50 protein-coding genes (2 of these 50 cut by a window edge) are annotated in these 57,671 nt (G+C 48.2%); 22 read left to right on the top strand and 28 right to left on the bottom strand.

Going from position 1 to position 57,671, the window contains the following annotated elements:
• The 4 genes in view from C4S60_RS09305 to C4S60_RS09290 are tightly spaced (at most 4 nt apart) and all read left to right on the top strand, a layout consistent with a single transcriptional unit that may run on beyond the window.
• Nucleotides 1-1,789, top strand: partial view of a penicillin-binding protein activator gene (locus C4S60_RS09305; protein ID WP_208623258.1) — the 3' portion only. Its footprint begins 116 nt before the window's first position; only the last 1,789 of its 1,905 coding nucleotides appear in the window; the start codon falls outside the window, past its left edge; the stop codon is at nucleotides 1,787-1,789.
• Nucleotides 1,752-2,141: a YraN family protein gene (locus C4S60_RS09300; RefSeq protein ID WP_103880071.1), complete on the top strand. Its 390-nt coding sequence runs from the start codon at nucleotides 1,752-1,754 to the stop codon at nucleotides 2,139-2,141. The genes C4S60_RS09305 and C4S60_RS09300 overlap by 38 nt, the downstream gene beginning before the upstream one ends.
• A 2-nt stretch (nucleotides 2,142-2,143) precedes the next feature.
• Nucleotides 2,144-2,734 carry a phosphoheptose isomerase gene (locus C4S60_RS09295; RefSeq protein ID WP_103880070.1) on the top strand — a complete coding sequence of 197 codons (591 nt, stop codon included), beginning with the start codon at nucleotides 2,144-2,146 and terminating at the stop codon, nucleotides 2,732-2,734.
• A 4-nt stretch (nucleotides 2,735-2,738) separates the two neighbouring features.
• Entirely contained in the window at nucleotides 2,739-3,446 is a 708-nt protein-coding gene (locus C4S60_RS09290; RefSeq protein WP_103880069.1) for a BON domain-containing protein, read from the top strand.
• A 67-nt stretch (nucleotides 3,447-3,513) separates the two neighbouring features.
• Here C4S60_RS09290 and ilvN read toward each other — a convergent pair whose 3' ends face one another.
• From ilvN to erpA, 5 genes are all read right to left on the bottom strand, one after another.
• Nucleotides 3,514-4,008 carry an acetolactate synthase small subunit gene (ilvN, locus tag C4S60_RS09285; RefSeq protein WP_103880068.1) on the bottom strand — a complete coding sequence of 165 codons (495 nt, stop codon included), beginning with the start codon at nucleotides 4,006-4,008 and terminating at the stop codon, nucleotides 3,514-3,516.
• 1 nt (nucleotide 4,009) lies between these two features.
• Nucleotides 4,010-5,746, bottom strand: coding sequence for an acetolactate synthase 3 large subunit (locus C4S60_RS09280; RefSeq protein WP_103880067.1), 1,737 nt, complete (start codon nucleotides 5,744-5,746; stop codon nucleotides 4,010-4,012).
• 406 nt (nucleotides 5,747-6,152) lie between these two features.
• On the bottom strand, nucleotides 6,153-9,311 hold the full coding sequence (locus tag C4S60_RS09275) for an efflux RND transporter permease subunit (RefSeq protein WP_103880066.1): 3,159 nt from the start codon (nucleotides 9,309-9,311) through the stop codon (nucleotides 6,153-6,155).
• A gap of 9 nt (nucleotides 9,312-9,320) precedes the next feature.
• Nucleotides 9,321-10,436, bottom strand: a complete 1,116-nt coding sequence (locus C4S60_RS09270; RefSeq protein ID WP_103880065.1) for an efflux RND transporter periplasmic adaptor subunit — start codon at nucleotides 10,434-10,436, stop codon at nucleotides 9,321-9,323.
• 259 nt (nucleotides 10,437-10,695) lie between these two features.
• Entirely contained in the window at nucleotides 10,696-11,037 is a 342-nt protein-coding gene (erpA, locus tag C4S60_RS09265) for an iron-sulfur cluster insertion protein ErpA (RefSeq protein WP_103880064.1), read from the bottom strand.
• Between the two features lie 304 nt (nucleotides 11,038-11,341).
• Here erpA and hemL point away from each other — a divergent pair, with 304 nt between their 5' ends.
• A complete protein-coding gene (gene hemL / locus C4S60_RS09260) occupies nucleotides 11,342-12,634 on the top strand; it encodes a glutamate-1-semialdehyde 2,1-aminomutase (RefSeq protein WP_103880063.1) in 1,293 nt (430 codons plus the stop codon).
• A gap of 51 nt (nucleotides 12,635-12,685) precedes the next feature.
• Here the strand turns inward: hemL and C4S60_RS23880 are convergent, their stop codons facing one another.
• A complete protein-coding gene (locus C4S60_RS23880) occupies nucleotides 12,686-12,808 on the bottom strand; it encodes a hypothetical protein (protein ID WP_279626943.1) in 123 nt (40 codons plus the stop codon).
• A 163-nt stretch (nucleotides 12,809-12,971) separates the two neighbouring features.
• Here C4S60_RS23880 and C4S60_RS09255 point away from each other — a divergent pair, with 163 nt between their 5' ends.
• The 3 genes from C4S60_RS09255 (at nucleotide 12,972) to C4S60_RS09245 (ending at nucleotide 18,763) form a co-directional block, all read left to right on the top strand.
• The gene (locus C4S60_RS09255; protein ID WP_425275114.1) at nucleotides 12,972-14,045 is read left to right on the top strand and encodes an AI-2E family transporter; all 1,074 of its coding nucleotides are present in this window, start codon (nucleotides 12,972-12,974) and stop codon (nucleotides 14,043-14,045) included.
• A 69-nt stretch (nucleotides 14,046-14,114) separates the two neighbouring features.
• Complete coding sequence (gene rsmC / locus C4S60_RS09250; RefSeq protein ID WP_103880061.1) at nucleotides 14,115-15,137, top strand: 16S rRNA (guanine(1207)-N(2))-methyltransferase RsmC; 1,023 nt, start codon at nucleotides 14,115-14,117, stop codon at nucleotides 15,135-15,137.
• A gap of 239 nt (nucleotides 15,138-15,376) precedes the next feature.
• Nucleotides 15,377-18,763: a response regulator gene (locus tag C4S60_RS09245; protein ID WP_103880060.1), complete on the top strand. Its 3,387-nt coding sequence runs from the start codon at nucleotides 15,377-15,379 to the stop codon at nucleotides 18,761-18,763.
• A gap of 85 nt (nucleotides 18,764-18,848) precedes the next feature.
• Here C4S60_RS09245 and acnB read toward each other — a convergent pair whose 3' ends face one another.
• The 4 genes from acnB to hrpB form a co-directional block, all read right to left on the bottom strand.
• Complete coding sequence (acnB, locus tag C4S60_RS09240) at nucleotides 18,849-21,446, bottom strand: bifunctional aconitate hydratase 2/2-methylisocitrate dehydratase (protein WP_103880059.1); 2,598 nt, start codon at nucleotides 21,444-21,446, stop codon at nucleotides 18,849-18,851.
• Nucleotides 21,447-21,747: 301 nt separating this feature from the next.
• Nucleotides 21,748-24,069, bottom strand: a complete 2,322-nt coding sequence (locus C4S60_RS09235) for a patatin-like phospholipase family protein (protein ID WP_103880058.1) — start codon at nucleotides 24,067-24,069, stop codon at nucleotides 21,748-21,750.
• 125 nt (nucleotides 24,070-24,194) lie between these two features.
• Nucleotides 24,195-26,588 (bottom strand): penicillin-binding protein 1B, encoded by a 2,394-nt coding sequence (gene mrcB, locus C4S60_RS09230; RefSeq protein ID WP_103880057.1) that lies wholly within the window; start codon nucleotides 26,586-26,588, stop codon nucleotides 24,195-24,197.
• On the bottom strand, nucleotides 26,585-29,050 hold the full coding sequence (hrpB, locus tag C4S60_RS09225; protein WP_103880056.1) for an ATP-dependent helicase HrpB: 2,466 nt from the start codon (nucleotides 29,048-29,050) through the stop codon (nucleotides 26,585-26,587). Before hrpB ends, mrcB begins: the two co-directional genes overlap by 4 nt.
• Before the next feature lie 55 nt (nucleotides 29,051-29,105).
• Here hrpB and sfsA point away from each other — a divergent pair, with 55 nt between their 5' ends.
• From sfsA to panC, 7 genes are all read left to right on the top strand, one after another.
• Nucleotides 29,106-29,822: a DNA/RNA nuclease SfsA gene (gene sfsA / locus C4S60_RS09220; protein ID WP_103880055.1), complete on the top strand. Its 717-nt coding sequence runs from the start codon at nucleotides 29,106-29,108 to the stop codon at nucleotides 29,820-29,822.
• A gap of 126 nt (nucleotides 29,823-29,948) precedes the next feature.
• Nucleotides 29,949-30,395, top strand: coding sequence for an RNA polymerase-binding protein DksA (gene dksA / locus C4S60_RS09215; RefSeq protein ID WP_103880054.1), 447 nt, complete (start codon nucleotides 29,949-29,951; stop codon nucleotides 30,393-30,395).
• Nucleotides 30,396-30,461: 66 nt separating this feature from the next.
• A complete protein-coding gene (gene gluQRS, locus C4S60_RS09210) occupies nucleotides 30,462-31,349 on the top strand; it encodes a tRNA glutamyl-Q(34) synthetase GluQRS (RefSeq protein WP_103880053.1) in 888 nt (295 codons plus the stop codon).
• A gap of 87 nt (nucleotides 31,350-31,436) precedes the next feature.
• Entirely contained in the window at nucleotides 31,437-32,792 is a 1,356-nt protein-coding gene (gene pcnB / locus C4S60_RS09205; RefSeq protein ID WP_103880052.1) for a polynucleotide adenylyltransferase PcnB, read from the top strand.
• Complete coding sequence (gene folK / locus C4S60_RS09200) at nucleotides 32,792-33,277, top strand: 2-amino-4-hydroxy-6-hydroxymethyldihydropteridine diphosphokinase (protein WP_103880051.1); 486 nt, start codon at nucleotides 32,792-32,794, stop codon at nucleotides 33,275-33,277. The genes pcnB and folK overlap by 1 nt, the downstream gene beginning before the upstream one ends.
• A gap of 24 nt (nucleotides 33,278-33,301) precedes the next feature.
• Nucleotides 33,302-34,096: a 3-methyl-2-oxobutanoate hydroxymethyltransferase gene (gene panB, locus C4S60_RS09195; RefSeq protein ID WP_103880050.1), complete on the top strand. Its 795-nt coding sequence runs from the start codon at nucleotides 33,302-33,304 to the stop codon at nucleotides 34,094-34,096.
• Between the two features lie 8 nt (nucleotides 34,097-34,104).
• On the top strand, nucleotides 34,105-34,998 hold the full coding sequence (panC, locus tag C4S60_RS09190) for a pantoate--beta-alanine ligase (RefSeq protein WP_103880049.1): 894 nt from the start codon (nucleotides 34,105-34,107) through the stop codon (nucleotides 34,996-34,998).
• Nucleotides 34,999-35,069: 71 nt separating this feature from the next.
• Here panC and C4S60_RS09185 read toward each other — a convergent pair whose 3' ends face one another.
• A complete protein-coding gene (locus tag C4S60_RS09185; protein WP_103880048.1) occupies nucleotides 35,070-36,326 on the bottom strand; it encodes a methyl-accepting chemotaxis protein in 1,257 nt (418 codons plus the stop codon).
• A gap of 134 nt (nucleotides 36,327-36,460) precedes the next feature.
• Between C4S60_RS09185 and C4S60_RS09180 the strand changes: the two genes are divergently transcribed.
• Nucleotides 36,461-37,243 (top strand): potassium channel family protein, encoded by a 783-nt coding sequence (locus tag C4S60_RS09180; RefSeq protein WP_103880047.1) that lies wholly within the window; start codon nucleotides 36,461-36,463, stop codon nucleotides 37,241-37,243.
• A 16-nt stretch (nucleotides 37,244-37,259) separates the two neighbouring features.
• On the opposite strand, the gene C4S60_RS09175 is transcribed toward C4S60_RS09180, so the two are convergent.
• Nucleotides 37,260-38,777, bottom strand: coding sequence for a CYTH and CHAD domain-containing protein (locus tag C4S60_RS09175; protein WP_103880046.1), 1,518 nt, complete (start codon nucleotides 38,775-38,777; stop codon nucleotides 37,260-37,262).
• 206 nt (nucleotides 38,778-38,983) lie between these two features.
• Between C4S60_RS09175 and C4S60_RS09170 the strand changes: the two genes are divergently transcribed.
• From C4S60_RS09170 to C4S60_RS09160, 3 genes are all read left to right on the top strand, one after another.
• The gene (locus C4S60_RS09170) at nucleotides 38,984-39,664 is read left to right on the top strand and encodes a TIGR00153 family protein (RefSeq protein ID WP_103880045.1); all 681 of its coding nucleotides are present in this window, start codon (nucleotides 38,984-38,986) and stop codon (nucleotides 39,662-39,664) included.
• Between the two features lie 123 nt (nucleotides 39,665-39,787).
• The gene (locus C4S60_RS09165; RefSeq protein WP_103880044.1) at nucleotides 39,788-41,050 is read left to right on the top strand and encodes an inorganic phosphate transporter; all 1,263 of its coding nucleotides are present in this window, start codon (nucleotides 39,788-39,790) and stop codon (nucleotides 41,048-41,050) included.
• A 221-nt stretch (nucleotides 41,051-41,271) separates the two neighbouring features.
• A complete protein-coding gene (locus C4S60_RS09160) occupies nucleotides 41,272-41,883 on the top strand; it encodes a TIGR04211 family SH3 domain-containing protein (RefSeq protein WP_103880043.1) in 612 nt (203 codons plus the stop codon).
• A 59-nt stretch (nucleotides 41,884-41,942) separates the two neighbouring features.
• On the opposite strand, the gene rpoS is transcribed toward C4S60_RS09160, so the two are convergent.
• The 9 genes from rpoS to C4S60_RS09115 all read right to left on the bottom strand — a co-directional run bounded on the left by rpoS (nucleotide 41,943) and on the right by C4S60_RS09115 (nucleotide 48,606).
• The gene (gene rpoS, locus C4S60_RS09155) at nucleotides 41,943-42,926 is read right to left on the bottom strand and encodes an RNA polymerase sigma factor RpoS (RefSeq protein ID WP_103880042.1); all 984 of its coding nucleotides are present in this window, start codon (nucleotides 42,924-42,926) and stop codon (nucleotides 41,943-41,945) included.
• Between the two features lie 101 nt (nucleotides 42,927-43,027).
• Nucleotides 43,028-43,990: a murein hydrolase activator NlpD gene (gene nlpD / locus C4S60_RS09150; RefSeq protein WP_103880041.1), complete on the bottom strand. Its 963-nt coding sequence runs from the start codon at nucleotides 43,988-43,990 to the stop codon at nucleotides 43,028-43,030.
• Nucleotides 43,991-44,614: a protein-L-isoaspartate(D-aspartate) O-methyltransferase gene (locus C4S60_RS09145; RefSeq protein WP_103880040.1), complete on the bottom strand. Its 624-nt coding sequence runs from the start codon at nucleotides 44,612-44,614 to the stop codon at nucleotides 43,991-43,993.
• 3 nt (nucleotides 44,615-44,617) lie between these two features.
• Nucleotides 44,618-45,382 (bottom strand): 5'/3'-nucleotidase SurE, encoded by a 765-nt coding sequence (surE, locus tag C4S60_RS09140; protein ID WP_103880039.1) that lies wholly within the window; start codon nucleotides 45,380-45,382, stop codon nucleotides 44,618-44,620.
• A 5-nt stretch (nucleotides 45,383-45,387) separates the two neighbouring features.
• Nucleotides 45,388-46,365 (bottom strand): tRNA pseudouridine(13) synthase TruD, encoded by a 978-nt coding sequence (truD, locus tag C4S60_RS09135; RefSeq protein WP_103880038.1) that lies wholly within the window; start codon nucleotides 46,363-46,365, stop codon nucleotides 45,388-45,390.
• Nucleotides 46,366-46,377: 12 nt separating this feature from the next.
• Nucleotides 46,378-46,857, bottom strand: a complete 480-nt coding sequence (gene ispF, locus C4S60_RS09130; RefSeq protein WP_103880037.1) for a 2-C-methyl-D-erythritol 2,4-cyclodiphosphate synthase — start codon at nucleotides 46,855-46,857, stop codon at nucleotides 46,378-46,380.
• Nucleotides 46,854-47,561: a 2-C-methyl-D-erythritol 4-phosphate cytidylyltransferase gene (ispD, locus tag C4S60_RS09125; protein ID WP_103880036.1), complete on the bottom strand. Its 708-nt coding sequence runs from the start codon at nucleotides 47,559-47,561 to the stop codon at nucleotides 46,854-46,856. Before ispD ends, ispF begins: the two co-directional genes overlap by 4 nt.
• On the bottom strand, nucleotides 47,558-47,839 hold the full coding sequence (ftsB, locus tag C4S60_RS09120) for a cell division protein FtsB (protein WP_103880035.1): 282 nt from the start codon (nucleotides 47,837-47,839) through the stop codon (nucleotides 47,558-47,560). The genes ispD and ftsB overlap by 4 nt, the downstream gene beginning before the upstream one ends.
• Before the next feature lie 116 nt (nucleotides 47,840-47,955).
• On the bottom strand, nucleotides 47,956-48,606 hold the full coding sequence (locus C4S60_RS09115; protein WP_160111351.1) for a PilZ domain-containing protein: 651 nt from the start codon (nucleotides 48,604-48,606) through the stop codon (nucleotides 47,956-47,958).
• Between the two features lie 370 nt (nucleotides 48,607-48,976).
• On the opposite strand from C4S60_RS09115, the gene C4S60_RS09110 reads away from it, so the two are divergent.
• Nucleotides 48,977-49,828: a GGDEF domain-containing protein gene (locus C4S60_RS09110; RefSeq protein WP_103880033.1), complete on the top strand. Its 852-nt coding sequence runs from the start codon at nucleotides 48,977-48,979 to the stop codon at nucleotides 49,826-49,828.
• A 54-nt stretch (nucleotides 49,829-49,882) separates the two neighbouring features.
• Here C4S60_RS09110 and arsB read toward each other — a convergent pair whose 3' ends face one another.
• The 6 genes from arsB to C4S60_RS09080 all read right to left on the bottom strand — a co-directional run bounded on the left by arsB (nucleotide 49,883) and on the right by C4S60_RS09080 (nucleotide 54,635).
• A complete protein-coding gene (gene arsB, locus C4S60_RS09105) occupies nucleotides 49,883-50,932 on the bottom strand; it encodes an ACR3 family arsenite efflux transporter (protein ID WP_103880032.1) in 1,050 nt (349 codons plus the stop codon).
• A 98-nt stretch (nucleotides 50,933-51,030) separates the two neighbouring features.
• Complete coding sequence (locus tag C4S60_RS09100; protein WP_425275113.1) at nucleotides 51,031-51,369, bottom strand: ArsR/SmtB family transcription factor; 339 nt, start codon at nucleotides 51,367-51,369, stop codon at nucleotides 51,031-51,033.
• Between the two features lie 96 nt (nucleotides 51,370-51,465).
• Nucleotides 51,466-52,686, bottom strand: a complete 1,221-nt coding sequence (arsJ, locus tag C4S60_RS09095) for an organoarsenical effux MFS transporter ArsJ (RefSeq protein WP_103880031.1) — start codon at nucleotides 52,684-52,686, stop codon at nucleotides 51,466-51,468.
• Nucleotides 52,687-52,756: 70 nt separating this feature from the next.
• Nucleotides 52,757-53,251 (bottom strand): cyclin-dependent kinase inhibitor 3 family protein, encoded by a 495-nt coding sequence (locus C4S60_RS09090; RefSeq protein ID WP_103880030.1) that lies wholly within the window; start codon nucleotides 53,249-53,251, stop codon nucleotides 52,757-52,759.
• A 2-nt stretch (nucleotides 53,252-53,253) separates the two neighbouring features.
• Nucleotides 53,254-54,258 carry an ArsJ-associated glyceraldehyde-3-phosphate dehydrogenase gene (locus C4S60_RS09085; protein ID WP_103880029.1) on the bottom strand — a complete coding sequence of 335 codons (1,005 nt, stop codon included), beginning with the start codon at nucleotides 54,256-54,258 and terminating at the stop codon, nucleotides 53,254-53,256.
• A gap of 47 nt (nucleotides 54,259-54,305) precedes the next feature.
• Nucleotides 54,306-54,635: a metalloregulator ArsR/SmtB family transcription factor gene (locus C4S60_RS09080; RefSeq protein ID WP_103880028.1), complete on the bottom strand. Its 330-nt coding sequence runs from the start codon at nucleotides 54,633-54,635 to the stop codon at nucleotides 54,306-54,308.
• Nucleotides 54,636-54,837: 202 nt separating this feature from the next.
• Between C4S60_RS09080 and C4S60_RS09075 the strand changes: the two genes are divergently transcribed.
• Nucleotides 54,838-55,587, top strand: a complete 750-nt coding sequence (locus C4S60_RS09075) for a metalloregulator ArsR/SmtB family transcription factor (RefSeq protein WP_103880027.1) — start codon at nucleotides 54,838-54,840, stop codon at nucleotides 55,585-55,587.
• Here the strand turns inward: C4S60_RS09075 and C4S60_RS09070 are convergent.
• Complete coding sequence (locus C4S60_RS09070; protein ID WP_146060856.1) at nucleotides 55,584-55,808, bottom strand: HAD family hydrolase; 225 nt, start codon at nucleotides 55,806-55,808, stop codon at nucleotides 55,584-55,586. The genes C4S60_RS09075 and C4S60_RS09070 overlap by 4 nt on opposite strands.
• A 771-nt stretch (nucleotides 55,809-56,579) precedes the next feature.
• Here C4S60_RS09070 and pykF point away from each other — a divergent pair.
• A protein-coding gene (gene pykF / locus C4S60_RS09065; RefSeq protein WP_103880025.1) for a pyruvate kinase PykF crosses the window boundary here: on the top strand, nucleotides 56,580-57,671 show its 5' portion. 321 nt of this gene lie beyond the right edge of the window; 1,092 of the gene's 1,413 nt are visible here — the first part of the coding sequence; it begins with the start codon at nucleotides 56,580-56,582; its stop codon lies off the right edge, out of view.

The raw sequence follows: 57,671 nt of genomic DNA, 5'->3' as shown, positions 1-57,671 counted from the left end.
CACCCTTGCACCGACGGCTTCTTCTGAAACGTATTTGATGCGCGCCGACAGTGATCAAGGTGGCTTTGCCAATGAATGGCTCATCCTCGCATTGAAAGCCTCGATTCAGGAAGGCAACTACGAGCAGGCACAACGTTTGTCCAGCCGACTCGCCAAACAGAATCTGACCACGGTACAGCAAGCCGAATGGCAACTTGCTCGTGCCGAGCTCAATCTGGCGCAAGGTAAAGCGCAAGACGCCTACCTGCAATTAAATTTGCCGGCAGAGTGGCCACTGGCACAGCAACAATGGAAGCGCTACCATGAACTGCGCGCCCAGAGTCTGGCTCAATTAGGACGATATTTCGAAGCGAGCCGAGAGCTGGTCTTCATGTCCGGCTTTGCGCCAGGTGATGAGCAGGAAGCTATCAACGACAATATCTGGAACAACCTGAGTCAGTATTCCACTGACCAGCTCTCTCAGTTGGTGGCCGAACCTCAGGAAGAAGTGCTGGATGGCTGGTTACAGCTTGCGACCTATATGAAAGCATTGGGCGGCAGCCTGCCTCAGCTTCAGAATACTTTAAATAACTGGTTGGCGGAAAACCCGACTCACCCCGCGGCAGTGTATACACCGCAGGCTATCTACGACATCCTGAATCTGGAAATCACCACACCACATTCAACGGCATTACTGTTACCTTTGAGCGGTAAGTATGCCAAGCAAGCTCAACTGGTACGTGACGGCTTTATGTTGGCAATGATGGATGACTCAGATCGCGATCCTGAAGCCATCTTTACCATCATTGACACAAACGAGGCTTCCGCCGCAGACATCAAAGCGCAACTGGTCGCCAATGAAGTAGATTTCATTGTCGGACCACTCGTTAAAGAGAATGTTGAGAAGCTTCAAGAAGCACAGCGTGATTCAGAAACGCCGATTCCAGTACTCGCTCTCAACATTCCTAATGAGCTGGAACCATCACATATGATGTGTTATCTGACCTTGTCACCGGAGCAAGAAGTCGCTCAGGCGGCTTCTCATCTGGCGGAAGGTAATTTCCAGTACCCACTCGTACTGGCCCCCCGTGGCGCCCTCGGCGATCGTGTGGTAACTGCGTTTACTAAAGAGTGGGACAAAGTTAGCGAAAACAAAGTGGCTATCGCTCAGTACGCAAACCGGGCTCAGTTACAAAAAACCATCAACAACGTCTTTGGGTTGCAAGAAAGTCAGCAGCGCATCGCTCAAATGGAGGCGCTAACCGGACTTAAACTGGAGAACCAGCCACGAAGCCGTCGTGATATTGATTCGGTATACATTGTCGCAAACAGCGCAGACCTTACATTAATCAAACCCTTTATCGAAGTGGCCATTAACCCGGACGCGAAACAGCCAAAGCTGTTTGCTGACTCACACAGTCACAGTACCAAACGCCAGTATGAAGATTTGACCGGTGTCGTCTACAGTGACATTCCACTACTGATTGAGGAAGATGCCCAACTGGAAGCGCAGATGACCAAGTTCTGGCCTAAGAGTTCGAATGCAGAGAAGCGTCTGCAGGCTTTGGGCATGGATGCGTACTCACTGACTAAAGAACTGCCTCAGTTAAAAGCAGTTGAAGATTATTCTGTTGAGGGAAAAACCGGTATCCTGACCATTGATTCCGACTGTGTAGTACAACGACAAATTGCCTGGGCCGTCTACGGTCAGCAACCCGCTCAGACTTCTGAACAACCAAGCGCTGAGACGTCAATCATGGAAGAAACGACGGATGGTACAACTGCCCTGGAACAAACCGACAACCAATAAACGTCAGGTTGGTCAGGATTATGAACAATTGGCTAAGGAGTATCTGAGTCAGCATGGCTTAGTCTCCTTAACCGAGAACTTCACAGTAAAATGCGGCGAAGTGGACTTAATCATGCGAGATACTTCGTGTATCGTGTTTGTTGAAGTCCGATACCGGCAAAACCAGAATTACGGTCTGGCACAAGAGACCGTCACCCGCTCAAAAGCGACCAAGCTGCAAAAAGCGGCCACTTTGTGGCTCATCAAAAATGGCTTATCGCCTTATGAGACAGAATTTCGATTTGACGTCGTTGCGATCCACCGTCAAGGTAACGACATCAACTGGATAAAAAACGCGATCACTCAAGGATAACCATGCGCGATAGCATTAAAGAAAGTTTTACTGAAAGTATTCAGATTCAGATAGCCGCCGCAGAAGCACTGCCAGATGTCATTACCCACGCCGCTCAGGCGATGGTGGCAACCTTGCTCAACGGCAACAAAATACTCTGCTGCGGTAACGGCGGTTCCGCCTCCAATGCACAGCAATTTGTATCTTGTCTACTTAACCGCTTTGAAACCGAGCGTCCCAGTCTGCCAGCCATGACGCTGACCGCAGACAACACCACAATGACAGCGGTCGCCAACGACTATAACTTCGAAGACATATTTGCTAAGCAGGTCCGCGCTTTTGGACAGACTGGCGATATCCTGCTGGCGATATCCACCAGCGGCAACAGCAAGAATGTCATCAAGGCAATGGAAGCGGCGGTAACTCGTGATATGACCATCATTGCGTTTACCGGCAAAGATGGGGGGGAAATGGCTGGGCTTCTGGGAGAGAACGACGTTGAAATTCGGATACCATCTCACAGAACCGCAAGAATTCATGAAGTTCATATGGTGACCCTGCACTGCTTGTGCGATCTTATCGACCAAGTCCTATTCCCTTCACACGAAGAGTAATACCATGAAGAACTACAAAGTGATGGCATTGCTGCTTGCCAGTACCTTATTGTCTGGTTGCGCAGGTCTGTTTGTTGCTGGCGCAGCCACCACGGTGAATCTGGTCACCGATACTCGCACGACTAAAGAAATCTGGAATGACAATACGCTGGAATCAGAAGTCGCGGGCATGAGCAACAAAGCGCCCTATGTGGGCGAGGTTCGCGTGGTCGCCAGCTCCCAGCGCGGCACGGTTGTGCTGATGGGTCAGGCAAAAACTCAGGCACTAAGCAATCAATTAGAAGCTCAGGTAAAGGGACTGAATGGGGTGAAGCGAGTCTATAACCAGGTTCGCATCAAAAACCCGATTAGCTTTACCCAAATCAGCAATGACAGCTGGCTCACCACCAAGGTGAAATCCACGCTCCTTACCGACGAGCGACTCAATGGTGTCAAAGTAAAAGTCATCACCGAAGATAAAGAGGTCTTCTTACTTGGTTATGTTTCAAAAGAACATGCCGATATTGCTACCGACATCGCTCGTAATGTCTCTGGTGTGCAACAAGTGATTCGCGCTTTCCAGTTCAGTGAGCAACAAGACAAGCTCAATACCGAGGCTGAAACTCCACCAGCCACAACACCGGCTCCTGCACCTGCAAAAGAAATGAATCAAGAAGAGGAAATGCGACCTATCATCGAAGAGCCCGCCCCCTTCTTAGAAATCGAAGGTTAATCGCCTACGACTGCCAACAAAAAAGCGAGCTAACCAGCTCGCTTTTTTGTTGAACCTGACTGAGCGGCTACGGTTTTAGTGCTCGCTCACCGCGGGCAATGCCTACAATACCACTGCGCGCCACTTCCACCATATCTGTCACTTCGGACAATGCTGAAACAAACGCATCCAGCTTCTCGGCCGTTCCGGCCAGCTGAACCGTATACTGAGACGCCGTGACATCAACAATTTGTCCCCTGAAAATATCGGCCGTACGTTTGACTTCAGCACGGGCAAAGCCACTCGCTTTCACCTTTACCATCATCAGTTCACGTTCAATATGATCAAACTCCGTCACTTCCTGAACTTTCAGTACATCGATCAGCTTATGCAGTTGTTTTTGAATCTGCTCAAGCTCCATCTCATCTGACTCCGTCGTGATATTCAGACGAGACAGGGTCTCATCGTCTGTCGGTGATACGTTAAGTGACTCAATGTTGTAACCACGTTGAGAGAACAGACCAACCACTCGTGAAAGCGCACCTGGTTGGTTTTCCATTAGTAGCGAAATGATATGTCTCATATTATGTTCTCTCCGTCTTGCTCAGCCACATCTTGTCCATGCCTTCCCCTTTGATTTGCATTGGGTATACATGCTCTGTTTCATCCACGTTAATGTCGACAAAGACTAAACGATCTTTCATTTCCAACGCTTTTTTCAGCCCCGACTCCAACTCACTTGGGTTAGAAATACGAATGCCGACATGGCCGTACGCTTCCGCAATCGCAGCAAAATCCGGTACCGAATCCATGTAGGAATTTGAGTGACGGCCTTGATAAATAATATCTTGCCACTGTTTTACCATCCCCAAGAAACGGTTGTTGAGGTTGATGATCTTAACCGGCACATCGTATTGCATCGCCGTCGACAGCTCTTGAATGTTCATCTGAATACTGCCATCACCGGTGACACACACCACCTCTTCATCTGGGTAAGCAAATTTCACCCCAATCGCTGCTGGGAAGCCAAAGCCCATGGTGCCAAGACCACCTGAGTTGATCCAACGACGAGGCTTGTTAAACGGATAATAAAGGGCTGCGAACATCTGGTGCTGACCAACATCCGAAGCCACATATGCGTCACCGCCGGTTAGTTTGTGCAGCACTTCAATCACCTGCTGAGGTTTGATGCGCTCTTCCGAGGTTTCGTAGCTGAGACAGTTGCGGGCTTTCCAGCTGGCAATGTCATCCCACCACGTATTCAGTGCCGCTTCATCATTGGTGCCGCCCTGCTCCACCAGCAGTTTCAACATGGTTTCTAGGATCACATCCGCAGAGCCAACAATCGGCAAATCAGCACGCACGTTTTTTGAGATCGAAGAAGGATCGATATCTATATGTACTACCTTCGCGTCTGGGCAGTACTTCTCAAGGTTATTGGTAGTACGATCGTCAAAGCGAACACCAACACCAAAAATAAGGTCGGCATTATGCATCGCCAGGTTCGCTTCATAAGTACCGTGCATACCAAGCATGCCTAGTGAGTTTTTATGTGTGCCCGGGAAAGCGCCCAGCCCCATTAGCGTGCTAACAACTGGCAGATTCAGGGTTTCTGCCAGTTTAATAAGGTGCTGGTCCGCTTCAGACATGATGGCACCACCACCGACATAGAGAACCGGCTTTTTGGCTTCAAGGATCGCTTTCAGTGCTTTTTTGATTTGCCCTTTATGGCCCGATGTAGTCGGGTTATAAGAGCGCATTTTGACGGTTTCTGGATACTCGTAAGGGAACTTGATCTGCGGATTCATGACATCCTTCGGAATATCAACCACAACTGGTCCTGGTCGGCCAGTCGATGCGATATAGAAGGCTTTTTTCAGCGTCTCTGGGATGTCCTCAGCACGTTGTAATAGGAAGCTGTGCTTAACCACAGGACGGGATACACCCACCATGTCACACTCTTGGAACGCATCATTACCGATCAGATTATTCGGTACGTTACCAGAGAGCACTACCATTGGGATCGAGTCCATATACGCAGTCGCGATACCGGTAATGGTATTGGTCGCACCAGGACCCGAGCACACTAGTACCACACCGGGTTTGCCGGTTGCACGAGCGTAGCCATCGGCCATATGCGTTGCTGCCTGTTCGTGACGAACGAGAACGTGTTGAATGTTTTCGCGCTTTTCGTGCAGCGCATCGTAGATATCGAGGACGGAACCACCTGGATAACCAAAGATTTGTTGTACACCTTCGTCAATCAAAGATTGCACGATCATCTCTGCACCAGATAGCATTTCTGGGGTTGAATCTGCCATATTGTCTCCTTACCAGTTATCCCAACAAGTCGGTCGTTGTTGAGCTGGCATTACATAGTTAGGTCTTATTCGTAGCCTAAATCGAAATTACTCACTTTCGGCTATGTCACACAGCTTGTCATAACATGCTTTGTGTTTACGCAACAACTTTAACGCTTTATTAGCACAAGATCTAACCCTATCTGGATCGCAAAAAAGATAGTTCCCTTCAAACTGGCATGAAGACAACCATTTGTTACAAATTCACCGCAACAAACAAAACAACCAACGGAATTAAGCCGCAAATTTAGAATAAAATTCTTTCAGTTACGACAAAATTTGGCACAAACCCATTGGCTATTCTGATAAGCCCCTCATTAACCCGGCGTTCAAGTGATAAAAAAGCCCCAAAATGGGGCTTTCAATATTAAGCAGCCTCAACTGGCGGTTTTTTATGTCTTAACCGAAATCGTTTCAATGACCGTTTCAACAGCGAACTTTGCTCTCGTTGCTCACTTCGTCCCAGCATCAATAAGCATGGCGTCAGGACCAAAGTCAGCACGGTTGCAAAGGCCAGCCCTCCGGCGACCGCAGTGGCCAATTGAGACCACCATTGGGTGCTCGGTGCGCCAAATTCGATTTTCTGATTAATCAGATCGATATTCATCTCCAGTACCATAGGCATCAAGCCCAGAATAGTGGTGACTGTCGTCAACAATACAGGCCGCAAACGCTGCACACCGGTTCTCAAAATGGCATCACGTTTCTCAAGTCCCCGCTTGATGAGCTGATTGTAAGTATCAATCAGTACAATATTGTTGTTCACCACAATCCCAGCCAACGCTATTACCCCAATGCCTGACATGATGATGCCAAACGGTCGTTGAAAAATAAGCAGACCGGCAAATACCCCTACCGTCGAAAATATCACCGCACTAAGTATCAGAAACGCCTGATAAAAACTGTTGAACTGAGTGATTAATATCAGGGCCATTACCGCAAGAGCGACCATAAAGGCGCTTTGTAAAAATTCAGAAGAATTCTTCTGCTCTTCATTCTGGCCACGGATTCTGAACTCTATGCCGTTCGGCAGTGCTATCTCATTGAGTTGCTGCTGAAACCCCGGTAACTCAACCGCCAGATTGAAACCTTCCGCCATGTCCGCTTTCACGCTGATCACCCGGATACCATCCAGACGGTTAATGGCGTCTTGCTTCTGCTCTGGCGTGATCCGGGCGAAATTGGTGATCGGAACCAGTCCCGCCGGCGTCTTGATACGCAGTTCATCAAAGCGGCCTATATCCCTGTGTTCCGTCGGAAAGCGCACCAGAATATCGACTTCCTCTGTCGAATCATCAGGTAGGTAGTCGCCAATCTTCAGTCCGTTGGTCACAAACTGTACCGTATTACCGACCAGCGTTGCATCAGCACCAAAGCGAGCGGCATCGTCTCTGCTGATGTCAATTTGCCAGTCGATGCCCGGTTTGTTCGAGGTGTCACTGATATTGGTGAGTTTGTCGTTACCGTCGGCCCAGCGACGCACCATTTTCGCTGCTTCATCCAGACGTTCGGGGAAACGAGCCGATAACTCGATAACCAAATCATTTTCGACCGGTGGACCTGCATCTGGGAATTTGTACTCGATCTCCACACCAGCAAATTGGTCGGTGACTTGCTTGAGTTCTTCGATGATGACGTTAACCCGGCGACGATCCTGCCAGTCTACAGGGGTGACCTGAATGATCCCAATCTCGTCTTTGCCACCCGTTTTGGTATAGACGCTTTCAAATTCATCGTGGCCCAACATTACCCTTTCTACGACACGCATCACTTCGTCTTTTTCATTGATCGACAAGTCACCATGTGATCGTACTTTGACATTAAAGAACGGAGGATCCACTTCAGGGAAAAACTCGGCACCAAGTCCCGCCTTGTTGTAGGCAAAACCGACGCCAAACGCCAACAAAATAGCCAGCAGCAGTATTTTCAATGGATGGCCTAAGGCAATATCTAAGGTGTAGTAATAAAGCTTGGTAATGCCCGTCGCTTTATCAAACTCACCATTGTGTAGTGCCACCATCTTTTGCTGCTGGTTTTGCGAAAAGTACTGTGGTTTACCAATAAGCCCGCCTAGTACCGGCACAAAGAGCAGCGCCATCATCAGAGAAGCCGACAGAGTCGCGATCAAAGTCAGCGGCAAGAATTTCATAAACTCACCGGTAATATCAGGCCAGAACAACAGCGGTGCAAATGCCGCTAATGTCGTCGCCGTTGACGCGGTGATAGGCCACGCCATACGTTTAGCGGCGTCCCGATACGCTTCTTTTCTTGGCGTGCCCTCCTGCATTCTGCGATCAGCAAACTCGGTCACAACAATAGCCCCATCCACCAACATACCGACGGCCATGATGAATGAAAACAGCACCACAATATTCACTGTTAAACCAAATACCGACAGCACCAAAAGCCCGGTCAGGAAAGAGCCTGGGATGGAAATTCCCACCAACAATGCAGTACGAACACCCAGAATTGCAATGATGACAATCACCACCAGAATAATGGCCGACAAGATGTTATTCTGCAGGTCATTAAGCATCATCTTGACGTCTTTTGATTCATCCTTAGTGAACTTTATCTGCAGGTTGTTTGGCCACTCTTCACGCAACTGCGCCTGACGAATCACTTCTTTAACCAGAGCCACGGTCTCGATGATGTTTTCACCGGCCCGCTTTTTCACATCGAGTACCACAGCGGAACGTCCGTCCAGACGCGCAAAACTGTTGGGGTCCCGAAATGCCCGCCTGACTGTTGCTACATCGCCAAACGTAATCACTTGTTTACCATCCACCTTCACCGGCAGTTCCAGCACATCCTTTAAGCTGTTAAAAACTGAAGGTACTTTCACAGAGAAGCGGCCATAACCAGTATCGACAAACCCTGCGGCAACGACTCGGTTATTCAGTGCGATCAGGTTATAGATATCGCCCTGATCCAGACCGTAACTTTCCATAAGCAGGGGATCGACGACGATCTCTACAATGTCTTCTCGATCACCAGCAATATCCACTTCCAGCACCTGACGAAAACTCTCCAGTTTGTCGCGCAGCTGTCTTGCCAGTTGCACAATAGTGCGCTCTGGGACCGTACCGTAGAGTACTACTGACAATACCGGCTGTTGCGAAGCAAAGGTGACTTCATTGACTGTAGGCTCATCGCTGTCTTGGGGTAATTTAGGCTTGGCCAAGTCCACTGCGTCACGAACATCGGCCATCGCTTTAGTCAAATCTACGCCAACATTGAACTCGAGTGTCACCGAACCGTGTCCCTCTGACGCCGTTGCGGTCATTTCTTTTACACCCTCAATGGAGCGCAATTCCTTTTCTAAAGGGCGCACCAGCAAGCGTTCACTGTCACCGGGAGAAATACCCTGATGCCCTACCGAAACATAAATAATGGGAATGGTAATGTCAGGGCTCGATTCTTTCGGTATGGTGTTGTAGGTAACAACCCCAGCAAGCAGAATAAACACCAGCAAGCTCAACATGGTGCGAGCGCGAGACAGCGCGGCATCAATTAATGCAAACATGCGGCCTCCTTATTGGCTTTGTTGTTCAGCGATTTTATTCGCTTGATCAACACTGATTGCCTCAACTTGGTCACCATCGCGCACAAAACCTTGACCCAGCACGATGATATCGACTCGCTCTCCAAGGCCAGTAAGCCACACTCCGTCCTGCTCAGCTTTGACCAGTTGAATTGGAATAAAATCGACGCGATTCTCATTGAGCACTTTGACGCCCAGATTGCCACTTTCATCCAGCGCCAGCATGGCCGGAGTGATCTTGATGGCCAGTTGCTCATCCAGTGCCAACTCTACCTCGGCACTGACACCGGCGGGTATGCGCTGATTCGGGTTAGGGACTTCAATCTCGATAGGAAAGGTGTTGGTGGCGACGGAAGATACCCGGGAAATATAGCGTAAAGTGCCATCCACTGTATCGCCACTGATAAAGCGAATCCTGGATGGCTGATTCAGTTTCAGCTGCTGTATGTGGCGCTCGCTAACATCGGCTTCTATTACCAAGGTATCGAGGTCAATCAGCGTCGCTACCGGATCGCCGACCCCCACAAAGTCCCCCAATTCAATAAACAGGTGATCCACAATGCCCGCAAACGGAGCTTTGACGGTCGTATTACGCAGCGCCAGTTTCGCGGCACTCACCATTGCTTTGGCTTCGGTCAGATTTGCTGCGGCTGTGGAATAGGCCACTTCGCCCTGCAAGCCCCTGCTCTTAAGGGATTTAGAAGCATTAAACTCTTGCAAGCGCACGTTATACATGGCTTGTGCCCGCTCCAACTGGATCTGAAGATCCCCTTTATCAATCTGAGCTATCGCTTGCCCTGCCTTTACCGCATCGCCTTTGCGCACATCCAGCTGGATAATCTTACCCGCAATTTCAGCGCCAAGTTTAGCGGTTCTATCAGGTGCTGTGCGACCATAGAGATCGATTTTCTTTTCGATCTGCTCTGCATCGAACGTTTGGTACACCACTCGGGCAAGCGGCACGGTTTCAGAACTGGAGGATTGAGATGAGTCCTCTTCCGCTTTCAGTACGCCCAATCCGAGCCAAACGGAAAGTGCGACAACGCAGAAAAGCGAAATTAGCCAGGGACGTCTTGATAAAAAGCTGCCAGATGAAGTGGTTGGCATAATCATTTCCTTATAATTGTATTTTTTGCTAACCCTACTACGAAGCATACCGGTAATTGGTTCTAAAAAGTGATTAGCAATCAGACGTTAAACGACTTCCTTCTGTTTAATGTCGGTCTAAGACTACTTTACTTAGTCTGGATAAATAGACAACTAAACTTCTCTCCTAAATCATATGATTGTCGCTAATAGTGTGGCCATGCCGAACGTCGGGATCAAAAAAGGCGAACATATGGTTCGCCTTTTTAAGCATTTTGACTTAGACGCTGAATGACGCCCCACAACCGCATGTCGTTGTGGCATTTGGGTTGTCCACGAAAAAACGCGATCCTTCAAGGCCTTCAGTATAATCGACCGTGCCGCCAACCAGATATTGTAAACTCATCGGGTCAACCACCAACGTCACACCACATTTTTCAATGGTAGTGTCACCTTCGTTTACGCTTTCATCAAAAGTAAAACCGTATTGGAAGCCGCTACAACCACCACCAGTGATATACACTCGCAGTTTTAGCTCTGGATTTTCTTCCTCGGCGATCAGCATTTGTACGCGCGTTGCCGCTGCTTCGGAAAAGTTTAATGGAATAGCTACATCACTCACGGGAACCTCTCTTGCTACTCAATCGCAAATAACACCCTGCTCATTATAAAAAATGACCAGATATCCCCTGCGATGACAGACTACAGCCCGACTTTCTGTCAGACGTGACATTGTTTTCTAAAGTTATTGCGCCAGATTATCTAATACCTGAGTGCTTCGTTCAAGTATTAGACAAGAGCAAATTAATTAAGATGTACCCAAAAGTCGTATCAATATAAGAAAATGTGCTCAAAACACTTCTAGATTCTGTGCGGAGATGTACAATGCAGCACACTTGGTCCGTACAAGCAAAGAGGAACTTTCCATGACCAAATCAGCAGAGCTGTATGAAAAAGCGCAACAGACCATCCCTGGTGGTGTTAACTCTCCGGTTCGTGCCTTCAATGGCGTAGGCGGTTCACCGATTTTCGTCGAACGTGCCGATGGTCCTTTGATTTTTGATGCTGATGGTAAAGCGTACATCGACTACGTTGGGTCATGGGGGCCAATGATTCTTGGTCACAACCATGCGGTAATTCGCGATGCTGTGATTGACGCGGCACAGCGAGGCCTGAGTTTCGGTGCACCAACCGAAATGGAAATCAATATGGCGGAACTGGTTCGCAAACTGGTGCCATCAATGGAGCAGCTGCGTATGGTGAGCTCCGGCACCGAAGCGACCATGAGTGCCATTCGCCTGGCTCGTGGTTACACTGGCCGTGACAAAATCATCAAGTTCGAAGGCTGCTACCATGGCCACGCCGACAGTCTGTTAGTCAAAGCAGGTTCTGGCGCTCTGACCCTGGGTCAGCCAAGCTCTCCAGGTGTTCCTGCAGACTTTGCCAAATATACTCTTACCGCTCGATTCAACGATCTGGACTCAGTCAAAGCCTTGTTTGAAGCCAACAAAGGTGAAATCGCCTGTATCATCGTTGAGCCTGTCGCTGGCAATATGAACTGCATTCCACCGGTTGAAGGTTTCCACGAAGGTCTGCGTCAAATCTGTGACGATGAGGGAGCACTGCTCATTTTTGATGAAGTCATGACCGGTTTCCGCGTGGCGCAAGGTGGCGCACAAGCTTACTACAACATCAAACCAGACTTGACCACGCTGGGCAAAGTGATCGGTGGCGGTATGCCGGTAGGTGCTTTTGGTGGCCGCAAAGACGTCATGCAACACATCGCGCCGACAGGCCCGGTTTATCAAGCGGGTACCCTCTCTGGTAACCCTATTGCGATGGCTGCAGGTTACGCGTGTCTGACTCTGCTATCTGAAGAAGGCAACGAGAAACGACTGGCAAGCAAAACCAAACATCTGGCTGACGGCTTCAAAGAGTTGGCCGACAAGCACGGCATTCCTCTGGTCGTCAATCAGGTTGGTGGTATGTTCGGCTTCTTCTTTACCGAGCAAGAGACCATCACCTGCTACGAAGACGTGGCGAAGTGCGATATTGAACGCTTCAAACGCTTCTTCCACCTAATGCTGGATCACGGCGTGTATCTTGCCCCTTCGGCGTTTGAAGCGAGCTTTACCTCTCTGGCTCATGGCTCAAAAGAAATCGAAGCCACACTGGAAGCTGCAGACCGCTGTTTCGCTATGCTGGCTCAGGAAGCGTAATCGCGTTACCGTGACAGTTAGATATAAAGGGCTGAATTAATCAGCCCTTTTTCATGCCTGCCAGTTAATAACCACCAGCAATAACAGCACGCCGATGGTCAGCGCAAACCGTGGAACAGAACGCTTGGAGCGCGTCTCTGAATGACACGGTTTATCGTTGTTACAACAGCCCATAATCCCCTCCTTCATACGGGTCAATGAACGGTATTTTACATTGATAACTCAACATTTTGCGTCCATTATATGACCACTACTGCCTATGTCTGTAGGCATTTGTCTGATTTCTAAAATTGAACTCCTGCTATCAGGGGGATAAGGAAACGTAGTGAAAAATAAAATGAACGTTAGCGCGAGTCACTGGGTGTTAATTGCGGCTCTGCTATTCGCGGCGTTTGCCTGCTATCTCCTGGTCGAGCCGTATATTAATTCCATTGTGATGGCGTTTATTCTATCGCTATTGATGTTTCCTATTCACGACTGGATTGAACACAAGCTGCCGAAACACAAAAACATCGTTTCATTGCTCTCCTGTATCGTGTTGACGTTTATTATTGTCATGCCACTGCTGTTGGTTTTCAGCGCCATCGTTCAGCAAGGCTCTGTGTTCTCGCAGAACATGTATCAGTGGGTCACCGGGGGCGGGATTCAAGAGGTGATTGGCCACCCCTGGGTCAAAGCAGGCCTCGCTTTTATCAACGACTACTTGCCTTTTGATGCCATCGATCCACAGGACATCGCGCAAAAAGCGGCCGAGTTCGCTACTTCTCTGGGATCAAACCTGGTCGCAATGAGTGCCAAAATTCTCGGTGATGCGACCAACTTCCTGATGAACTTCTTCCTCATGCTGTTTGTCTTGTTCTTTTTACTGCGCGATCACGACAAAATCATCGCAGCAATCCGTCATATCCTGCCGTTATCACGTAGCCAGGAAGATCGCTTGCTAGGGGAAATTGAAAAAGTCTCAAAGTCTGCCGTCATGGGATCATTTCTCACCGCGATCGCACAAGGTGCTGCGGGTGGATTTGGCATGTGGTTAGCGGGTTTCCCAGGGCTATTCTGGGGCACCATGATGGGCTTTGCTTCATTTATTCCTGTGGTTGGAACCGCGTTGATCTGGATTCCGGCCACGGCCTACTTGTTAATCACTGGTCAAACGGGATGGGGACTGTTTCTGGCAATCTGGAGTATCGCCGTGGTAGGTTCCATTGACAACGTACTGCGTCCTTTGTTGATGCAGGGCAGTGCCGGTATGAATACGCTGATGATCTTCTTCTCGTTACTGGGGGGGATTCACCTGTTTGGATTAATTGGTCTGATCTACGGTCCATTGATTTTTGCCATCACTATGGTGCTGTTCAATATGTACGAGGAAGAGTTTAAGGACTTCTTAGACGGTCAGGATAATAGCTAGAGAGCTTTTTTCAGGGAGGGCTTTGTGAGAGAATCGCCTCCCTTAATTACTATCAAGAGATCACTTGTCATGGCATCTTATATCGCCCCTAGCCAAATCGCCGAAAGGCAACTGGAATATTTCGCGGAGAAGCGCGTTTTGGTGATTGGCGAGATCGAAGATCAGTTTCCGGTAGAGCTACGCAAACACTGTGACAAAGTGACGGTGTTCACCAGTAATTACATCAGCTATCGACAATTGAACCGTTCGGATAAGATCACCACGCTGTTTGGTGCAGAACTGCCTGAAACGATCGATGCCAACATGATCCTCATGTATTGGCCAAAGGCCAAAGCCGAAGCACAGATGCTATTGGAAATGGCGCTGGCCCGCCTTGGTAACGAGACTGAAATTGTCGTCGTTGGCGAAAATCGCTCTGGCGTCAAAAGTATCGAGAAGATGTTCTCTGGCTATGGCCCTATTAACAAATATGACTCTGCACGTCGCTGTTCATTTTACTGGGGCGTATGCCACAGCGCACCTGAACAATTTACACTACAAAACTGGTTTAAAACCTATGACGTCGAGCTGAACGGACTGAAACTGATCGTAAAAAGTCTGCCCGGGGTGTTCAGTCATGGTGAATTCGATGGTGGCAGTCAGTTGCTACTGAACAATCTTCCCCCTCTATCAGGTAAGGTGCTCGATTTTGGCTGTGGTGCCGGAATCATTGGTGCCTTCATGGGGCTGAACAATCAGAATCTAGAGCTCAACCTGTGCGATATTAATGCGTTTGCCATTGAATCGAGTAAGCAGACCCTGTTAGCAAACGGACTAACCGGTAACGTGTTTGCCTCCGATGTGTATTCGGACATTGATCAGAACTTTGACTTTATCATCAGTAATCCGCCTTTTCATGCCGGCCTGGATACCAGTTACTCTGCCACTGAAACCCTGTTGTCCGAAGCGCCACGTCATCTGTCTCGCGACGGTCAGCTGGTCATTGTTGCCAATAGCTTTCTGAAATACCCGCCGATCATTGAAAAGCAATTTGGCCACTGCCATACCCTTGATAAAAATCGTAAATTTGCGATTTATCACGCAACAAAATAAGTTAACTTCTGCGAAAGCGACTTGAATCGCACTCAGTTCAAGTCGCTCATAATTCGTCACTTTTTAGTCGACACCCAGTTCAATACTTCCCCACTCTTCACACTTTTGCTTCAGAATCGTTATTTTTGTGTTACTCAACACGCTTTATCGCAAACTTACTTGCCTAAGAAAAAAAAGTATTTAGATTAACAAGGTTAACAGCCCCTTTCATTCTTCATACCGAGAATTCAGCGATAACCATGTTCAAGTTGTATCGAAAACGAAAATTCAAGCGACTGCAAAATACCTTGATGATGGCTTTTTTGATGCTCAGCATTACGCCATTAACGGTAATAGCGCTTTTCTTTTTGAATGCTCATAGTCAGGATTTGCGTGATCAAAGTACCGCACACTTAGTGTCGATCCGAGACACCAAGAAGCAACAGTTGATCAACTATTTTCAGGCGCAGGAATCGGAAGTCATGGGATTTGTGCGTTCTGAACTGGCCTACGCCAGCGGTGGCCGATTCTATGGTCTGGTCAATGCCTTTCAGCGACTCGGCGATGATATAGAACAAGCGAGGCAACACGCTCAGGAGCGCTACATTCTTGGCTCTGGCAATCAGGTTAAAACCGCCATTCTTCCCGACTCAAGCAGTTACGTGGGCAGTGAACGCTACCGCCTGCTTCACAAACGTTATCACCGTGCGTTTATGGAGCACATCAAGCGTTCCGATTTTGATGACATTATCCTTGTCGATCTTGCTGGCAACGTGACCTATTCGGTATATAAACACGGTTACTACGGTACCAATCTGGAAAACGGGACGTTCTCCACCCAGATCCTGGGAGAAGCCTTTGCTCAGCTTAAGTCAGAAGTCACTCAAAAACGTGAAGAAAACGAAGAATATACCCCTGTCATTGTTTCTGATTTTGCGATTCAGGATGAGCAGCAATATGCCTGGCTTGGGGCACCCATCATCCAGCAGGGCTATTTACACAGCTACGCCATGTTCCGCCTGCCGATCAAAGGCATCACTCAGTTGATCACCGACGGCAAACCTGAAGACATAGAATTGCTGTTAGTCGGCAGTGATCACTCGCCAAAAATATTAGGTCTGACGGCGCAGAGTATCGAACAAAGTGATAAGGTCATTTCACAAGCTCTGTCCGGACTGACCCTGGTGGGAAGCTATAAAAATGCACTCGGGGAAGACTACTTTGCCGCCTTTGCACCAGTACAGCTAAGTAACACTCACTGGGCTCTGGTGGCCGAAACCCCTGAAGCGATTGCCTTTGCCAGTGTCAATCAACTGGAAACCCTGTTCGTGTTCGCCATGCTCACCGCCATAGTTCTGGTGGTGATTGCTTCACACTACCTTTCCAACTTTATTACATCGCCACTGTTGAAACTGACCTGGGCAGCTGAGAGAGCCTCGGGTGGGGATCTTGAACCTTCAATCATCAGCGCGGATCGAAAAGATGAAATTGGTCGTCTGGCGCTGAGTTTTGAGCGTATGCGACGTTCAATCAAAGAGAAAATCGAACTGATCAAAAGCCAGAATCACGAGTTGGAACAGAACCTCATTACCATCAAAAAGCAAAATGAAGAACTGCAGCTCGCCAACAAACTGAAAGACGAGTTTCTGGCAACCACATCCCATGAGTTGAGAACCCCTTTGCACGGCATGATTGGCATCGCTGAAGCCATGATTTCAGGTGCCAATGGCCCCATCGCAGCCAACCATAAGTATCAGTTGGATATTATCGTTAACAGCGGCCAACGACTGGCCAGTCTGGTCGATGACCTGCTCGATTACCATAAGATGCGCTACGGCAATCTGGATATCGAACGCTCAGCTCTGAGTCTGACCAGTTCTACCCAACTGGTACTGGAACTGTCCCATCACCTGCTTGGCGACAAAAAAATCCGTATTATTAATCAGGTACTCGAGCCTCTACCGTATGTCTCTGCCGATCCCCAACGCCTGGAGCAGGTGCTGTACAATCTGGTTGGCAATGCCATCAAGTACACCAACGAAGGTAAGATTGTTCTGTCTGCAACGGCCATGGAAGACCACATTCGGGTGCAGGTCGTTGACACAGGTCAGGGTATCCCGGCGCAACAACTTGAGCACATCTTTGAGCCTCTGGTGCAAGCGGGTCACGACTCTAGTCATTATCGTCAGGGGGCAGGCCTGGGATTGTCCATCAGCCGGCAACTGATTGAATTGATGGGCGGCTCACTGTATGTGAGTAGTCAGCCCCATGTTGGTACAACGTTCAGCTTTACCTTACCGCTGGCAACACAAGACGAGATAGAGCAGATGTCACATCTTGCTCACCGCAGCCATTACCATGTTGCTGAGCCCTCTGAACTCAATCTGGAAGAGGAAGAAGTGCTGCCAGAGAATCCCGACGGTCCGGTGCTGCTTGTGGCCGATGATGAACCGGTGAACCTGCGTATTCTCGAGAGCTTTTTACGCCTTGAAGGGTATCAGGTTGTCTTGGCGAAAGATGGCTTAGAGACCCTGACGCTGATCGAACAACAAAAGCCAGATTTATTACTACTGGACATCATGATGCCGGGAATGAGCGGCTTTGAAGTCTGCGAGACCATACGTGAACAGTACGATCATGCCCAATTGCCGATCATTATGCTCACTGCGTTAAATCAGTCAGAGGACCGGGTGCGTGGTTTTGAACTCGGTGCAAACGACTATTTGGCGAAGCCGTTCAGTAAGCCTGAACTCGCGGCGCGTATCGCTGCTCACCTGCAGGCTAGCAAAGCTGAGCAGAGGCGAGCAGAAAATCAGTCACTCAAGTATGAAATCAAGCAACGTGCCTTAGTTGAAGCCAGTTTGCTGGAAACTCAGGGACGATTGATCGAGCAACTGGATAGCGCCCCAGAGGCGATCGTCTGCATACGTGACGACCTAAAGGTGCAGTTTGCTAACCAGAGTGCGGCCCGACTGTTCCGGCGCAGTGTAGAACAACTGAAACGCTCCAATGTCGAAGAGTTGATTGGTCCCAAATTTATCCACTTATCACAAGAGCATTACTGCGGTGACATAGATGTCTTCGTCGACGATGTCCGGCAGCACATCAACGCGGATGTCCTGACTCTCCCTGAAAGCTCTGGACTCAAGAGCATTTATATTTTTGAGCAAGGCCAGTCTCTGGATGCGACGCGAGTCAAAAACCTGGAAGCGGCAATTGATGCCCTGTCAACCTATGCCATTGAAGGCGACAAAGCCAAACTTCAGGAACTTAAAGAGCTGGGCGGGGAGTTTACTCGTCTGGCTGATAAAGCGGCGGATGAGGAAAAGTCACGCCCAGAAATGATGCGCGAGTTATTGGTCGAGACCATGACCAGCTCGTTAGACTACTGGGAAAGCGTCACCGGTCAAACTAAGTTTGCTTTTGCCGAGCAAAGCGGCTTGTGGCGTGTCTATTTGGATCGAAGCACGCTACAAACTCGTACACTGGACAAATACCTACGCATTGAAACGCTGCCAAAAACCCCGAGATGGCGAACCGTTCTCAGCTCCATTGACTACATACTGGACCACTGTCAGCGCCAAGGTCCGGAACGCGACCACATTATCGCGGTACGGGATAAACTGCAGAAACTGCTGACTCAGTAAACTCGTCGCTGCTACCCGTATGACAATAATAAAAAACGGCCACTGAAGTGGCCGTTTTTTGTTCAGTACTTTCCTGAGCAAACTATTATGCTGGCTCTTGGAAAATCACCGTATCCGCTTTCTCTGTGTACTGCCCCATACGGTGGAAGTTCAGGTAGCGGTATGTATCTGCTGCCGTTGGATCAATTTGCTTCATATACTCCAGGTATTCTTCTTTGGTTGGAATCTTACCTAGGATTGCACCTACTGAAGACAATTCCGCAGACGCCAGGTACACATTAGCACCCGTACCCAGACGGTTAGGGAAGTTACGCGTTGACGTAGACATTACCGTCGCTTCGTCAGCTACACGTGCCTGGTTACCCATACACAATGAGCATCCCGGTGTTTCGATGCGAACCCCAGCGCGACCAAAGATACCGTAGTAGCCTTCTTCTGTTAGCTGGTCACGGTCCATTTTCGTTGGGGGAGCAATCCATAGACGAGTATCAAGCTGACCATTGTACTTCTCAAGCAACTTACCTGCGGCACGGAAGTGACCAATGTTAGTCATACAAGAACCAATGAATACTTCGTTGATTTCTGTCCCCTGAACGTCAGAAAGTAGACGAGCATCATCTGGGTCATTTGGTGCACAAAGGATTGGCTGTGTCACGTCAGCAAGGTCAATCTCGATAACATGTGCGTATTCTGCATCGCTATCCGCTTGCATCAGTTCTGGGTTAGCCAACCACTCTTGCATCGCAATAATACGACGCTCAATAGTACGACGGTCACCATAGCCTTCTGAAATCATCCACTTAAGCATAGTGATGTTTGAGTTCAGATACTCTTCGATAGACTCTTGAGACAGTTTAACGGTACAACCCGCAGCACTACGTTCAGCCGAAGCATCAGAAAGTTCGAATGCTTGCTCAACCGTCAGGTGCTCAACACCTTCAATCTCTAGGATACGACCAGAGAACTCGTTGATCTTACCCGCTTTCTCTACCGTCAACAGACCTTGCTGAATCGCATAGTAAGGAATCGCATGAACCAGATCACGGAGCGTGATACCCGGCTGCATTTCACCTTTAAAGCGTACAAGGATAGATTCCGGCATATCAAGAGGCATAACACCTGTTGCCGCAGCAAACGCGACAAGACCAGAACCAGCAGGGAAAGAAATACCGAGAGGGAAACGAGTATGTGAGTCACCACCGGTACCAACAGTATCAGGCAGAAGCATACGGTTTAACCAAGAGTGAATAACACCATCACCTGGGCGCAGTGAAACACCTGCACGGTTCATGATGAAATCAGGTAATGTATGGTGAGTGTTCACATCCACTGGTTTTGGATACGCGGAGGTGTGGCAGAATGACTGCATCACTAGATCGGCTGAGAAGCCCAGACATGCTAAGTCTTTTAGCTCATCACGTGTCATTGGTCCTGTGGTATCTTGCGAACCAACCGTCGTCATCTTAGGCTCACAATAAGTGCCCGGACGAACACCTTCAACACCACATGCTTTACCCACCATCTTCTGAGCCAGTGTATAGCCTGCATCTGACTCTTCAACGGCTACTGGACGGCGGAAGACTTCTGATGGTTCAAGTCCTAGAGATTGGCGAGCACGGTCTGTTAGACCACGACCAATGATAAGTGGAATACGACCACCTGCGCGAACTTCATCAATCAGTACGTCTGTTTTTAGTGCAAACTCAGCCAGAGTTTCACCAGTTTCATGGTTGCACACTTTGCCTTCATACGGATAAACGTCAATCACGTCACCCATATTCAGCTTTGTCACATCCACTTCGATTGGCAGTGCGCCAGCATCTTCCATTGTGTTAAAGAAGATAGGTGCAATCTTACCACCTAGCACATAACCACCCGCGCGCTTGTTCGGTACATTCGGGATGTCATCACCCATGAACCACAGCACGGAGTTGGTTGCCGATTTACGCGATGAACCGGTACCAACAACATCACCCACATAAACCAGTTGATGACCTTGCTCTTTCAGTGCTTCGATCTGTTTGATAGGGCCAATTGAGCCAGGCTGGTCAGGGTCAATGCCATCACGAGCATTTTTCAGCATCGCCAGAGCGTGAACCGGAATATCAGGACGAGACCATGCGTCCGGTGCTGGAGACAGGTCATCGGTATTGGTCTCACCCGTTACTTTGAACACGGTAAGAGTGATTTTTTGTTGTAGTTCAGGTTTTGACAAGAACCACTCAGCTTCAGCCCAGGACGTCAGAACCTGCTTTGCATAGGCATTGCCTGCTTTGGCTTTTTCTTCCACGTCATAGAATGCATCAAACATCAGCAAAGTGTGTGATAGGGCTTTAACCGCGATCGGCGCAAGCTCAGCATCGTCAAGCAGTGCGATCAGTGATTCAATGTTATAACCGCCTTGCATGGTGCCAAGTAGTTCAGCTGCTTTTTCACGGCTGACCAGCGGAGACGTCACATCGCCTTTAGTCACAGCCGTTAGGAAACCCGCTTTAACATAAGCAGCTTCGTCTACGCCAGGTGGGATACGGTTCTCTAGGAGGTCAAGGATGAACTCTTCTTCACCCTGAGGTGGATTTTTCAGTAACTCAACAAGTCCAGCAACTTGCTCAGCGTCTAGAGGTCTTGGGACAACTCCTTCGGCAGCACGCTCTTCGACGTGTTTACGGTAGGCTTCAAGCACGACTTTTTTCCTCTCATTGCGGTCCCTCCTTAATAATTAGAATTAGGAGTGGACATCCTTGGAAACTTGGCTCTCCATTGCCATATGTCGTCATCAATAATTGAATCAGCAGCGCCAGAGAGGCCAAACTGTGGGGCGAAGAATAGCAAATTTAACGTTAGATTAAAATCTTATCATTTTGACCAACATTGCAAGTTTAAGTAAAAATCAACGATTTCCAACTAAAGTCGCAACAAGTCAGCGCAAACTGCCCCTTCATTTTAAATATCTATATTCAATATAACTATGAGTGATACCAGTGTTAATAGTCGGCACCAATGATTAAGTAGAACGAGTTGAGTCCGGTTTCTACTCGTCCATACGATAGCATGATGGGCCCTACGGGCGAATCAATTCCGGCAAACACCGACCCCGCCAAAAACAGCGGCGCATTTGATACATTCTTGTCACCATCCCATACACCACCATACTCAGCTGAAGCGCCCAGATAGACCGGAGACTGGAACATACCAAAGTCGTTATCAAACCAGCGGTAGCGATACACCAAACTGCCATAGAGTTTATTTTGGCCTATCAGACTATTTCGGGGAATACCGGACAGGTTAAGAAAGCCACCGAGCTCTCTCGGGTTCACCGGTAACGAGTCGTTTTCAGTTTCAATCATGCCATAATCAAACGACCCTACCAGGGTATTGCGAGCGAAGGTTCGTACGTACTTGGTTTTTACTGATATCTCATAGGCATTGTCTGAAAAACCTGAGGGCTGGTCACTCACCGTTTGGTCACCGCTGTCACGGGAGTATACGTACTCCAGATCCACATACCAGCCTTTGGTCGGTAAACTGAAATCATCCAGCGTATCCAGTTTGTAATTGGCAAAGAATCCTTTCCTGTCGAACTCAAACTTACCCGCGGATTGCAATGGCGATACATAAGACTCACCCGTGGTATAGCGTGCGCCCAGCTTAAACTCCTGCCATAAGGTCGCGTGGTATCCCAGAGCCAGTTCCCCCTCCCATTCACGGTAACTCACCGGCACAAAGTCTGCCTTACCAGTTAACGCTGGCTCTACACACCCGGTTTCGCTCTGGTTGATTTGACACAAAACGTTGCGACGATCACTGTGATACTTGGCTCCGGCGAGCAGAAAAAAATCCTGATTCAACATAAATGGAGAATAGAGCTCCGCTTCCACCCGCTTGTCGGTACCAAAATCGGCATTCAGTCTCAACTCCGCACCACGGTCATTGAGGTCGGTAAAGTTGGTGGTAACGCCAATCGAGTAAAAACTGTTCGCATTGAAGTCTTCCTCAAGGAAGAACCGGAAGTCCATGTAGTTGGGTCCCCAGGACTTCTCTCTGACATCCAGCTCCAGTACCGTTGCACCGTTCTCATCGGTCTTGTAGTGGTAGGTAATCAGCTCAAACCGATCCAGAGCATACAACTCTTCAATGCTCTGTTCGATTTCCTCTGTTTTCAGCGCTTGGCCCGCTTCCAGACCCAGTCGCTTAGTAATCAGCTCATCACTGTAATGACTTTCGTTATTGATGACGATGTGGTCGATGACGTTCTCATCGCCGTACACCAGGTTTTTACGTGCCTGCTGTTTTTCATCGATGTATTGCTGGTACTGAGCGCCTGAGACAGTGAGTACACTGAGTTGTTGTAAATTCCTATAGGCGACGTCATACCCCAATTGATAAGCTTGGGGCATTGAAGAAAAGTCCGTCGTCGAAATTTGCCCGACTTCAGGATTGAGGTATATATCCTGTTCCTCTAGCGCCTGCATTTGCTCTTCCGTGCTACGACGAACCAGATAATTAGACAACTGCTCTCCGACTGAGAAGAAACTGCTAAAATCTTCGCGGTCTTTGTAATCGCTGCTGATATCAACCGCAATGATAATATCAGCCCCCATCTGTTTGGCGAGCTCTACGGGCATGTTATTGGTGACACCCCCATCCACCAGCAGATAGCCATCAAGTTCATAGGGAGGCAACGCACCGGGCACCGACATACTGGCCATCATGGCGTCAACCAGATAGCCTTTATCAAGAACCACAGGTTCCAGTTTAAGGATATCGGTCGCGACTGAACGGTAAGGAATAGCCAGATCATCGAATGTTTCAAACTGAGGCAGGTTGCCGCTGGTTTTGCGCAAAATACGCAGCATGCTCTGCCCTTGCACCACCCCTTTGGGCGCTTCTATGGAGCCGAAGTGCAGGCCGATGTCAGTGCGAATTTGATAGCGGTCTTCGGCCTCTTTATCGCGCACTCGGCGCTGACTGCGGCTGACTCTGTCCCGGTAGCCGTTGTTCCAATCCACCGAGTAGATGAAGCTGTCGATCTCATCGGCGCTCATCCCGGTCGCGTAGAGACCACCGACATAAGCCCCCATGCTGGTCCCGGTAATAATGTCGACCGGGATCTGCATCTCTTCCAGCGCTTTTAGCACACCAATATGTGCGGCCCCCTTGGCACCGCCACCCGCTAACACCAGGCCAATTTTCGGCCTGTCTTTATGGTCATCATTGCCATCGACAGAATCAGTTGCGAGCACGGTCCCACTGCAGGTCAGGAAAGTCACGGCTAATAGCCACAGAGTCAGGCGTTTCACATTCATCCCTAAAAGCGCTTTTCGTTATGGTTAATTAAATATATCAGTAAATTAGCGATTTCTCTTGTTATTTAACATTAACTTTAACCTGCTGGTGCCTGCAAGATTGTCGGCAGCTCTTGGCGAAAAAACTACCAGTTGAACAGGTTTTTTATCCACTGCTTGGGCTGATTCTCACACGACGCTTTCATGCTACCATCCTGATCCCATACCGGCAGCTCAAACTGATTACCGCAATCCAGTTCCAGTGCACCCTGACGGGTTTTAGAAAAACCGATCATGCTGATTTCTTTTGGCCAGGGCAGCACCAACTGCTCTGGAATACGTGCTTTCAGATAATCAGAGTACACACGCAGTGCACCACTGGAGCCAGTAAGCTTCGTGGATTTGTTGTCATCGCGGCCAACCCAAATAGTGGTCACCTCACGGCCATCCACACCAACAAACCAGCTGTCGCGAGTATCGTTACTGGTACCGGTTTTCCCAGCCAGCGCAGCATGAGGGAATTGACTATTGAGGAATCGTCCCGTCCCTTCTGCCACGCCCTTTTTCATCGCATAAGTGGTCAGCCACGCCGCTTGCTCGGGCACTTTTTGGCTAGATTTTGGTAGTGAGCGGTACAGGATATCGCCATCTACCGTCACCACGGAACGCAAGGTTGACAGCTCTGCCTGCCGTCCTGAGTTGGCGATGGTCTGGAACATCTGAGCCACCTGATAAGGCGTCAATGACAACGAACCCAGAAACATCGAAGGCAGTGGCTTAATTTCATTGGCGTCCACCCCCAGTTCCACCAGCGTTTTTGACACGGTACTTATCCCCAGTGACATACCGAGTCGCACGGTCGGCACGTTCAGAGAACGGGCTAACGCTTCATAAAGAGGGACATCCCCACGAAACTTACGATCATAGTTTCTTGGCTCCCATATATTGCCCTTACTGCCTTTTAGCTTGACTGGATTGTCGTTCAGGGTAGTGGCCAAGTCGTAGCTCTGAGGCTGTTCCAGTGCAGTTAGATACACTGCTGGCTTAACCAGAGAGCCGATTGGACGGCTGGCATTCAGAGCTCGGTTAAAGCCGCTGTAACCCGTACGCTTACCGCCTACCAGTGCGCGTATTTCTCCCGTGGTTCTGTCAACGGCCACAGCGGCAGCCTCTAAGCCTTTTCCAGACGTTTTCTCCAGTTGTGGAAGGCGTTTGGCAATCGCCTTCTCCAGTTTATCCTGAGACACAGGATCGAGAGAGGTGTAGATACGAATACCTTTACCACCGCTGATCTTGTCGCCAACCTTAGTGCTGATTTCTCGCTTCAGTTGCTGAAAATAAGCGGGCTGTCGACTGGCAATTTGCGGCTTATCCTGCAAATCGAGATTGCGTGATGCTGCCATCTCAAATTCTCGTCCCGTCAACATCCCCTGATCCATCATCAGACGAAGCACCAAGTCACGACGTTGTTTCGCTCGCTCCGGATGCCGGATCGGGTTGTAATAGGAAGGCCCCTTCACCATGCCTACCAGCATCGCTAACTGATCGATACGCAGCTCTTGCAAAGGTTGACCAAAATAGAGTCGAGAAGCCAGTCCAAAGCCATGAATCGCCTCTCCGCGACTCTGCCCCAGATAAACCTCATTCAGATAAGCTTCGAGAATTTCGTCTTTGCTATAGCGGTAATCAAGGATCAATGCGATGTATACTTCGCGAATTTTGCGCCACAAAGTTCGGTCACTGGTCAAAAACAGGTTCTTGGCTAACTGCTGAGTCAAGGTACTGCCGCCCTGCACAGTACGTCCGGCACGCATATTGGCAAAGAACGCGCGGGCGATGGCCGTAGGAGAAACACCATCATGCTGATAGAAATCTCTGTCTTCAGTGGCCAGCAGGGCATCGATCATCACTTCCGGAAACTGGTCACGTCTTAGGAACAAGCGCTGCTCATCAGCCTGTTTCTCTAACATGCCCAGCATCTTAGGTTCGATTCGCAAGAAACCAAGGTCGCCATCCTTGTCCAGTGACTGTATGCGCGTCAAAGCTCCATCGTTAAAGTAAAGCATCACATGGCGATCCGGTTCTGGCCCGTCAGCAAATTCAAATGGTCTTCGAATCAGCTCGATTTTAGTCGATGACGCAGAGTACTCACCCGGCTGGCGTGGCTGAGCCACTTTTCGGTAGCTGAGAACATCGAGTTCATTACGCAACTGTGCAATGGAGATACGGTCACCCACTGATAAGTTCAGGACTCTGGCATAGACTACAGTGGGCAGCTCAAACAAGTTACCTTCAAATCGTTCTTTCACCACCTGATCGAGGTAATACCCTACCGCCCCAACGGCAATGATGCCGACCAGTGCCAGTTTCCAGCCAATAGAGAAAAGCCTCTTGCGCCAGGCGCCTTTCGGCTGTTTCTTGCGTGCAGGTTTACGTTTCGCCTTACCTGCCGTCGCTCGGGACTTGCTGGTTTGCTTTGTGGCTGTCTTTCTCGTTGTTGGCTTTTTACCACTCGATGCCAACTTTTTTATCACTGTCATGAATTCAATTGTCTTTTGGTTTTGCTCGTTGCCTGATGATTCATCGGGTCGTCAGGCCAGGGATGCTTGGGGTAACGCCCTTTCATCTCTTTCTGTACTTCTTTGTAGGCACCTTGCCAAAATGCAGCAAGATCCCGGGTAATTTGCAGTGGACGCTGCGCCGGAGATAGTAACTCCAGAACAATCGCCTGAGTACCGCGAGCTATGGTGGGGGAGGTTTTCTCGCCAAACATTTCCTGCAGTTTTACTGACAGCATCGGTGCTTCCCCGACCTGATAACGGATCTTCTTACGCCCACCGGAGGCCACCACCAGATGCGTCGGCAACCATTCGTCCAACTGCTGTTGTTTATCCCAGCCCAAATAAGCCTGCAGTGCGCCAAATATATCCAGTTTCTGCAGCTGTTTGGCTGTGCTGATACCATGCATATAAGGCAGTAGCCAAGTTTCTAACTCGGCAAGCAACTCGGTTTCGGACATGGCTGGCCAATTTTCTTCGGGTAACCAACATCGTGCACACTCCACTCGCTGGGCTAGCTCTTCGGCAGCCTGAGTCCAGTTAAGTGCAGACAGGCCGCGACGCTGCACATAACCGATTAATGCCATCCCCACATCCGCGTCCGCAGGAACAGGAACTTCCCGGCTCTGTAATACGATCGCTCCTATCCGAGTCTGTTCACTGGCGATGAGTCGTCCCTTATTATCGTCCCACTCGACCACGTGCTGCTGCTCAATCACGGCGTCATTGAATGTTGGCAATAAGCTAATATCAAGCGGCAGTGCCTTAAATACCTGACTACTACCCTGACCAGTACGCATCAAATCGACGATCGTCAAGAAAGGCTCATCGGCTAACTTTTGCTGATCGTTAACCGTTGCTCCGTGACCGTTAGCCAGGAGGTATTGTCCTGAGCTCACACTGCGAGTGGACGCTATTCTATCCGGATAAGCAAACGCTGCGACAATTCCAAGTAAAGATTCCTCCACCCGGGTTAACCGAAAGCGATGCTCTAGTCTGTTTGCCAGCGATTGCGCCCGTTGAGACAATGCCCCTTTACGGCTGTGACTGCCCTGTTGCCAGCGATGAAGTGACAAACGCAGATCCAGCTCATTGCGCTCGGGCTCCTCAATCAGCGCACACACTGCCAGCGCTGTGTTCAACACTTCAGACCCTTGTGCCTGTGATTGCAACAACATACTTGCCAGTCTGGGTTCGACTCCTAAACGATGGACCTGGAGTCCAAACGGCGTCAGCCTGCTCTGATCATCAATCAGTTGTAGTCGGTTGAGCAGTGCTTTCGCCTGCTGTAAGTGCGTCGTTTTGGGAGCATCAACCCAGGCGAGATCACTGACATCATGACACCCCCAGCGAATTAGCTCGATTTGCAGTGCCGCTAAGTCACTGCGTAGAATTTCAGGAGTGCCTTGCTCGGGTTGCTGGTTAAACTGACTCTCACTGTACAGACGCACGCAAAGTCCCGGCTCTATACGTCCTGCCCGTCCGGCACGCTGAATGGCCGAGGACTGGGCGATCCGTCCCTGCTCCAGACGAGATACCCCTGTTTTGAGATCAAATCGAGACTGATTCTCGAGCCCAGAATCCACCACCAGACGAATCCCCTCTATCGTCAGCGACGTTTCCGCGATATTGGTGGCCAGAACAACCTTTCGTTGTCCTGCTTTCGCTGGCTGAATGGCCATCTGCTGAGCTTTAAAATCCAACTGCCCATACAAGAGACAAATTTGAGCATCCACTTCGCTTTGCTGCAACAACTCGGCAACCCGAAGAATCGCTCCGGCTCCGGGCAAAAACGCCAACAGAGACCCGGTTTCACGCGTCAATAACCGCTCTATCTGTTTTGCCATAAACAAAGGCAGATTATCGCTTGGTAACATAGGCTCGTATCGTACATCGACCGGATAAGATCGCCCCTGAGACTCAATGAAATGAGCATTTGGCAGTACTTTGGTCAAATCATTGGCATCCAGCGTCGCTGACATGACGATAAGTTTCAGATCGTCACGCAACGCTTCCTGACTCTCAAGTGCGAAAGCAAGGGCTGTGTCTGCATGCAGGCTACGTTCATGAAATTCATCAAAAATCAGAGCACCGACACCGGTCAGTTCGGGATCTTCCTGCAACATACGAGTAAGAATACCTTCGGTGACGATCTCCAGCTGTGTTCGACTGCTGACCTTGGATTCGCCGCGTACCCGATAGCCCACACGGTCGCCCACAGACTCACCACATTGTGAGGCAATGTACATCGCAATATTGCGCGCGGCGATTCGACGCGGTTCAAGCATGATAATTTTGCCTGAGACAGCGCCACTTTCCATCAGTTTCGCAGGAAAGTGCGTGGACTTACCAGCCCCCGTAGCTGCTTTTAAAATCACCTGATTTGACTCAGATATCGCGACAAGCAGAGAGGGTAATACTTCTTCAATTGGGAGCTGTGACAACGCCGTAACCTTATGTTGTAATGGAGGCACTTATTCTAAGAAAAATGGACTCAAAATGCACTTTGATCCACCGTTAAAGCAGGGAAAGTTAATCAAACGTTATAAGCGCTTTCTTGCTGACATCACACTGGCGGACAAGCAACAGCTTACCATTCATTGTGCCAATACGGGGGCGATGACCGGTTGTGCCGAAGCAGGAGTAACGGTGTGGTACTCCACATCTGACAATGCGAAGAGAAAATATCCGCATAGCTGGGAGCTCACACAGACCGCAGCGGGACATTCAATTTGCGTAAATACAGCCAGAGCCAATACTTTAGTAGTGGAAGCCATCAACAACGAGGTCATTTCCGAGCTTTCAGGTTACCAAACCCTGCGTACCGAAGTGAAATACGGTCAAGAAAACAGCAGAATCGACATTTTATTACAAGATAGTGATCGAGAAGATTGCTACATTGAAGTAAAAAGTGTCACACTGCTGGATGACCTGAACTCTGGGCAAGGTTATTTTCCGGATGCCCAGACAACAAGGGGTCAGAAGCACCTGCGTGAGCTCACAGAAATGGTGCAATCAGGGCGCAGAGCCGTATTATTTTTTGCTGTTTTGCATTCAGGGATTGAAAAGGTGTCTGCGGCACACCATATAGATGCGAAATATTCACTATTACTGAAACAAGCAAGGGAAGCCGGGGTAGAAATTATTTGTTACAAAGCAGAATTTTCTGACAATGAAGTTCGGCTGTTATCACGTGTAGACTTCAATCAAAAGTGATGTCACTTCGACATTGATAACAAGTTTAACAAACAGTGTTTGCCTCAAGCATTTCTTTTTGCTATAGATACCCGCCTTAAAATCAACTGTTTGCACAGTTGACTAGGTGTAAGTAGGAGATGCTGCATGCCAGAATCAAAGAAAAAAGCGCTAGGCATCCTAGCCATTGCTGGTGTTGATCCATACCAGGAAAAAGCTGGTGAAGAGTACATGTCACAAGCTCAGTTGGATCACTTTACAAAAATTTTGAGCGCTTGGCGCAACCAACTTAGGGAAGAAGTTGATCGAACTGTGCACCACATGCAAGACGAAGCAGCTAATTTCCCTGATCCCGTTGACCGAGCTTCGCAAGAAGAAGAGTTCAGCCTTGAACTGCGTAACCGTGACCGTGAGCGTCGTCTGATCAAGAAGATCGAGAAGACGCTGAACAAGATCGAAGAAGATGATTTTGGCTTCTGCGAATCTTGTGGCATCGAAATCGGCATACGCCGACTGGAAGCACGTCCTACAGCAGACTTATGTATCGACTGTAAGACACTTGCAGAAATCAAAGAAAGACAGATGCAAGGCTAACAAGCGGAAAAAAAGGGAGCAAACGCTCCCTTTTTTGATCGAAGAATTCACACGATATAGAACACTATGTACATTGGTCGATTCGCGCCCTCTCCATCGGGCCCACTTCATTTTGGTTCTCTGGTGGCAGCACTGGGAAGTTATTTTCAGGCAAAAAGTCATGCCGGCAAATGGCTGGTCAGAATCGAAGATATCGATCCCCCTCGCGAGGTAGAAGGTGCCAGCTCACTGATCTTAAAAGCCCTCGAAACATACCAGCTGCACTGGGATGACAAGGTTTTATACCAAAGCCATCGCCTGGACGCTTATCAGGATCAAATAGATCAGTGGCTCATTGATGGCCACGCCTACCTGTGCGAATGCACCCGAAAACAGATCAAGGCTGACGGTGGTTTTTATCTCGGTACCTGCAGACAAAAACAACTCAAGGACGCCAGCCAGTGTGCCGTTCGTCTGACGATGCAGCACCCTATTGAGTCATTTACCGACCAACGTTATGGGACGCTAACGATCCCTGAGGCTCTGGCCAAAGAAGATTTCATTATCAAACGCCGTGATGGACTATTTGCCTACAACCTGGCGGTGGTCCTCGACGATATTTATCAGGGCGTCACTGAAGTGGTACGTGGCGCGGATCTTATTGAACCCACTGGGCGACAGATTAGCTTGTATAAAACGCTGGGGCATAAACCCCTGCGTTATCTTCACTTACCGCTGGCGATAGACGACAGTGGCAACAAACTATCCAAACAAAATCATGCTACCGCCATTGATTTATCCAATCCAAGACCCACATTACTCAATGCCATGCGTTTTCTCGGCTTCACCATCGATGACAGCATACTCAATGCAGATATTGAATCTATTGTTCAATGGGGGGTTGAAAACTGGCACCTTTTACAGTTACCGGATGAGCTCAAAATCAAGCCGCCATTCTCAAATGATGCTCTCTAAGCTATCATAAGCGGCAAATTTCATGCGTCAGGCACAAAAATCGCGCCAGAATTGCGCGATTTCGCGAACCTAAATTGCTTTAATATTATGAATATAAAAGAAAACTCCCAAAGCGTTCACCATGTATATGATGATATTTCATTACAAGTCTATACACGGGAAGAACACAACATCTCACGCAAGCAGATCAGCGATAATGCGTTAAAAGTACTGTACCGACTCAATGGCGCAGGCTTTGACGCGTACCTAGTTGGCGGCGGCGTGCGTGATCTGCTGCTTGGAGAACAACCTAAAGATTTCGATATAGCAACTAACGCGACGCCAGAGCAAATTAAAAAGCTATTCAGAAATTGTCGATTGATTGGTCGACGCTTTCGCCTCGCGCACATTATGTTTGGGCGCGACATTATCGAAGTAGCGACGTTTCGTGGTCATCACCAAGAGCAGGAAAAAAACGTCTCTCAGCAGAGCAAAGAAGGCATGTTATTGCGTGACAATGTCTATGGCTCGATCGATGAAGATGCCGAGCGCCGTGATTTTTCGATTAACGCCATGTATTACAACATCGGTGACTACTCTATCCACGACTACGCTGGTGGCGTAGAAGATTTGGAAGATCGCCTGATTCGTCTGATTGGCGAGCCTGATGTACGTTATCGTGAAGATCCGGTCCGTATGTTACGTGCGGTTCGTTTTGCCGCCAAGCTGGATTTTGACATTGAAGAAGACACCGCAGCGCCAATCGAAGAGCTCGCGCCTTTACTGCGTGACATTCCTTCTGCTCGCTTGTATGAAGAGTCTCTCAAGTTGCTTCAGTCTGGTTATGGTCTGGAAACCTACCATCTACTGCGCGAATACAATTTGTTCCAACAATTGTTCCCAATCATAGCGCCATACTTCACCGACGATTATTCTTCTCGCTCCGAGCAGGTTCTCGACCTGGTGCTGGACGCGACCGATGAACGTATTGAGGAAGGCAAACGTGTTAACCCTGCCTTTATGTTTGCCGCAATGCTGTGGTACCCGATGATGGAGCATGCCAATCAACTGATGTCACAAGGCTTCGCTGAGTACGATGCGGTCATGGAAGCCAGCAACATCATCTTAGATGAACAGGTAAAATCGACGGCGATACCTCGACGACATACAGCAACGATTCGCGAAATCTGGCAATTGCAGCTCAGACTGCCACGACGCTCTGGTAAACGCGCCTACCGATTGATGGAATTGAATAAGTTCCGTGCCGGTTTTGACTTCCTTGAAATGCGTGGGGAGATTGAAGGTGGAGAAGTGGCGGCGCTGGCAAAATGGTGGGCAACCTTCCAGTCCGCGGGTCGTAACATGCGCCAGGCGATGGTCAATGAGGTCGGTGGTTCTGGCTCTCGTTCCGGCTCACGCCGACGTCGTCCGTCAAAAAGCAAGAAAAGCAAGAGCGCAGAATAATGACCATCTGTTACATCGCCATTGGCAGCAATCTGGCGGATCCGGTTGCTCAGGCCAACATTGCTATTGAAGCGCTGAAAACATTACCAAAGAGTGAGCTTCTTGCTTGCTCTTCACTTTACAGCAGCACACCGATGGGGCCTCAGAACCAGCCCGATTACATCAATGCTGTTGCAAAGATTTCAACCGAATTAACGCCACTTGAACTGCTTGACTGCACACAGCGCATTGAGCTTGAGCAAGGGCGTGTCCGTAAAGATGAGAGATGGGGCCCAAGAACTCTTGATCTCGATATCATCCTTTTCGGCAATGAGGTGATCGATTCCGAGCGCCTGACCGTTCCTCACTATGGAATGAAAGAGAGAGAGTTTGTTCTCTATCCGCTACTGGAAATCGCACCAAGTTTACAACTCCCTGACGGGACTGAGCTCAAAACCCTCGTAAACAACGTGGACCGCAATGGGCTCAGAGTTTGGCAATCTTAGCCAACCCCTAAGTAAGGACAAAAAATGAAAAAAATCACCATCAACGACCTCGTCAAGTGGAAACAAGAAGGTCGTAAGTTTGCAACTTCAACCGCATACGATGCGAGTTTTGCCGGTTTGTTTGAAAGCCAGGATATGCCTGTTTTGCTTGTCGGAGACTCTTTGGGCATGGTACTTCAGGGCCGCAATGACACGCTACCGGTTACAGTAGAAGACATTGCCTATCACACGCGCAGCGTGCGTGCAGGCAGCCCAAACTGCCTACTGATGGCCGACATGCCATTCATGAGCTACGCCACGCCCGAGCAAGCCTGTGAAAATGCGGCAATACTGATGCGTGCTGGAGCGAATATGGTCAAGCTCGAAGGCAGCGACTGGTTGGTTGATACGGTGAAAATGCTGACAGAGCGTGCTGTTCCTGTTTGTGCGCACCTTGGTCTGACGCCACAAAGTGTCAATATCTTTGGTGGCTATAAAGTTCAAGGCCGCGATCAGCGTAACGCAGACAAAATGGTACGCGATGCGCTCGCACTGCAAGAGGCTGGTGCACAAATTATCCTGCTGGAGTGTGTACCGGCTGAACTGGCAAAACGCATCACTGAAGCGCTTGATGTACCTGTGATTGGCATTGGCGCCGGTAACGGCACTGACGGTCAAATCCTGGTGATGCATGATATGTTTGGAATTTCTGCCAACTACATGCCTAAGTTCTCAAAGAACTTCCTGGCCGAGACGGGTGACATGCGCACAGCGGTGGCTAAATATATTTCAGATGTGGAAAGTGACACCTTCCCTGATGACGCTCATACGATTGCTTAGGGGGAATCATGCAAACTTTTGCTGATATCGCAGAGTTAAGAGAGCAAATTGCTCAGCTGAAACGTGAACAGCGCCGTATCGCGTTCGTCCCTACTATGGGCAATCTGCACGAAGGGCATCTGACTCTGATGCGCAAAGCGCGCGAGCATGCTGACGTCGTTATCGCCAGTATTTTCGTCAACCCAATGCAATTCGAGCGTGCAGACGATCTGAACAACTACCCGCGCACTCTGGATGACGACTTGAGTAAGTTAACTGCGGAAGGGGTTGAACTGGTCTTCACCCCAACACCAGAAGTCATGTATCCACAAGGATTGGACAAACAGACCTTTGTTGAAGTCCCTGGTATCTCTCATATGCTAGAGGGGGCGTCTCGTCCAGGTCACTTCCGGGGCGTGGCCACGATCGTCAACAAGTTGTTCAACATTGTTCAGCCGGACGTTGCCTGCTTTGGGGAAAAAGATTACCAGCAACTGGCGTTGATTCGTCAAATGGTCAGTGATCTGGCGATGAACATCGACATCATTGGCGTGCCTACGGTACGCGAATTGGACGGACTGGCCATGAGCTCTCGCAATGGTTATCTGACGATGGATGAACGCCAGCGAGCCCCTGTTCTGGCTAAGACCATGCGCTGGATTAGCAGCGCGATTCGCGGTGGCCGAGATGACTATGCGTCCATTGTTGAAGACGCGAACGATCAGCTTCGTGCTGCGGGTCTGCACCCCGATGAAATCTTCATTCGTGATGCTCGCAGCCTGCAGGCAATTACTGCCGAGACGACTCACGCCGTGATTCTGATGTCTGCCTTTTTGGGTAAGGCTCGCCTCATCGACAATCAGGTATTGGAGCTACAGCAATCTCAGGCTGATGTAGCGACCGAGTCTGGAGAAAACCACTAGTTTTCTCATAAAGTCAGAGTAAAAAAAACGCTCACTTGTTACCAAGTGAGCGTTTTTGTTTGCGTGAAAGGCTAGAGTTTGAAGGATTGAATCTTGCTATCCAGTTCCGCCGCATTGTTTTGCATCATTTCTGACGTTTCCAGCAGTTCCGTTACCACCACTACAGACGCTTCCACCAGCTCCCGGACATTAGTCAGATTTTGATTCATCTCTTCTGCTACGCTGCTTTGCTGGCCGGCGGCTGTAGCAATTTGGAAGTTCATATCATTGATTTGATTAACCTGGGATACAATGCCATCCAGTTCACTGCCCGCATTGGTCACCAATTCAACGCCATCGGCTGCTTCGACGACGCTTTTTTCCATCAGTTCCACCGCTGAACTGGCACTCGATTGCAACTGGGAAATCATATCTTGAATTTCGACCGTGGCTTGTTGCGTGCGCTGCGCCAGATTGCGAACTTCATCGGCAACAACAGCAAAACCACGACCCGCCTCTCCTGCGCGTGCCGCTTCAATAGCCGCATTCAATGCCAACAGGTTCGTTTGTTCAGAGATACCTTGAATGGTTCCCACTACACTGCCAATGGACTCTACACGCTCTTCTACCTGATTCACCGCCTGTGCCGATGCTGCAATGTCATCCGACAGTTCACTCATCTTCGTCACCGTCCCCTGAACAAAGCGCTGACCCGTAGACGCCTGCTCAGAAGCCTGCTCCGTCAGCTCTGACGCATTTTGGGCATGGTCGGCAACCGTTTGTACCGTAGAGCTCATTTCGCTCATCGCTGTCGCCAGCTGATCAATTTCCTGGAACTCTTCCTGAGAGGATTCTTTGGTCTCTGACATGCTCAAGGTCATGACTTCGGTCAGGGTCGCCAACTCCTGTGACGTAGCTACCTGAGTCTGAATAACGTCGTGAAGCTGAACGCGCGTGCGCTCCAGTTCTCTGGCAACATCCCCGTATTCGTCTTTACAATCCATGATGACAGGTACAGTGAGATCCTTATCGGCCATACGCTTGATCGCATCACTGAGATAATTTGTCTGTTTCAGCATGGTTTTTGCGGCAAACATCAGCAACGCCACAAAGAGAACGATCATGAGTATCGTTTGCCACACAACCTGAAGCAAATACGCTTCATAATGTTGCTGGGCAATGTCGGCATTTTGGGTGGCAGCCAGAAGGGAATCATAAAAGGTGCTTGCATCCCAAAGTTGCTTACCAACCAGTAAAACCGTACTCAATATCATTAACATCAACATCTTAGGAACGAGTCGCACGTCCGTAATGATGCGCTCCCAAGGTTTAAATGCCAGTATGGTCATTATCCGTTCTCCATTATTTATTATATAGTTAGAGGGCTCTTCCCTAACATTGATGCCGACTCAGGCTATCTGTATGCACAAATCACAACCCGCAACCAATTGCACCAGACAACTTTATTTATTTCGAGCCTCGTATGAAACCAAATGATACCAAAACTGAAACTAAGCCTCTGAGTTTATTGTCACTCATCCTGTCATTTATGGCGCTATTTGTGATCTCAGCCCTGTTGTTTGCCCCCATCAATAGCGATGAGCGTAATGTTCTTATCGGCCTCGACTTTATAATCTGTAGCGTATTTATCCTGCAGCTTTGTATAGATCTGATCCGCTCCACAGATCGAGTGCAATTCATGAAATCTCACTGGATCGACTTTGTTGCTAGTATTCCCATGGTTGAGCCGTTGCGATTTGCCCGAGTGTTCCACATTTTTCGGGTTATTCTGGTCATTCGTTCTGGAGAAGCATTACTCAAACAGTTAGCGAAGAATAAGCACGAGACCACCATTGCCTCGATTCTTTTACTGTTGGTGTTACTGATTACGGTTGGAGCTGGAATGATGTTATGGGCTGAAAGTGGTGACCCTGACGCCAATATTCATCAAATCGGTGACGCCGTTTGGTGGGCATTTGTGACGGTTTCCACCGTTGGTTATGGCGATCATTATCCGGTCACCACTATGGGTAAAGTACTGGCCGGTGCCATTATCATTTGCGGTGTGGGGCTGTTTGGTATGACGTCAGGCCTGATCACATCTCTGCTTTCATCCCCTAGTTCAATGGATGAGAGGCGTTCAAAACACAAAGAAGTTATATTGCAAAAACTGCTAAACCAACAAGAAATTATTTTGCATAAACTAGAAAAGTTAGAGGACCGACTGGATTCTATGGAGCAGGATAAAAAAGAAAGAGGCCGTTAGCCTCTTTCTATCAAATTCAACCTTGCCAGTATGGCTCCGCTTCTATACTTATCTGTCTGGTCTGTTCCATCGCATGCAAGATGGAGCTTTCCTGACGGCGCAACCAGCGTTCCAATTGCTCCTGCTCCTCTCCTTCCAGCTTATCAACCATTTTTTCCAGCAACTCTAGCATTAGCAGATCATCAATGCCCTGTAACAAATCGGCCCAGGGCAAACGGAAACTGTTACGCTCATCGGCGTTGTACAGACTGGCAAATCCGACTCCGGTATACAAGTTGCGCATCAGACGGTATTGCTGGTCAATGTAGTCTTGTCGTGTCAGTTGCTTCTCCGGAGGGAAAGCCTCTATGAGCTCCGCCCAGGTGCGTGCCAGTTGCTTAACGGAAAATGGCTTGATGCTCTGTGCCATTTTCTGTCGCGCCTTGTCGTCCAAAAACGGTTGCCAACCTCGGGAAAGAATCCATCGGCTCAGATCCAGAAGCAGCCCTGCGTAGCGAGCAGAGTGAATGAGCTTCAGCATCTCTTCGCGATCCGGAAGGTCTTGCTCCATCTCCTTCAGTTCCGCCACCAGGAATTTTCGTGCATCCAATTTTCTCAGCACGTGACCTTTGTCTTCCAGCAAGTTCTCAAAATGGTCATAACTTTTTAGCCAGCCCAGCTCTTGCTCTAACCACTTAAGCTCCTGACGCAATATGGCACTGGCGCGACGGGGTACTATGCCTCCGTACACCGTCAGGATCTGACGAATAAAGCTCAGCGAGTGACTGATTTCATGCAGCGCTTCTATCGATTCTCGCTCCACATAAATTTGTTCATGGTAGTGCCAATGAGCCAAGGCGTGCTCCAGCGATTGAACAAAACAAGTTTCGACGCTGTCGCTGTCAGTTGTATTGACCAGTTCCATGGTTTTAACTGGATCGCCATCATAATCCATGGCCAGACGATAGCCACGAGCTGCCTTACTCAGATTCCCCAAACGTATGCCGCCCCCTTCACTCAGTGCACGAGCCAGAGTAAACAGCGCATCCGTTTGCCCCGACTTAAGCTCCAGCTCCACTTCACAGATAGGGAATGTCTTATCACCAGAGGAAACCATACCCTGATCAAATGCAACTTCAACCTGGCTTCCATCTGCCATACCGATCAGCCATTGCTCGCGAGTGAAATCGGTCGCAAATATCGGCATCAACTCAGACTGTAATACCTCTACATCTTTACCTTGTGGGTAGATATCAAGCGGGTGCAGGGTCAGGACGGGAGAGTTGGAAGTATGCTCCGCATTAAATTCCGGGCGTTGATGCAGTCCAGCGACAACGCGTCCAGAAGTTTTTACGGTTTGTACAAAGACATCGTCAAAACGACGAATTCTCAGGCCGATATCGTGTTGGCGTAGCCAGTTGTCTGGCGTATCGAAGTAAGTATTTCCTAACTCACGACGACTGTGCTGAAGTACTTTTGTTTCAGAAATTTTGTTACGTAAAGTTTCTGAAAAATCAGGAGAAACAAAAAACTTCAGTTCTATCTCGGTTTCCATAGTTTTACCTTTCGGGGACACTCACAACAGGATATGAGCAATTGATCTAATCAGCAAGTGACAAATATCACCCAAATGATGATCTAAAACAGTTTAAATCAGACTTTTAATGGGTTACCATGCGCGCCTTTATAGCCATCGCTCAACATTTCACCATGAATTTGGTGTATGTTTATTTCAGGTTATATTAATTAGGTTGAACAACCATGCCAGTAAATACAATTATGGGGTTATTTGCAAAGTCCCCAATTAAGCCTTTGCAGCGCCACGTTGTGTGCGTAACAGAATGTTGCTCCCACCTTGTAAATTTCTTTGAGACAAGTGCTCAGGGGGATTGGGAGAAGGCAGCGGAGATCCGTGCGCAGATTTCTCATTTGGAGAAAGAGGCGGACGTATTGAAACGTGAAATACGCCTGAAACTACCACGCGGTTTATTCCTGCCTGTCGATCGTAGCGATATGTTAGAGCTACTTACACAGCAGGACAAACTTGCCAACCTCGCTAAAGACATTGCCGGTCGTGTGTACGGTCGTCAACTCGTCATTCCAGCTCCACTGCAAGAAAACTTCATCGCTTATGTTAAGCGTTGTCTTGATGCGGCAAACCAGGCTCAAAAAGTAATCAATGAGCTTGATGAACTGTTAGAGACAGGCTTTAAAGGACGTGAAGTTACTCTGGTAGCGGAGATGATTCATCAGTTGGACATCATTGAAGATGACACTGATGCAATGCAGATCCAACTTCGTCAACAATTGATGGCGATTGAACATGAACTGAATCCAATTGATGTCATGTTCCTGTACAAGATTCTTGAGTGGGTCGGCGGTATCGCAGATCAAGCACAGCGCGTAGGCGCTCGTCTTGAACTGATGCTGTCCAGGTCTTAAACGAACGTTAACTAAGTAACAAAGAGCAAGGATGTATTAGGCGTTGAGCACAGACAATGCTTAAGAGTATGCCTGCGCCTAAATAATTGCTCCGCTTGTTATGAAATAAAACTAGGTATTACAATGGATATTCTTGCAAACTATGGCACTATCCTAATTATCATCGCTGCTGCATTTGGTTTCATGATGGCGATCGGTATCGGTGCAAATGATGTTGCCAATGCAATGGGTACTTCTGTTGGCTCTAAAGCTCTAACAGTTAAGCAAGCTATCATCATCGCGATGATCTTCGAATTTGCCGGCGCATACCTTGCTGGCGGTGAAGTAACTGACACCATCCGTAAGGGTGTTATCGAAACCTCACTGTTCGCTCATCAACCAGACGTACTCGTCTTTGGTATGATGTCTTCACTTCTTGCTGCAGGTACTTGGCTGCTGCTTGCCTCTTACATGGGCTGGCCAGTGTCCACAACTCACTCAATCATCGGTGCAATCATCGGTTTTGCGTGTGTATCAGTAGGGACTGAAGCCGTAGACTGGGGCTCAGTGAAAGGCATTGTCGGCAGCTGGGTTGTCACGCCCGTGATATCCGGTTTCTTTGCCTATGTCATCTTTGTGAGTGCACAACGACTGATATTCGATACAGAAAAACCACTTTTCAATGCCAAGCGTTTTGTTCCTGTTTACATGTTTATCACGACCATGGTTATCGCTTTGGTGACGATCAAGAAAGGTCTGAAACACGTAGGCCTGCACCTGACGAACACTGAAGCTTGGGTTTGGGCTGCAGCCGTCTCTGCTCTGGTTATGGTAGGTGGTTACATCTACATCCAACGTAAGTTTGCTAATCGCGAAGAAGACCATGGCTTTAGCGGTGTCGAAGGTATTTTCAGCGTGCTGATGGTTATCACAGCGTGTGCGATGGCCTTTGCTCACGGCTCAAACGACGTCGCCAATGCGATTGGTCCACTGTCAGCGGTTGTTTCTACTGTTGAGCACATGGGTGAGATCACTGCGAAAAGCACTATCGCATGGTGGATTCTTCCACTGGGTGGTATCGGTATCGTAGTCGGTCTTGCGACTATGGGGCACAAGGTAATGGCAACTGTTGGTACAGGCATCACTGAACTGACACCAAGCCGTGGTTTTGCTGCTCAACTTGCTACAGCATGTACTGTAGTACTGGCTTCTGGTACGGGTCTTCCAATCTCAACCACGCAGACTCTGGTAGGCGCGGTGCTGGGTGTTGGTTTTGCTCGTGGTATTGCAGCTTTGAATCTGGGCGTTGTGCGTAATATCGTTGCTTCATGGATTGTTACCCTGCCTGCAGGTGCACTGCTAGCGGTTGTATTCTACTATGTCATGCAAGCACTGTTTGGCGCATAAGCGAAGCGATTTACAAAGTCAGAGAGATGTGAAGCTCACGTCATAATTGACTCAAATTCAAAGAAAGGGAGGCTTTGCCTCCCTTCTTTGTTGCACCGGGTTAAGAAACTTCATACTATTTGGCCAATCTTAAAAGTTTACAATTTGAGAGTATCTGAGATCCTCTGTAGTCTATGTTACTTTCTTATTCATCCCCCATTGAAACACTTAAGGGACTTACTGTGAAAAAACTGATCTGCATGATCATGATGTCAATACTGGCTGCACCGGCTGCACTGGCTCAGGATCGTTATATTGCTGACAAGCTATTTACTTATCTGCACTCTGGCCCTAGTAGCCAGTATCGAATCATCGGCAGCATTAATGCGGGTGACAAGGTATCTCTGTTATCGACTAACCGTGAGACAGGTTACTCACAAGTCCAGGATGAACGTGGTCGCAAAGGTTGGGTTGAGTCGAAGTTTGTAACCACTCAGGAAAGCATGGCAGTAAGACTTCCTCGTCTTGAAAAAGAGCTGACGCAAGTGAAATCTCAACTGGCCAATGCACGTGAAACCTCAAATAGCGAAAAAGATGGGCTGGTAAGCTCTCTGGAAGCCCGTAACAAGCAAATTGCGGAATTGGAACAAAACTACTCCGATATCAGCTCTCAGCTTACCTCGTCGCAAACAGAGATTCGTGAGCTACGTGCCAAACTGGACACTCAAAAAGAAGACCTGTTACTGCGCTACTTCATGTACGGCGGTGGCGTTGCTGGCGTCGGCCTTTTGTTTGGCCTGATCTTGCCTCACCTGATCCCACGCCGTAAGAAGAGTCCTAGCGGCTGGGCATAAGATAAAATCAGACATAAAAAAATACCGCCTGAAGGGCGGTATTTTTTATTGGTATTGCTCTAGTCATCGTCAAAGTTAAACAATGACTCCATATTCAGACCTTGTTTAATCAGAATATCACGAAGTCGACGAAGTCCTTCAACCTGAATCTGTCTGACACGCTCTCGGGTCAGGTTAATTTCACGACCAACCTCTTCCAGCGTTGAAGGCTCGTATCCTAACAGACCAAACCGGCGAGCCAGCACTTCTTTCTGCTTAGGGTTCAACTCATCAAGCCAATGGATCAGAGACGACTTAATATCATCATCCTGAGTCGAGACTTCAGGATCAGAATGAGTGGAATCAGGAATGATGTCCAACAGTGCTTTCTCACCGTCACCACCAATCGGCGTGTCCACCGAACTAATGCGCTCATTCAGGCGCAGCATCTTAGACACATCACTGACCGGCTTATCCAGCTTCTGAGCGATCTCTTCTGCCGTTGGTTCATGATCCAGTTTTTGCGACAACTCTCTCGCGGTGCGCAGATAAATGTTCAACTCTTTAACAACGTGAATTGGCAGACGAATAGTGCGAGTTTGGTTCATCAACGCACGCTCAATGGTCTGGCGGATCCACCAGGTCGCATAGGTCGAGAACCGGAATCCACGCTCGGGATCGAACTTTTCTACCGCTCTGATCAGACCGAGATTACCTTCCTCAATCAGATCTAACAGAGCCAGTCCCCGGTTACTGTATCGACGGGAAATTTTTACGACCAGACGCAGATTACTCTCGATCATGCGCTTGCGGGCGGCTTCATCGCCTTTAAGCGCCCGACGGGCATATAACACTTCTTCTTCTGCGGTCAGTAGTGGAGAGAAACCAATCTCACCGAGATAAAGCTGTGTCGCATCCAGACTTTTCGCCGACGCGTCATACAGATCTTTCTCTTCGGGCTCCGAAAGGGTTTCATCGTTGGTAAGTGCGGTTTCGACGATGTCTACAGACTCGTTTTCCGCATCGAAATTTTCGTTCTTGGTTACTGCATTGCTCATACTCATAGCGCCTCCCCCTGGCGAGCTAGCAAAACACGACTACAAACTGTATTGCTAACCTTCTCTGATTACGTCAATCAAATTGCAAGTAGCTTGTTGTGCGGTCACTACGGTAAATAGCGTTTTGGATTTACCGACTGACCCTGATATCGAATTTCAAAGTGAAGTCTTACGCTGTTGGTTCCGGAGCTTCCCATCGTTGCGATTTTCTGTCCGGCATTCACACTCTGTCCTTCTGACACCAGCAACCGATCGTTATGTGCATAGGCACTGAGGTAGCTATCATTATGTTTAACGATAACCAAATTACCATAACCTCGGAGTGCATTGCCCGAATAAACCACGGTCCCTTTTGCAGTGGCAACAATTGCCTGGCCTCTTTGGCCCGCAATGTCGATACCTTTATTTCCCTGGTCCCCTGCAGAAAAGTTCTTTATAACACGCCCTTTTGTTGGCCAGATCCAGCTAGAAACTTTAGCTGTGGAGCTAGGTGCCGGCTTGGGTTTCGGCTTAGCCTGCGCTGTACTCTGTTTTGCCGTATTGGGTTTGGTGTTATTAACATTTTGTTTACCTTTAGACTCACCATACTCCTTTGTTTTCGATTGATCAACCTTCTTTGTCGCAGTTTTTTGACTATTTTGCGAAGATGAGCTACTCACTTTTTGGGGGGAAGATTTCGTAGCTGACGCGGTTGATTGGGGCACCGCAGTACTTGCTGCAGCTGCGGTCGTAGAAGCGACAGCGACTTCGCCAGCACCAGAGCCTGCATACGCTGGCGGAGAGTATACCGGACGCCATAAGTTGAGGCGTTGACCGGGGTGAATGGTGTACGGATTCTTAAGATTATTTAGCCTTATCAGCTCTTTAACATCTTTATCAGTGACGTAAGCAATGAAGTAGAGAGTGTCACCATTTTGAACTTCATAGTAGCTGCCACGATAACTGCCACGGGAGACATTTTCGTACTTGCCTCCCAAATTTGAGACAGGCGCAGGCGAATGCCCAGCACACCCAGCCAGTGCACTGCACAAAATACCTATAGAAACCACTGCTCTCAAACGGCTTTGCATTTACGCCAATTCACCTGCAATTAAGGGAACAAATCTTACTAATTCAACCACTTCGGTATCAAAACTATCACCTTTTCGAGTGATTTTTAATAATTGTTGTTCATTGTCCCCAACGGGGATGACCAGACGTCCGCCATCCGTTAACTGAGCAAGTAACGCTTCCGGTACCGTCGCGGCCGCTGCGGTAACAATAATGGCATCAAAAGGCCCCTTGGCTTGCCAGCCCTGCCATCCATCCCCGTGTTTGGTCGATACATTGTAAATATCCAGCCGCTTGAGACGTCTTTTTGCATCCCATTGCAGCGACTTAATACGTTCCACTGAATATACATGATCCACTAATTGAGCAAGCACTGCCGTCTGATATCCAGAGCCAGTACCGATTTCGAGCACCCTAGTCTCTCGCGATAGCTCCAGTAGTTCGGTCATCTTAGCCACAATATAGGGCTGAGAAATGGTCTGCCCTGCTCCGATCGGCAACGCATTGTTGTCATAGGCCTGATGAATCATCGCCTGCGACACGAACTGCTCTCTGGGTACTGACAGTATCGCATCAAGAACCGCAGAGTCTGATATTCCATGCCTATTTAAAAATTCAACTAATCTCGCTGCTTGCGGATTCATTGATCACTCTCTCCCTGCTATCCAACGTTCCATTGCGCCTATTGATTCATGTGCAGTCAGGTCCACTTGAAGCGGAGTAATGGAAATATGCCCTTGTTCAATGGCATAGAAGTCCGTTCCGGTCCCGGCATCCTGTTCCTTCCCCGGCGGCCCCAACCAATAGATATCATGGCCACGTGGATCTTTTTGCTTAATCATGCTCTCTGCATGATGACGCGCGCCCAAGCGGGTAACTTCGACCGAACCCAACTGCGCCAATGGCAAATCCGGTATATTGATGTTGAGTAATCGGTTTGTCGGCACGCGCTGTGCCAGATGACGCTCAACAAACTGGCGTGCAACCCGGGCCGCAGCGGTAAAGTGAGTTTTGCCCACTAAACTGAATGCGATGGACTGTACACCAAGAAAGTGCCCTTCCATCGCTGCCGCTACCGTTCCAGAATACAGGACATCGTCTCCAAGGTTCGCGCCATGGTTTATTCCTGACAGCACTAGATCTGGCAGCGCCCCCTTCATGAGCTCGTTCAGGGCAAAATGAACGCAGTCTGTCGGCGTGCCCTGTACAGAAAAAACGCGAGGCTCGATTTCATTTACCCTTAGGGGCTGCTCCAGTGTCAACGAGTTTGACGCTCCGGAGCGATTACGGTCAGGGGCAACGATCGTCACCTCAGCAATGTCTCTCAGCTCTGCCGCCAGTGCTCGAATTCCTTCAGCGTGCACACCATCATCATTGCTGATCAGAATGCTCAATTTTTTGCATTTTTCCATGTCTATTAGAACTGTCTTTCCACTTCTTCAATAATTGCTAACTCTCTCAGAATCGAGGTAGCAAAGCTGCCTGAATCCAAGAAAAATGAGAGCGTAACCGTGTTTTCTTCGCTGTGCGTAGTCAACGACTCCGGTTTAAGTACAACTTGACGACGATCGTGGCGCATACGATTGCCACGAATCAACAACATCAGTTCAGGTTCCTGATCAACAATACTCTGTTCGAGTTCCAACGCGTCTTGCTGCGTTGGCAAGTCATTATCACCCACAAGGGCAGCGGTAATGACCCCACGGTCATCGACAATGTCCCCTGCTAACTCGGTATCGAAGCTTTGTGCTTCAATACGCTTCGAGACAATATGGTTAAAGATCCATGAGCGCGCTGCAGACAAATAAAGGCTACGTTTATTTTGATTGCGGGTACGTACATTGTCTCTGCCCCAACGTCTTGCTTCTTCGACATTGCCACCATCGCGGCCAAAACGCTGCTGACCAAAATAATTTGGCACACCACCTTGCTTTACCAACTCCAGGCGACGTTCTAAGTCGCCCATGTCAGAAATGTCCGTCAGGCGAACCTCAAACTGATTACCGGCCAGATCTCCGGGGCGCAATTTTTTGTTGTGCCAGGTTGTTTCCAGAACTTCAATGCTGGGATACTGCGCGTGGAAAGCGGCAAAATCAGGCAGGTTTTTTTTAGGCAGATGAACACTGAGCCATTGCTCGGTTACTGCATGTCGATCTTTTAATCCTGCCCATCCAACATCTTTGGATTTCACCCCACAAACTTTGGCAATCTCATTGGCAACAAAACTGGTATTCTCACCACTTTTGCGAACTCGTAACATCAGGTGTTCACCTTCACCCGTAAACTCGTAGCCCAAAACCTCTTTGACGACGAAGTCTTCATTAGCGGCTTTAAACTTAGCCTTAGCTTGCGGCTGACCGTAAAGGTAAGCCAGATCTTTAAGAACATCTTTCATGATAATGCCTATTTAAGACGAAATTTTGCTGATCAGAACCACGGCTTCCGTGGCGATGCCTTCTTTACGTCCTGTAAATCCGAGCCTTTCAGTTGTTGTTGCTTTCACATTAATATTGCCCAGGTCCGTTTCAAGATCCTCGGCTATCACCTGACACATATCATCAATATGTGGAGCCATTTTAGGAGCTTGAGCCATGATGGTAATGTCCGCATTGACCAACTCATAACCTTTTGATTTTACTTTACCATATACGTCACGAAGCAGAGCTCGACTGTCAGCCCCTTTCCACTCATCATCCGTATCTGGAAAGTGACGGCCAATGTCGCCTGCGGCAATGGCCCCGAGTAAAGCATCGCAGAGGGCATGCAATGCCACGTCACCGTCAGAATGCGCGATCAGTCCTTTCTCAAAGGGAATGGCAACGCCACCAATAATTACAGGTCCTTCTCCACCAAATTTATGTACATCAAAGCCGTGACCTATTCTCATTGTTGTTCCTCGTTATTCAAATAGAACTCGGCCAGCGCCAAATCTTCTGGGCGAGTAATTTTAATATTGTCGCTGCGCCCCTCGACCAACAAGGGAGACAATCCAGCCCATTCTACAGCGGAGGCTTCATCGGTAATTGCAATGCCTTCAGAAAGTCCGTCAGTAAGAACGCTATGCAGCAATTCTGCCTTGAACATTTGCGGAGTGAGCGCATGCCAGAGACCTGTTCGATCGACCGTGTGGTCAATGCCATTCGCGTCATTCGCCCGTTTCATGGTGTCTTTAACCGGAGCAGCAAGAATGCCACCGACTGGGTGAGTACTGACTTCGTAAATCAGCTTGGTTATGTCCGCTAAAGTAATACACGGTCTGGCAGCATCGTGAACCAAGCACCAGGCGTTCGGTACCCGGTCTTTGACATAGGTCACCGCAGATAGCACTGAGTCCGCACGTTCCGTACCTCCGGGTACTCTCACCACAGGCTTATCCGAAGAAAAGGTCAAACCCGTGAAATAAGGATCGTTGTCGCTCACTGCAACTACCACACTCTGCACGCTAGGATGCGCCAACAATCTGTCAACGGTATGCTCAAGAATGGTTTTGCCATGAACGTTCAGGTATTGCTTCGGCTTATCGGCCTGCATTCGGCTACCGACACCAGCGGCAGGTACAATAGCAATAATGGGGTGTTGTTCAGGGATCATTGGTTTTCCTCACCTATGATACGATAGAAGGTCTCTCCCTCTTGAATCATTCCTAGTTCATGTCTGGCCCGCTCTTCAATCGCATCGAGCCCCTGTCGAAGGTCATCAATTTCCGCAAACATTTCATCATTGCGGGTTTGCAGATTACCATTCACCTGTTGTTGAACCTGAATCTCAGCTTCTACCTGGCTGAAATCATTAATGCCGTTTTTTCCAAACCAAAGGGTGTATTGCAACCAAGAAAAGACAACAAGCAACACAAGTGTAAAAATACGCATAAACCGGAATATTCCATCGAGAAATTCTGTTCTTTATATAGCACAGTTTACACCCTGAGCTAAGTGAAGAAAAAGGCTTGTTAGTTAGTTAGCCAAAAAGTGAGCACTCACTTGCTTTAATGGACTAATTTTAGTGACCACTCTGCCAGCATCATCTTCAATGCGTTAGATAGCACCACATGACGGGTAAACCGGATACCAATCAACGTGCCTTTTTCATGTTTTTTCACACTGACCACTTCATATTGAATACCGATGGGTAAGAAACGATTCAATTCACATTCGATCCTCAAGGGCAGCCCTTTGATAAATTCATGCTCATCGGTGGTATAAATTCCGCAGCCAGAAACAGAGAAATCCCTCACTATACCTTCGATGACGTCGTCTCCAAATGAGACAGAACATGGCACGGAAATCTTGTATCTTGAATGCTCCCGAATAGGCTTCGAAATAAACTCTTCAGGCGGGGAGACATAGAGTTGATGAATTGGCGTGTCTGTTAGAGCGACAAAATGAGATCGGAATGCAACAACATGACCAAAACTGCTGTCCGTTAATCCCCTGACGATGATCTCATTCTGCCCCAGGGCTTCAAGTGTTTCCTTTTCGATGTCCGAAACATCCAGAACAATAAATTCACTGGGCTTAAACCCGATCAGAGAGGTTGGTATCCCTTTAACCTGTTCATCCTCTGCCAGTGACAAACTGAGCTTCATGCCTGGCTTTAAAAAACGATAACAAGCCTCTTGTTTCTGTCCCGGTTTCATCGACTGCATTCCTTTGTTTTACCGAAGGTAAATTACACCTGATTTGTCGTCTCCATGCAATTACCACCCACACTTTGTCATTAAACTCATTACAGATAATGCTAAAAGTGGGATCTAAAAAAGCTTCATAGCTCATTAAAGGAACAAAAATTGCGCCCTCTTCGCTAAACTACGTTCATTTTCGTTCTCTATTTTTTCAATACGTCTCAGAATTGAGAAGTAAGTCATTCTTTTTTGCCCATAATTCACAGAATGATAAGCATCACGGTTCTTATTAATCAGCTATGATAGAAACAGCAGCCAAACGATAACAACACCCACCGTTTTTCAGCCAGCAGAAAATCGGGCTTACTCAGAGTGAGATTTGGCAGTGACAGATTTGACGTATCATCAGGCGAACCAGTTGTTTCGTCACTTTCCTGGTTTTCTTTCTATTAGAAATGCGCAGCACGAGTACTTGTACATCAATGACAAATTCACCGCATGGCTGAGACAGTATACTGATATTAATCCCATTGGCATGAGCACGGACCAACTGGTTCAGAAAGTTCCTGAAAACGTCGGTAGCATGCTTAAAGAGTGTTACGACGTCGACCTGCAACAACTTAATTCGGGACAGTGCGTACCTAAGATCATCAAGTTTCGTCATCTTCATCGCACCTACTACTACAATGTTTTGAAATTCAGGGTTGAAATTGATGATGAGACGTTTATCTATACCACCAGCTTTGATGTCTCTGAGCTGCATCAGGAAGCCAAGTTTTTTGAGAAAAAAGCCTACACCGATCCTTTGACCAAACTGCATAATCTGGCGTACTTGAGCTCGGTTCAATGGAATCAGGGGTTTTGTGTGGTGATCGATCTGGATAATTTTAAACAGATTAACGACAATCGAGGTCACAGTGAAGGTGACATGGTGTTATTGCGCTTTGCTCGCTGTCTAAAGCAAAGTTTCGGTGATAACGATATTTTGGTTCGCTACGGCGGTGACGAATTTGTGGTGTTAACTCACCATAGTGATGAATCACAGCTTCAAGATGCGCTGACAAAACTCAAAGTCTTATTTACCCGTAATTTTCAAACCTACCCCACTCTCTGTCATAGCATTGGCTACTGCGAGTTTCAGGCCAGTCTGCGCCACACTTTGAAAAAAGCGGATCTACAAATGTACCAGAACAAGCATGATAAACGCGCCGTTAAATTGAAAACGCTGCAGGACTGATCCCCTGAATCAACATCAAAAAGCGGAGCGCTTAAACTCCGCGATCCAGCCACATCAGTACCGTGATTTCATCTTTAACGTAAAGTTCACCAAAGCGATGAGCACCGGAACCTCGATAAGAGGCCCTATAACACCAGCAAAAGCCTCCGGAGAATTCAAGCCAAACACGGCTATAGCTACGGCGATAGCCAGTTCGAAATTATTCCCAGTGGCGGTGTAGGCAATTGACGCATTTTTATCAAAAGGGACGCCCATTTTTCTGGCAATGTAAAAGCTCACGAAAAACATGCTGACAAAATAGATCGTTAGCGGGATCGCCACGCGTACAACCTGCATGGGCAATTCAACGATCATTTCACCTTTAAGACTGAACATCAGTACAATAGTGGCAAGCAGTGCTATTAATGTCATCGGCGAAACCGCAGGGATGAATTGCTCGCTGTACCACTGTTCGCCTTTCCTCGCGACCAGGATTTTGCGACTCAGAAAGCCTGCCAGGAAGGGAATACCAAGATAGATCATCACACTCTCAGCGATCTCTCCCATTGAGATGTCGACGACTTGTCCCTGGAATCCAAGCTTGGGCGGCAGTACTGTAATAAACAGCCACGCGAAAAAGCTGTAGGTTACGATTTGGAACACGCTATTGAGCGCAACCAACGCCGCGCCATACTCTTTATTACCACCACCAATGTCATTCCATACCAGCACCATCGCGATACAGCGTGCAAGACCGATTAAGATCACCCCTGTCATCAGGCCTGGCTCGTCACCAAGGAAAGTCAGTGCCAACACAAACATCAGAACTGGGCCAACCAACCAGTTCATGATCAGCGATAAGGTGACGGCTTTTTTATCTTGAAGCACCTTACCCATTAGCCCGTAATTCACCTTTGCCAGCGGTGGGTACATCATTAAAATAAGACCAATAGCCAACGGAATATTGGTACTACCTACGGTCATAGCGTCATTTAGGCTCTCAATCTGGCTTGGAAAAGTGACACCTAATACGACACCAATTCCCATGGCTAAAAAGATCCATAAAGTAAGAAATCTATCTAAGAAGCCGAGTTTATTCTGTTGCTCGATGGCTAACTCTGACATGTTATGCTCCAGCATCGTTAATCGTCGAGTAACGATAATTAAGTGGTAAGAAAAGCCGGCTTAGCCGACTTCCGATGAAAATTGGCCGATAAATTAACTCAATCGAATGTGCTCTGGATCTGTGCCGAGAAATCACTGATCGCCTCCCTTTGGATTCGATAACACACCTTCGGTGGCATTGCTTCCGCGCTGATAAATCCAGCCACCTTCAAAATACGTAGGTGTTCCGACACGGTAGATTGAGCGAGACCTAATTGTGAAACAAGATCGCTGTTCAGGCAGCCGCCTGCACGTTCGAGATCAGACAATATCCTTAGTATTCGAATACGCGCCGGGTGTGACAAAGCCTTAGCTCGTGCGGCAAGCATTTTCTCATGAGCCAACTGCTGTTCAGGTGCCTCAAACAGGTCGGCGTTATCAACACTACAATTCGTCACAAGCTATCCTTTATCGTATTTTGACGATTAATGTACGTCTGAACCCAAAAAGAATCAATCGTCTTTTGACGATTAACTCTTCCCTTTGACCATTAGTTACTCGGCGACAGCTTTCGGCGCACCCGGTAGGCGAATAGAAATGATGGTCGTGAGTACCAAAAAGGCGAACGATACCCACATGCAAGCGGCTAAGCCAGCCACTTGGAAAACCCACCCAGAGAGTACGGTACCAATTAAACGCCCCATCGCATTGGCCATATAGTAAAAACCAACATCCATAGACACTCCATCACCTTTGGCATAACTGACAATCAGATAACTGTGCAAAGATGAGTTGACCGCAAAGATAGCACCAAAAATCAGTAACCCAACGACGATCACCCCTTGTGGATACCACTGCATCTGTACACTATAAGCGATAACCCCCGTGACAACTGCCAATGCCAGTGCCCACCACATCGCCGCGCTACCATCTGGGACTTTCCCTTGCGCTTTGCCTGTAATCTTGGGTGCGACACCCTGTACAAATCCGTAGGCGATCACCCAGAGTGCCAGAAACCCTCCGACTAACGTATGATCCCAGCCAAATACCGTTCCAAGATAAATCGGTAGTGCCACCACAAACCACACATCACGAGCGCCAAACAAGAACATACGTGCCGCGGATAGAATGTTAATGCTCTCTGATTTCGAAAAGATATGCCTGAACTTGGGTTTTGCTTTCGCTTTCCCCATATCACTTTCCAGGCTTAGCAAACTGCCAATAAATACCAGTGTCAGCACGGCCGCCATGGCCGCAACGGCATACTGAAAACCCAAAATTGACAACAGCAGACCACCAATGAAGAATCCAGCCCCTTTTAGCGCGTTCTTGGAGCCAGTGAGAATAGCAACCCACTTATAAAGCGCCCCTTGCTGCTCATTCGGGACCAAAGTTTTAATGGCACTTTTTGCGCTCATTTTGTTCAAATCTTTGGCAATCCCCGATAGCGCCTGCGCCGCCATTACCCAAGGAATGGTCAACCACGCCGTGGGAACCGCAAGCATCAGCAAAGCAAAGATCTGCATGCCGAGTCCAATGTTCATCGTTCGGTTCAGCCCCAGACGAGCCCCTAACCAACCTCCTATCAGATTGGTCACCACTCCGAAAAACTCATAGAACAAAAACAGCGAAGCAATGGCCAGTGTACTGTAGCCGAGATCATGGAAATAGAGCACTACCAGCATGCGTAACGCACCATCTGTAATGGTGAAATTCCAGTAGTTAAAAGTAACCAGCATGTACTGGCGAACGCTTTTGCTCAGGTTAGACAACATAATTCTTCTGCCTAGAAACAAGATGAGTGTGTCAAAACAAAAGCCCTCTCAAGAGGGCTTTACCATGTGATTAGAATGTAGCGGCTAGCTTCTCCACATAATCAATCTGTGGTTGTTTGGTGAAGGCTCCTGGACGAAGCGCCTGAACTTCACGTCGAATGGTTTCCAGATCCCAGCCTTTCTCCAGCAACAGGTTGGCCGCCAGGAGACCAGTACGACCGGATCCTCCCATGCAGTGCATGACGATCTTTTCCCCTGCGTTCACTGCCTGGTGCAGTTCTGGAGCAATCGTCTTCCAATCTGCGGCAAAATCCTCACCAGGAGCCTGATCATCTTCAATTGGCGTCTGGAACCATTTCATGCCTAATGCTTTTGCTTTCTGGCCCAGTTCAGATACACCTTTGGCGATCATTTCGTGCTCATCCAGAGCTGTAACAATAATGGTCACCCCTTGCTCTTTCAGTTGTGCCAATGACTCATCTAGTGAAGTGCCTTTCGTTCCAGGACAAGGCGTTAGCACTAGTGCAGCGTTATCTACATTAAGTTCCCATGTTGGATGCATCATTATTACCCCGCCAGACCGACTTTACGAACCAATTCAGCCGTGCGCGTTGCATAGCCCATTTCATTGTCATACCACGCATAGATTTTCACCATACGAGAGCCAACCACCATAGTAGATTGCGCATCCACAATCGTTGAACGCTGGTCACCTCGATAGTCAATCGAGACCAGTGGACGCTCTTCAAAACCAAGGATACCTTGCAGCTCACCTTCAGACGCTTCTTTCAGTAGTGCGTTGACTTCTTCTGCTGTCGTATCACGTTTAACGTCAAAGATAATGTCGGTCAGAGAAGCGTTAGCTAGAGGAACACGAACCGCGTGACCATTGATCTTGCCGTGCAGCTCTGGGAAGATCTCAACGATGGCTGTCGCACTACCTGTGGTTGTTGGAATAAGGCTCATACCACATGCGCGAGCACGGCGCAGATCTTTGTGCGGGGCATCCAGGATCGTTTGCGTGTTAGTCAGGTCATGAATGGTGGTAAACGATGATTGCTCGATGCCTAACTTCTCGTGAATAACCTTCACCACAGGCGCAATACAGTTAGTGGTGCACGATGCTGCTGTGACAATTCGGTGTGCTTCAGCATCAAAGATATTGTCGTTGACACCAACCACGATGTTGGCAATGCTTTCTTCTTTCACTGGCGCAGAAACTACGACGCGTTTAACGCCTTGCTCCAGGTATTTGTTTAGGAACTCGGATTTACGGTGCACACCCGTCGCTTCAATCACAACATCGCAGCCAGACCAGTCGATCGCGTCGATGTCACGCTCTTGCGTAGTTTTGACGCGCTTACCATCGATCACCAGTTCGTCACCTTCAACGGTTACTCCATGATGCCAGGTACCCTGTACTGAATCGAATTCTAGTAGGTGGCCCAATGTGGTTGCATCGCCAGCGACATCGTTGATCAATACAAATTCTAGCTCTTGCCAATCGAATGCCGCACGTAGTGCTAAACGACCAATTCGACCAAATCCGTTAATCCCGACTTTAATTGCCATAACTCAATCTCTTAATTGCTTAATATATTCGGTTGTGAACTCACGCCCTACACCTCTTTCGATGGCGACATCAGCTCGTTAAAGTTTAGTTGATAGGCGCTTTGCAAGCAGTTCGATTGCTCAAGCCCTTTCAGTGTTCGATATAACCAGCCAGGCAGTCCCTCTGCCAAGCGGTAAAAAACATGCTGCCCTTTGCGGGTGTCTTTGAGTACGCCAGCCTGTCTGAGCATCGCAAGGTGCCTCGACACCTTTGGCTGATTCTCGCCTAAAGCTACAACAAGGTCATTCACACAAACCGCCTCATTAGCAGATACCCACAACAAGGTTCGGATACGTGTTTCATCAGACATCAATTTGAAAAACTCATGTGGAAGCATATTTAAATACTCATATATGGATATGCGTATATATTAATCATCACATCATTATCGTCAAGGCACTTTCTCGTCTTGTCATAAAACTTTCACAATGAGCAGGCTTCAGGGCAGTCTGCCCTGCAATCAAAGCACTTTCTTTAAGACGCAATAACTTTCATAATACCCGCAGCCAACAATCACGATTCTTCAATCAGAGGAAGCCATGACTAAAAAGATTCTCTTTATTTGCCGAGGCAACTCAGCACGCTCACAACTGGCAGAAGCGATTGTTAATAGAGATTACCCTCATGTTTATCAGGCTTTCAGCGCCGGTAGCAAGCCTGGTCAGGTCGATATCAGAACCATAAATACCCTCGAACAAGCCGGTTATCAAACGAGGTCATTACGTTCAAAATCTATTGATGAGTTTCGCGATCAACAGTTTGATTACGTCATCACTCTATGCTCTTCGGCACAAAAAGAGTGTGGTGTGTTCGAGCATTCGCAAGAGAGTCTTTTTTGGGATCTTCCCTCACCAACGTCATTATCAGAAGAATCGTTTGAAGCCTCATTATACGATCTGCAAAAACGTATCGAATTGTTCGCAACGGTGCACAGTGAAAGCAGCGACCCTGAGTTTGACCCACTGATACTGCATAAATGCCTGAGTGATAAAACTCGGCTCATGATAACTTTAATGGTGTTTACCGAAGTCGAACTCAGTGTTGGCGAACTTTGCGATGCATTGCAGGAATCACAACCAAAAATATCCCGAGCTCTAGGTGTACTGCGTACATGTGGGATTGTCTCTGACCGTCGCAAGGGGCAATGGGCTTTTTATTCCATAGCCAGCAAAATGCCTCTTTGGGCCATTGATATTCTGGATGCGTCAGTAAAGAGCATGCGAGAGCCTATACTGGCGGCAAGCCAATTACTTAACCGTTCAGTGTATCGCCCCAATAAACACCTTTAAACAAAGGTCATGGTCTGTCGAAGATCGTCCACATAATGCAGGATTGAACTGGTGATATTGGCAGCCAGCGCAATGAACACAGTGTTTTCAAAATAGCCATCGAGTTTAGTTAACGGTAAAGTCACCGCCATTTTTTCATGTGGTGCATTCGAAGCGATACAAAATAAAGTTTGACGATTTACAAACTGTTCTAGCACTCCATAGATAGCATCGATAGGCACAAATTGCTCGACAAAAGGTACAACCAATGTTGGCCATAGGAAGGGAGTAGCTCAGACAGTCCGTCAAAAGTTCGCTCGCGCTGCACTCCCGGAAACTGATGCTTTACCTACTCAAAGATCACAAACGAATCAGAGTCAGTCACAACATCAAAGATGGCTTGTAACCACAACTTTTTACAATCTATTAGTGTTCCATCACAATCAAATGACCCACTTCACTCAACTCAAACTCATCGCTTGATTCACCGCCTGAATCACCCAAACCACCCGTTACCGAACAAAAAACCACCACATCAAGAACACAATACAACCAACCTTAGAAAACTCCAATCACTCAGCGCGCTATACAATACGAACTTCAATTTTGAAAAAAAGTTACCAAATGGTGCCCCTTCTTCCAGATTATTTATTTTGATCCAAAAATTAAATACTAAGCGCCGAAACCTTGCTCTAAAACAAGTTATACGCAGTGAAATCTGATCAATTCGGTGGTAGAATTCGAGCCCGAAAAGAAAATTAATTACAGAATTAGCGGTTATTTTTTTGCAATCTTACTGAAATATGGTGGATTAGCTCAAAAAAAGTGACCAAGAAAGCCTCACAGTTGGTCATAAAATGACTAAACTAGTTGAAAGACTTTCACTTCCAGAAGAAGCGTTACCTGACACACTTTGATAGCTCATGTGAATTATTAATGGGCATCCCTAGCCTTCTGGAAAGACTAATACTAACTTTCAAATTGCAATAATTATTACCCGGAGAGTATCTTCCATGAAAAAGACCAAAATCGTATGTACGATTGGCCCTAAAACTGAATCAGTAGAGAAGCTAACTGAACTAGTAAACGCTGGCATGAACGTTATGCGTCTTAACTTCTCTCACGGTGACTACGAAGAGCACGGCACGCGTATTGCTAACTTCCGTCAAGTAATGGAAGCAACTGGTAAGCAGCTAGCGATTCTTCTAGACACTAAAGGTCCAGAAATCCGTACTATCAAACTAGAAGGCGGCAACGACGTTGATCTAGTAGCTGGTCAAGAATTTACATTCACTACAGACATCTCTGTTGTTGGTAACAAAGAGACTGTAGCGGTAACTTACGCTGGTTTTGCTAAAGACCTTTCTGCAGGTAACACTATCCTGGTAGACGACGGTCTAATCGAGATGGAAGTAATCTCAACTACTGACACAGAAGTTAAGTGTAAAGTTCTTAACAACGGCGCACTTGGCGAAAACAAAGGTGTTAACCTTCCAGGCGTTTCTGTTCAACTTCCTGCGCTATCTGAAAAAGATAAGAACGACCTGAAATTTGGTTGTGAGCAAGGCGTTGACTTCGTTGCTGCTTCTTTCATCCGTAAAGCAGCTGACGTAAAAGAAATCCGTGACGTACTTAACGCAAACGGCGGCGAGAACATCCACATCATCTCTAAGATCGAAAACCAAGAAGGTGTTGACAACTTCGACGAGATCCTAGAGCTATCTGACGGCATCATGGTTGCACGTGGTGACCTAGGTGTTGAAATCCCAGCAGAAGAAGTAATCTTCGCTCAGAAGATGATGATCGAGAAGTGTAACCGTGCTCGTAAGATGGTTATCACGGCAACTCAGATGCTTGACTCTATGATCAGCAACCCTCGTCCAACTCGTGCAGAAGCGGGCGACGTAGCGAACGCTGTAATGGACGGTACTGACGCAGTAATGCTTTCTGGTGAAACTGCGAAAGGTAAATACCCAGTAGAAGCTGTGACTATCATGGCTCAAATCTGTTCACGTACTGACGGCGCGCTAAAAGCTGAACTAGGCTCTCGTCTGGACAGCCCTCGTCTACGTATTACTGAAGCGGTATGTAAAGGTGCGGTAGAC

The sequence above is a fragment of the Vibrio hangzhouensis genome, from assembly GCF_900107935.1.
Classification (GTDB): Bacteria; Pseudomonadota; Gammaproteobacteria; order Enterobacterales; family Vibrionaceae; genus Vibrio; species Vibrio hangzhouensis.
This window is presented reverse-complemented; position numbering and strand designations above follow the sequence as displayed.

Excerpts from the sequence above, each read along its gene's own strand:
- ispD (WP_103880036.1), bottom strand. The coding sequence starts at position 47,561 with ATGATCCCTGAACAACACCCCATTATTGCTATTGTACCTGCCGCTGGT.
- C4S60_RS09085 (WP_103880029.1), bottom strand. The coding sequence starts at position 54,258 with ATGGCAATTAAAGTCGGGATTAACGGATTTGGTCGAATTGGTCGTTTA.
- C4S60_RS09275 (WP_103880066.1), bottom strand. The coding sequence starts at position 9,311 with ATGTTTGCATTAATTGATGCCGCGCTGTCTCGCGCTCGCACCATGTTG.
- C4S60_RS09180 (WP_103880047.1), top strand. The coding sequence starts at position 36,461 with ATGAAACCAAATGATACCAAAACTGAAACTAAGCCTCTGAGTTTATTG.
- mrcB (WP_103880057.1), bottom strand. The coding sequence starts at position 26,588 with ATGACAGTGATAAAAAAGTTGGCATCGAGTGGTAAAAAGCCAACAACG.
- hemL (WP_103880063.1), top strand. The coding sequence starts at position 11,342 with ATGACCAAATCAGCAGAGCTGTATGAAAAAGCGCAACAGACCATCCCT.
- C4S60_RS09300 (WP_103880071.1), top strand. The coding sequence starts at position 1,752 with ATGGTACAACTGCCCTGGAACAAACCGACAACCAATAAACGTCAGGTT.
- C4S60_RS09270 (WP_103880065.1), bottom strand. The coding sequence starts at position 10,436 with ATGCCAACCACTTCATCTGGCAGCTTTTTATCAAGACGTCCCTGGCTA.
- ilvN (WP_103880068.1), bottom strand. The coding sequence starts at position 4,008 with ATGAGACATATCATTTCGCTACTAATGGAAAACCAACCAGGTGCGCTT.
- C4S60_RS23880 (WP_279626943.1), bottom strand. The coding sequence starts at position 12,808 with ATGGGCTGTTGTAACAACGATAAACCGTGTCATTCAGAGACGCGCTCC.
- rpoS (WP_103880042.1), bottom strand. The coding sequence starts at position 42,926 with ATGAGTATGAGCAATGCAGTAACCAAGAACGAAAATTTCGATGCGGAA.
- C4S60_RS09090 (WP_103880030.1), bottom strand. The coding sequence starts at position 53,251 with ATGATGCATCCAACATGGGAACTTAATGTAGATAACGCTGCACTAGTG.
- panB (WP_103880050.1), top strand. The coding sequence starts at position 33,302 with ATGAAAAAAATCACCATCAACGACCTCGTCAAGTGGAAACAAGAAGGT.
- pcnB (WP_103880052.1), top strand. The coding sequence starts at position 31,437 with ATGAATATAAAAGAAAACTCCCAAAGCGTTCACCATGTATATGATGAT.
- C4S60_RS09165 (WP_103880044.1), top strand. The coding sequence starts at position 39,788 with ATGGATATTCTTGCAAACTATGGCACTATCCTAATTATCATCGCTGCT.
- gluQRS (WP_103880053.1), top strand. The coding sequence starts at position 30,462 with ATGTACATTGGTCGATTCGCGCCCTCTCCATCGGGCCCACTTCATTTT.
- C4S60_RS09185 (WP_103880048.1), bottom strand. The coding sequence starts at position 36,326 with ATGACCATACTGGCATTTAAACCTTGGGAGCGCATCATTACGGACGTG.
- folK (WP_103880051.1), top strand. The coding sequence starts at position 32,792 with ATGACCATCTGTTACATCGCCATTGGCAGCAATCTGGCGGATCCGGTT.
- sfsA (WP_103880055.1), top strand. The coding sequence starts at position 29,106 with ATGCACTTTGATCCACCGTTAAAGCAGGGAAAGTTAATCAAACGTTAT.
- arsJ (WP_103880031.1), bottom strand. The coding sequence starts at position 52,686 with ATGTTGTCTAACCTGAGCAAAAGCGTTCGCCAGTACATGCTGGTTACT.
- dksA (WP_103880054.1), top strand. The coding sequence starts at position 29,949 with ATGCCAGAATCAAAGAAAAAAGCGCTAGGCATCCTAGCCATTGCTGGT.
- ftsB (WP_103880035.1), bottom strand. The coding sequence starts at position 47,839 with ATGCGTATTTTTACACTTGTGTTGCTTGTTGTCTTTTCTTGGTTGCAA.
- C4S60_RS09235 (WP_103880058.1), bottom strand. The coding sequence starts at position 24,069 with ATGAATGTGAAACGCCTGACTCTGTGGCTATTAGCCGTGACTTTCCTG.
- C4S60_RS09255 (WP_425275114.1), top strand. The coding sequence starts at position 12,972 with ATGAACGTTAGCGCGAGTCACTGGGTGTTAATTGCGGCTCTGCTATTC.
- arsB (WP_103880032.1), bottom strand. The coding sequence starts at position 50,932 with ATGTCAGAGTTAGCCATCGAGCAACAGAATAAACTCGGCTTCTTAGAT.
- nlpD (WP_103880041.1), bottom strand. The coding sequence starts at position 43,990 with ATGCAAAGCCGTTTGAGAGCAGTGGTTTCTATAGGTATTTTGTGCAGT.
- C4S60_RS09280 (WP_103880067.1), bottom strand. The coding sequence starts at position 5,746 with ATGGCAGATTCAACCCCAGAAATGCTATCTGGTGCAGAGATGATCGTG.
- C4S60_RS09080 (WP_103880028.1), bottom strand. The coding sequence starts at position 54,635 with ATGCTTCCACATGAGTTTTTCAAATTGATGTCTGATGAAACACGTATC.
- C4S60_RS09115 (WP_160111351.1), bottom strand. The coding sequence starts at position 48,606 with ATGAAACCGGGACAGAAACAAGAGGCTTGTTATCGTTTTTTAAAGCCA.
- C4S60_RS09295 (WP_103880070.1), top strand. The coding sequence starts at position 2,144 with ATGCGCGATAGCATTAAAGAAAGTTTTACTGAAAGTATTCAGATTCAG.
- C4S60_RS09290 (WP_103880069.1), top strand. The coding sequence starts at position 2,739 with ATGAAGAACTACAAAGTGATGGCATTGCTGCTTGCCAGTACCTTATTG.
- C4S60_RS09075 (WP_103880027.1), top strand. The coding sequence starts at position 54,838 with ATGACTAAAAAGATTCTCTTTATTTGCCGAGGCAACTCAGCACGCTCA.
- C4S60_RS09175 (WP_103880046.1), bottom strand. The coding sequence starts at position 38,777 with ATGGAAACCGAGATAGAACTGAAGTTTTTTGTTTCTCCTGATTTTTCA.
- C4S60_RS09170 (WP_103880045.1), top strand. The coding sequence starts at position 38,984 with ATGCCAGTAAATACAATTATGGGGTTATTTGCAAAGTCCCCAATTAAG.
- C4S60_RS09245 (WP_103880060.1), top strand. The coding sequence starts at position 15,377 with ATGTTCAAGTTGTATCGAAAACGAAAATTCAAGCGACTGCAAAATACC.
- ispF (WP_103880037.1), bottom strand. The coding sequence starts at position 46,857 with ATGAGAATAGGTCACGGCTTTGATGTACATAAATTTGGTGGAGAAGGA.
- surE (WP_103880039.1), bottom strand. The coding sequence starts at position 45,382 with ATGGAAAAATGCAAAAAATTGAGCATTCTGATCAGCAATGATGATGGT.
- C4S60_RS09145 (WP_103880040.1), bottom strand. The coding sequence starts at position 44,614 with ATGAATCCGCAAGCAGCGAGATTAGTTGAATTTTTAAATAGGCATGGA.
- rsmC (WP_103880061.1), top strand. The coding sequence starts at position 14,115 with ATGGCATCTTATATCGCCCCTAGCCAAATCGCCGAAAGGCAACTGGAA.
- truD (WP_103880038.1), bottom strand. The coding sequence starts at position 46,365 with ATGAAAGATGTTCTTAAAGATCTGGCTTACCTTTACGGTCAGCCGCAA.
- panC (WP_103880049.1), top strand. The coding sequence starts at position 34,105 with ATGCAAACTTTTGCTGATATCGCAGAGTTAAGAGAGCAAATTGCTCAG.